Source organism: Halomonas koreensis, assembly GCF_031451675.1.
GTDB classification, from domain to species: Bacteria; Pseudomonadota; Gammaproteobacteria; order Pseudomonadales; family Halomonadaceae; genus Halomonas; species Halomonas koreensis.
In genome coordinates, this window is sequence record NZ_JARWAK010000009.1 from 112,642 (window position 1) to 170,312 (window position 57,671).

General features: G+C 69.8%; 43 protein-coding genes (2 of these 43 only partly in view). 18 read left to right on the forward strand and 25 right to left on the reverse strand.

The features are described from left to right. From QC818_RS11600 to QC818_RS11625, 6 genes are all read right to left on the reverse strand, one after another. A protein-coding gene (locus QC818_RS11600) for a PhoH family protein (protein ID WP_309653023.1) crosses the window boundary here: on the reverse strand, positions 1-75 show its 5' end (the start). The gene continues 1,341 nt to the left of window position 1, outside the view; only the first 75 of its 1,416 coding nucleotides appear in the window; the start codon lies at positions 73-75; its stop codon lies beyond the left edge, outside the window. Between the two features lie 236 nt (positions 76-311). Next, positions 312-686: a nitrite reductase small subunit NirD gene (gene nirD / locus QC818_RS11605; RefSeq protein ID WP_309653024.1), complete on the reverse strand. Its 375-nt coding sequence runs from the start codon at positions 684-686 to the stop codon at positions 312-314. A gap of 258 nt (positions 687-944) precedes the next feature. Continuing rightward, positions 945-3,467, reverse strand: coding sequence for a nitrite reductase large subunit NirB (gene nirB / locus QC818_RS11610; RefSeq protein ID WP_309653025.1), 2,523 nt, complete (start codon positions 3,465-3,467; stop codon positions 945-947). After that, positions 3,464-4,795, reverse strand: a complete 1,332-nt coding sequence (locus QC818_RS11615) for an NAD(P)/FAD-dependent oxidoreductase (protein WP_309653026.1) — start codon at positions 4,793-4,795, stop codon at positions 3,464-3,466. The genes nirB and QC818_RS11615 overlap by 4 nt, the downstream gene beginning before the upstream one ends. 237 nt (positions 4,796-5,032) lie before the next feature. Next, positions 5,033-6,064 (reverse strand): CmpA/NrtA family ABC transporter substrate-binding protein, encoded by a 1,032-nt coding sequence (locus QC818_RS11620; RefSeq protein ID WP_309653027.1) that lies wholly within the window; start codon positions 6,062-6,064, stop codon positions 5,033-5,035. Then, entirely contained in the window at positions 6,061-6,654 is a 594-nt protein-coding gene (locus QC818_RS11625; RefSeq protein ID WP_309653028.1) for an ANTAR domain-containing response regulator, read from the reverse strand. The genes QC818_RS11620 and QC818_RS11625 overlap by 4 nt, the downstream gene beginning before the upstream one ends. Positions 6,655-7,029: 375 nt before the next feature. Here QC818_RS11625 and QC818_RS11630 point away from each other — a divergent pair, with 375 nt between their 5' ends. The 3 genes from QC818_RS11630 to QC818_RS11640 all read left to right on the forward strand — a co-directional run bounded on the left by QC818_RS11630 (position 7,030) and on the right by QC818_RS11640 (position 12,905). Beyond that, on the forward strand, positions 7,030-9,777 hold the full coding sequence (locus QC818_RS11630; RefSeq protein ID WP_309653029.1) for a nitrate reductase: 2,748 nt from the start codon (positions 7,030-7,032) through the stop codon (positions 9,775-9,777). After that, positions 9,734-10,639, forward strand: coding sequence for a uroporphyrinogen-III C-methyltransferase (cobA, locus tag QC818_RS11635; RefSeq protein WP_309653030.1), 906 nt, complete (start codon positions 9,734-9,736; stop codon positions 10,637-10,639). The genes QC818_RS11630 and cobA overlap by 44 nt, the downstream gene beginning before the upstream one ends. A gap of 133 nt (positions 10,640-10,772) precedes the next feature. Beyond that, a complete protein-coding gene (locus tag QC818_RS11640) occupies positions 10,773-12,905 on the forward strand; it encodes a PhoX family protein (protein ID WP_309653031.1) in 2,133 nt (710 codons plus the stop codon). Positions 12,906-13,002: 97 nt separating this feature from the next. Here QC818_RS11640 and QC818_RS11645 read toward each other — a convergent pair whose 3' ends face one another. The 5 genes from QC818_RS11645 to QC818_RS11665 form a co-directional block, all read right to left on the reverse strand. After that, complete coding sequence (locus QC818_RS11645; RefSeq protein ID WP_309653032.1) at positions 13,003-13,428, reverse strand: GFA family protein; 426 nt, start codon at positions 13,426-13,428, stop codon at positions 13,003-13,005. A gap of 25 nt (positions 13,429-13,453) precedes the next feature. Continuing rightward, positions 13,454-13,942 carry a peroxiredoxin gene (locus QC818_RS11650; protein WP_309653033.1) on the reverse strand — a complete coding sequence of 163 codons (489 nt, stop codon included), beginning with the start codon at positions 13,940-13,942 and terminating at the stop codon, positions 13,454-13,456. Positions 13,943-13,976: 34 nt separating this feature from the next. Further along, the gene (locus tag QC818_RS11655) at positions 13,977-14,666 is read right to left on the reverse strand and encodes an SDR family oxidoreductase (protein WP_309653034.1); all 690 of its coding nucleotides are present in this window, start codon (positions 14,664-14,666) and stop codon (positions 13,977-13,979) included. Positions 14,667-14,782: 116 nt separating this feature from the next. Continuing rightward, positions 14,783-16,132, reverse strand: a complete 1,350-nt coding sequence (locus QC818_RS11660) for an MFS transporter (RefSeq protein ID WP_309653035.1) — start codon at positions 16,130-16,132, stop codon at positions 14,783-14,785. Between the two features lie 280 nt (positions 16,133-16,412). After that, positions 16,413-17,090 carry a murein L,D-transpeptidase catalytic domain family protein gene (locus QC818_RS11665; RefSeq protein WP_309653036.1) on the reverse strand — a complete coding sequence of 226 codons (678 nt, stop codon included), beginning with the start codon at positions 17,088-17,090 and terminating at the stop codon, positions 16,413-16,415. Positions 17,091-17,296: 206 nt separating this feature from the next. Here QC818_RS11665 and QC818_RS11670 point away from each other — a divergent pair, with 206 nt between their 5' ends. Continuing rightward, positions 17,297-18,976 carry a L,D-transpeptidase family protein gene (locus tag QC818_RS11670; RefSeq protein WP_309653037.1) on the forward strand — a complete coding sequence of 560 codons (1,680 nt, stop codon included), beginning with the start codon at positions 17,297-17,299 and terminating at the stop codon, positions 18,974-18,976. Here QC818_RS11670 and QC818_RS11675 read toward each other — a convergent pair. The 3 genes from QC818_RS11675 to QC818_RS11685 form a co-directional block, all read right to left on the reverse strand. Continuing rightward, positions 18,967-20,826, reverse strand: coding sequence for an ABC transporter ATP-binding protein (locus QC818_RS11675; protein ID WP_309653038.1), 1,860 nt, complete (start codon positions 20,824-20,826; stop codon positions 18,967-18,969). The two genes, QC818_RS11670 and QC818_RS11675, sit on opposite strands and share 10 nt — an antisense overlap. 116 nt (positions 20,827-20,942) lie before the next feature. Continuing rightward, positions 20,943-22,601 (reverse strand): peptidoglycan DD-metalloendopeptidase family protein, encoded by a 1,659-nt coding sequence (locus tag QC818_RS11680; RefSeq protein ID WP_309653039.1) that lies wholly within the window; start codon positions 22,599-22,601, stop codon positions 20,943-20,945. Between the two features lie 201 nt (positions 22,602-22,802). Beyond that, positions 22,803-23,651: a pirin family protein gene (locus QC818_RS11685; RefSeq protein WP_309653040.1), complete on the reverse strand. Its 849-nt coding sequence runs from the start codon at positions 23,649-23,651 to the stop codon at positions 22,803-22,805. Positions 23,652-23,752: 101 nt separating this feature from the next. Between QC818_RS11685 and QC818_RS11690 the strand changes: the two genes are divergently transcribed. Both QC818_RS11690 and QC818_RS11695 read left to right on the forward strand, forming a co-directional pair. After that, positions 23,753-24,646 carry a LysR family transcriptional regulator gene (locus QC818_RS11690; protein WP_309653041.1) on the forward strand — a complete coding sequence of 298 codons (894 nt, stop codon included), beginning with the start codon at positions 23,753-23,755 and terminating at the stop codon, positions 24,644-24,646. A gap of 102 nt (positions 24,647-24,748) precedes the next feature. Beyond that, positions 24,749-25,753 (forward strand): glutathione S-transferase family protein, encoded by a 1,005-nt coding sequence (locus QC818_RS11695; RefSeq protein ID WP_309653077.1) that lies wholly within the window; start codon positions 24,749-24,751, stop codon positions 25,751-25,753. A 130-nt stretch (positions 25,754-25,883) separates the two neighbouring features. On the opposite strand, the gene QC818_RS11700 is transcribed toward QC818_RS11695, so the two are convergent. Next, positions 25,884-26,333, reverse strand: coding sequence for a YaiI/YqxD family protein (locus QC818_RS11700; RefSeq protein WP_309653042.1), 450 nt, complete (start codon positions 26,331-26,333; stop codon positions 25,884-25,886). Between the two features lie 466 nt (positions 26,334-26,799). Between QC818_RS11700 and QC818_RS11705 the strand changes: the two genes are divergently transcribed. Together QC818_RS11705 and QC818_RS11710 are read left to right on the forward strand one after the other, a co-directional pair. Continuing rightward, positions 26,800-28,482 carry a DEAD/DEAH box helicase gene (locus QC818_RS11705; RefSeq protein WP_309653043.1) on the forward strand — a complete coding sequence of 561 codons (1,683 nt, stop codon included), beginning with the start codon at positions 26,800-26,802 and terminating at the stop codon, positions 28,480-28,482. Between the two features lie 125 nt (positions 28,483-28,607). Next, a complete protein-coding gene (locus tag QC818_RS11710; RefSeq protein ID WP_309653044.1) occupies positions 28,608-29,588 on the forward strand; it encodes a DMT family transporter in 981 nt (326 codons plus the stop codon). Positions 29,589-29,602: 14 nt separating this feature from the next. On the opposite strand, the gene QC818_RS11715 is transcribed toward QC818_RS11710, so the two are convergent. Next, positions 29,603-30,328: a glutamine amidotransferase gene (locus tag QC818_RS11715; protein ID WP_309653045.1), complete on the reverse strand. Its 726-nt coding sequence runs from the start codon at positions 30,326-30,328 to the stop codon at positions 29,603-29,605. A 2-nt stretch (positions 30,329-30,330) separates the two neighbouring features. Then, positions 30,331-31,491, reverse strand: coding sequence for an acetylornithine deacetylase (argE, locus tag QC818_RS11720; protein ID WP_309653046.1), 1,161 nt, complete (start codon positions 31,489-31,491; stop codon positions 30,331-30,333). A gap of 232 nt (positions 31,492-31,723) precedes the next feature. On the opposite strand from argE, the gene hsdR reads away from it, so the two are divergent. From hsdR to QC818_RS11745, 5 genes are all read left to right on the forward strand, one after another. Then, positions 31,724-35,251 carry a type I restriction-modification system endonuclease gene (gene hsdR / locus QC818_RS11725; protein ID WP_309653047.1) on the forward strand — a complete coding sequence of 1,176 codons (3,528 nt, stop codon included), beginning with the start codon at positions 31,724-31,726 and terminating at the stop codon, positions 35,249-35,251. Positions 35,252-35,422: 171 nt separating this feature from the next. Further along, positions 35,423-36,583 (forward strand): Fic family protein, encoded by a 1,161-nt coding sequence (locus QC818_RS11730; protein ID WP_309653048.1) that lies wholly within the window; start codon positions 35,423-35,425, stop codon positions 36,581-36,583. Then, positions 36,580-38,229, forward strand: a complete 1,650-nt coding sequence (locus tag QC818_RS11735; protein WP_309653049.1) for a class I SAM-dependent DNA methyltransferase — start codon at positions 36,580-36,582, stop codon at positions 38,227-38,229. Before QC818_RS11730 ends, QC818_RS11735 begins: the two co-directional genes overlap by 4 nt. After that, a complete protein-coding gene (locus tag QC818_RS11740) occupies positions 38,226-39,593 on the forward strand; it encodes a restriction endonuclease subunit S (RefSeq protein WP_309653050.1) in 1,368 nt (455 codons plus the stop codon). Before QC818_RS11735 ends, QC818_RS11740 begins: the two co-directional genes overlap by 4 nt. Beyond that, the gene (locus tag QC818_RS11745; RefSeq protein WP_309653051.1) at positions 39,590-43,141 is read left to right on the forward strand and encodes an AAA domain-containing protein; all 3,552 of its coding nucleotides are present in this window, start codon (positions 39,590-39,592) and stop codon (positions 43,139-43,141) included. Before QC818_RS11740 ends, QC818_RS11745 begins: the two co-directional genes overlap by 4 nt. A gap of 42 nt (positions 43,142-43,183) precedes the next feature. Here QC818_RS11745 and QC818_RS11750 read toward each other — a convergent pair whose 3' ends face one another. From QC818_RS11750 to QC818_RS11760, 3 genes are read right to left on the reverse strand one after another with little or no spacing between them, the layout of a single operon-like run. Beyond that, entirely contained in the window at positions 43,184-44,044 is an 861-nt protein-coding gene (locus QC818_RS11750) for an SDR family oxidoreductase (RefSeq protein WP_309653052.1), read from the reverse strand. A gap of 40 nt (positions 44,045-44,084) precedes the next feature. Then, a complete protein-coding gene (locus QC818_RS11755; RefSeq protein WP_309653053.1) occupies positions 44,085-47,390 on the reverse strand; it encodes an AAA family ATPase in 3,306 nt (1,101 codons plus the stop codon). Continuing rightward, complete coding sequence (locus QC818_RS11760; protein WP_309653054.1) at positions 47,387-48,655, reverse strand: exonuclease SbcCD subunit D; 1,269 nt, start codon at positions 48,653-48,655, stop codon at positions 47,387-47,389. Before QC818_RS11760 ends, QC818_RS11755 begins: the two co-directional genes overlap by 4 nt. A 79-nt stretch (positions 48,656-48,734) precedes the next feature. On the opposite strand from QC818_RS11760, the gene nfi reads away from it, so the two are divergent. From nfi to QC818_RS11775, 3 genes are all read left to right on the forward strand, one after another. Beyond that, positions 48,735-49,433, forward strand: coding sequence for a deoxyribonuclease V (gene nfi / locus QC818_RS11765; RefSeq protein WP_309653055.1), 699 nt, complete (start codon positions 48,735-48,737; stop codon positions 49,431-49,433). Between the two features lie 63 nt (positions 49,434-49,496). After that, positions 49,497-50,054 carry a DUF1415 domain-containing protein gene (locus QC818_RS11770; protein ID WP_309653056.1) on the forward strand — a complete coding sequence of 186 codons (558 nt, stop codon included), beginning with the start codon at positions 49,497-49,499 and terminating at the stop codon, positions 50,052-50,054. A 157-nt stretch (positions 50,055-50,211) separates the two neighbouring features. Then, positions 50,212-50,721, forward strand: coding sequence for a hypothetical protein (locus QC818_RS11775; RefSeq protein ID WP_309653057.1), 510 nt, complete (start codon positions 50,212-50,214; stop codon positions 50,719-50,721). 20 nt (positions 50,722-50,741) lie between these two features. Here QC818_RS11775 and QC818_RS11780 read toward each other — a convergent pair whose 3' ends face one another. Continuing rightward, on the reverse strand, positions 50,742-51,626 hold the full coding sequence (locus tag QC818_RS11780) for an aldo/keto reductase (protein WP_309653058.1): 885 nt from the start codon (positions 51,624-51,626) through the stop codon (positions 50,742-50,744). 161 nt (positions 51,627-51,787) lie between these two features. Between QC818_RS11780 and QC818_RS11785 the strand changes: the two genes are divergently transcribed. Then, positions 51,788-52,213 carry an OsmC family protein gene (locus tag QC818_RS11785; RefSeq protein ID WP_309653059.1) on the forward strand — a complete coding sequence of 142 codons (426 nt, stop codon included), beginning with the start codon at positions 51,788-51,790 and terminating at the stop codon, positions 52,211-52,213. Between the two features lie 46 nt (positions 52,214-52,259). On the opposite strand, the gene QC818_RS11790 is transcribed toward QC818_RS11785, so the two are convergent. Beyond that, positions 52,260-52,943, reverse strand: a complete 684-nt coding sequence (locus QC818_RS11790) for a gamma-glutamyl-gamma-aminobutyrate hydrolase family protein (protein WP_309653060.1) — start codon at positions 52,941-52,943, stop codon at positions 52,260-52,262. Beyond that, entirely contained in the window at positions 52,940-53,935 is a 996-nt protein-coding gene (locus tag QC818_RS11795; protein WP_309653061.1) for an amidoligase family protein, read from the reverse strand. The genes QC818_RS11790 and QC818_RS11795 overlap by 4 nt, the downstream gene beginning before the upstream one ends. 95 nt (positions 53,936-54,030) lie before the next feature. Here QC818_RS11795 and QC818_RS11800 point away from each other — a divergent pair, with 95 nt between their 5' ends. After that, positions 54,031-56,343: a mechanosensitive ion channel family protein gene (locus QC818_RS11800; protein ID WP_309653062.1), complete on the forward strand. Its 2,313-nt coding sequence runs from the start codon at positions 54,031-54,033 to the stop codon at positions 56,341-56,343. A 155-nt stretch (positions 56,344-56,498) separates the two neighbouring features. On the opposite strand, the gene QC818_RS11805 is transcribed toward QC818_RS11800, so the two are convergent. Together QC818_RS11805 and QC818_RS11810 are read right to left on the reverse strand one after the other, a co-directional pair. Beyond that, positions 56,499-56,915, reverse strand: coding sequence for a hypothetical protein (locus QC818_RS11805; protein ID WP_309653063.1), 417 nt, complete (start codon positions 56,913-56,915; stop codon positions 56,499-56,501). A 1-nt stretch (position 56,916) separates the two neighbouring features. Next, a protein-coding gene (locus QC818_RS11810; protein WP_309653064.1) for a J domain-containing protein crosses the window boundary here: on the reverse strand, positions 56,917-57,671 show its 3' portion. 322 nt of this gene lie beyond the right edge of the window; the window shows 755 of its 1,077 coding nt (coding positions 323-1,077); its start codon lies off the right edge, out of view; the stop codon is at positions 56,917-56,919.

Consider the following 57,671-nt stretch of genomic DNA (forward strand, 5'->3'; position numbering starts at 1 on the left):
GGCGGCGGGGTCGTGGATCAGGACGTTGGTGTCCAGCACGTAAAGCCGGGTGGCCTTCTTGTCGATGCGTACCATCGGCGCAGCTCTCCTGATAGTCACCGGATCGACGTCAACAGTAGATGACGCCTCGATGTCGACACTGTCAGCGCGGGGTGTCAGTTCCGTGACAGGCGCGACGTGCAGGGCTGGGGATAGTGTCGGGATCACCTCCGTTCTTCATGGGACCGTCACAAGGGGCGTTCGTCTCCAGCATGGCCCAATCCCGCTGCTTTGCACAATTCAACGCTTGCCCAGCGCCACCCGGCGGTCGCTCAGGCCAGGATCATGACCCGGTCGTCGTCGAAGCGGACTGCCCAGGTGCGCAGGCGGACCCTCTCGTCCTCGAGGCACCGGCCGTCGGCGAGGCGGAAGTGCTGCTTGTAGAGCGGCGAGGCCACCACCGGCTCGCCGTCCAGGTCGCCGACGATGCCGCGGGCGATGACGTTGGCGTCGGCGAAGGGGTCGTGGTGATCCACGGCATAGAGCTCGGTGTCCTGGCCGGGCAGGTAGAAGAGCGCCACCTGGGCCGGGCCATCGGCGGTCTCGAGCCAGGCGGCGACGCCGGAGTGGGGGACCAGGTCGTTCCGGGTGCACAGGGGCTGCCAGGTCGGAGTCAGGGTCGGGGCTGTTGCGGTTGCGTGAGTCATGGGTAAGTTCCTTGTTCGTTCAGGGAGCGTAATAGTTGGCAACGTCGCCTTTGGCAGAGCGATAGACGCCGGTCTGGTCACTCGGGGCTGATCCGTCGACAGGTCCCGGGGTGCCGGACCACCGAGGAGGCGCTGTGAACCCCTCCCTTGGCGTAGGACCTCCTCTTCGACCTGTCCCCGGCGCCCCTCGTTGGCAGGCCTCGCCGCGGGCTGGCCCCATGACGGCAACAGGGTCGCCAGCGGCAGCGAGACGGCCGGTCAGGCGGGCCGGAGCTGGCCGCGCTCCTCGGTCACGATGATGTCCGGGTCGGGACGCGCGTCGTTGACGAAGCTGCGGAAGCGCTTGAGCTTTTCCGGGTCGTTGATGGCGCCCGCCCACTCGCACTCGTAAGCGTCGATGACGGTGCGCATCTGCGACTCGAGCTCGTCGCCTATCCCCAGGCTGTCCTCGAGCACCACCTCCCTGAGGTAGTCCAGGCCGCCCTCCAGGTTCTCGCGCCACACCGAGGTGCGCTGCAACCGGTCGGCGGTGCGCACGTAGAACATCAGGAAGCGATCGATGGCCTGGATCAGCTGCGCGTCGTCCAGGTCGGTGGCCAGCAGCTCGGCGTGGCGCGGGCGCATGCCGCCGTTGCCGCACACGTAGAGGTTCCAGCCCTGCTCGGTGGCGATCACGCCGACGTCCTTGCTCTGGGCCTCGGCGCACTCGCGGGTGCAGCCGGAGACCGCGAACTTGAGCTTGTGCGGCGAGCGCAGGCCCTTGTAGCGGTGCTCGAGCCGGATCGCCATGCCCACGCTGTCCTGCACGCCGTAGCGGCACCAGGTGCTGCCCACGCAGGACTTCACGGTGCGCAGCGACTTGCCGTAGGCGTGGCCGGTCTCGAAGCCGGCCTCGATCAGCTCGCCCCAGATGTCGGGCAGATCCTCGAGGCGGGCGCCGAACAGGTCGATGCGCTGGCCGCCGGTGACCTTGGTGTAGAGGCCGTACTGCTGGGCGACCCGGCCGAGCACCACCAGCTTGTCCGGGGTGATCTCGCCGCCGGGGACACGCGGCACCACCGAGTAGGTGCCGTTCTTCTGCATGTTGGCCATGAAGGTGTCGTTGGTGTCCTGCAGCGGGATGTGCGCGGCGTCGGTGATCGGCTCGTTGAAGCAGGAGGCCAGGATCGAGGCCACCGCCGGCTTGCAGATATCGCAGCCCAAGCCTGGCGACTGTGGAGAGCCGTGGCCGTGGCGGTCGATCAGCTCGCCGAAGGTCTTGATGCCCTCGACGCGGACGATGTCGTAGAGCTCCTGGCGGGTGTGGGCGAAGTGCTCGCAGATCGACTGGTCGACCTCCACGCCGCGGGCCTCGAGCTCGTGGTCGACCACGCTCTTGAGCAGCGCCGCACAGCCGCCGCAGCCGGTGCTGGCGCGGGTGGAGCTCTTCACGGCCCCCAGGTCGGTGGCGCCGGCATCGAGGGTCTCGCAGATCGCGCCCTTGGTGACGTTGTGGCACGAGCAGATGGTGGCACCGTCGGGCAGGGCGTCGGCACCCAGCGTCGGCGCGCCCTCGGTGGAGGGCAGGATCAGCGAGGCCGGGTCCTCGGGCAGCTCCAGGCCGTTGGCGTAGTACTGCATCAGGGTGTCGTAGTACTCGTTGTCCCCCACCAGCATGGCGCCGAGCAGCTTCTTGCCGTCGCTGGAGACCACCAGCTTGCGGTACTCCTGCTTGATCTCATCCAGGTAGCGGAAGGTCCGCGCGCCGGGGTTCTGGTTGCCGTGGGCATCGCCGATGGCGCCCACGTCGACGCCCAGCAGCTTGAGCTTGGTGCTCATGTCGGCGCCCTCGAAGGTCAGCTCTCCGCCCAGCAGGGTGTCGGCGGCGGCCTTGGCCATCTGGTAGCCGGGGGCCACCAGGCCGAAGATGCTGGCGTTCCACAGCGCCACCTCGCCGACGGCGAGGATCGCCGGGTCGCTGGTCAGGCAGCGGTCGTCGATCACCACGCCGCCGCGCTCGCCCATCTCCAGGGCGCAGTCGCGGGCCAGCTCGTCGCGGGGCCGGATGCCGGCGGAGAACACGATCAGGTCGGTCTCCAGCACCTTGTCGTCCTGGAACACCATGCGATGGAAGCTGGCCTCGCCATCCTCGATGTGCTGGGTGGCGCGGTCGGTGAGCACCTGCACGCCCAGGGACTCGATCTTCTCGCGCAGCAGCTCGCCGCCCTCGGCGTCGACCTGCATCGGCATCAGCCGCGGGGCGAACTCGACCACGGCGGTGTCGAGCTCGAGGCCGCGCAGGGCGTTGGCCGCCTCCAGCCCCAGCAGGCCGCCGCCGACCACCACGCCGGTGGTGGCGTTCTCGGCCGCCGCGCGGATGGCGTCCAGGTCGTCCAGGGTGCGGTAGACCAGGCAGTTGTCGCGCTCGTGGCCGGGGATCGGCGGCACGAAGGGATAGGAGCCGGTGGCCAGTACCAGCCGCTCGTAGGGGTAGCGACCCTGGGCGGTGACTACCTCGGCCTTGTCGCGGTCGATGGCGGTCACCGTCTCGTCGAGGCGCAGCTCGACGCCGCCCGCGGCGTAGAAGTCGGCGTCGCACAGGGCCAGCGACTCGGCGTCGCGGCCGGCGAAGTACTCGGAGAGGTGGACGCGGTCGTAGGCGCGATGCCGCTCCTCGCCGAACACCGTGATGCGGTAGCGCTCGGTGGCGCCGCGTTCGATGAATTGCTCGACCAGATGGTGGCCGACCATGCCGTTACCGATGATGATCAGCTGCGGTTTTTCGGGACTGGGCTGGTTCATGCGGCCTCCTCCTGCAGGGGGCTTTTCATGGTTGGATTCGGCGTCGTGGAAGTCGGATCGTCGAGAAGCGGGGTGGCGTCGCTGGCACCGAACAGCAGCGCCTGGCGACAGGCGCTCAGGTCGCGGCCGGCCAGCGACTGCTCGAAATACCAGGGGCCGGCGGCGGTGTCGCCGTAGAGCACGGCGCCCTCGAGGCGGCCGTCACGCAGCAGCAGGCGCCGGTAGTCGCCGTGATCCGGATCGTGATAGGTCAGCACCTCGTGGTCGTCGTCGGCCTCGATGGAGCCGAAGGCATACAGCGACACGCCGCTGACCTTGAGCTTGGTGGCGGTGGGCGCCTCCACGTAGCCGTCAGAGCTTTCGCCGGCCAGGTGGGCGGTGAGCACCTCGACCTGGCGCCAGATCGGCTCGACCAGCCCATAGGTGCTGCCCTCGAACTGGCAGCACTCGCCCAGGGCATGGATCGCCGGGTCGGAACTGGTCAGGTGGGCGTCGACGACCACCGCGCGGTCGACCTCGAGGCCGGCCGTGCGGCCCAGCTCGGCATTGGGTGCGATGCCGATGGCCACCACCAGGCAATCGGCGGGCAACAAGCGGCCATCGGCCAGACGGGCGCCGGTCACATGGCCGTCGTCGTCGGCCTCCAGGCGATCGAGCCGGCCGCCGGTGATGATCTCGAGCCCGCGGCTCGCGAGCTCGTCCTCGAGCAGGCCGGCGGCGGTGGCGTCGAGCTGACGGTTCATCAGCCGTGCGTCACGCTGGACGACGCTCACCCTCATGCCGCGCTTGCGCAGGCCCTCGGCGGCCTCCAGGCCCAGCAGGCCGCCGCCGATCACCACCGCGCGCCCGTCGCCACGGGCCCGGGAGCAATCGACCAGCGCCGCGGCGTCATCGAGATCGCGGAAGGCATGAACGCCATCGAGCTCGAGGCCGGGAATCGGCGGCATGGCCGGCCGCGACCCGGTGGCCAGCACCAGGCGGTCGTAGCCGAGTTCGCGGCCGGCATCGGTGATCACCCGCCGGGCCTGCCGGTCGATGACCTCGACCCGCTCGCCGAGCACCAGCTCGACGCCGTGTGCGGCGTACCAGTCGGCGTCGCGCAGGGTCAGCGCCTCGCGCTCCATCTCGCCGGCCAGCAGCGGCGAGAGCAGGATGCGGTTGTAGGCGGGGCAGGGTTCCTCGCCGATCAGGGTGATGCGGCGGGGGGCGCCGTCGCGGCGGACCAGGCCTTCGACCAGACGCTGGCCGGCCATGCCGTTGCCGACGATCACCAGGTGATCGATGGGGCAGGCCGCCGCCTGAGGCCGTATGGAGTCATCGGGGCACATGGGATTCCCTCCTGAAACGCGGAAGACGCCTCGACGCTCCCCGGCTGTGGGGAGCATGGAGACGTCTTCGTCTGGCATTCGATGTGCGATCGCCGTTGACCGCCGGGGCCGGGGGCCCTTCGTTCGCTCAGTACCAATCAATTATCGGGCCAGTTTTCTGTGAACTCCTTTAAATACAGGGCTTTGTGGCGGGGTGGTGGGCAGGCGATCGAGGCGGTGGTCGCCCCGGTGCGGGGATCATGCACCTCCCCGGGGCGTGGCGGCATCGACATGCACGGGGCTGTAGCAGGCGTCGATCCGCTCGCGGTCGAGGGAGCCGCCGAGCTGCCGGGCCAGGTGTTCCACCACGGCCCCCAGCTGTCCGGCGTCGGGGCGCAGGGCCGTGAAGCGCTGGTCGACCGGCGCCTCCCCCAGCGGCAGGGTCGGCAGGTGGTCCAGGGCGCGGTCCAGGTAGGGGGGCAGGGCCAGCCAGTCTCGCGCCTGGCGACGGTGGTCGGGGGAAGCGGTCAGCCAGTCGGCGGCGGCGATCAGGGCGCGGATCATGGCCGTGAGGGTGGTTGGGTGGCGCTCGGCCCAATGCCGGGTCACGCCCAGCACCTTCTCCGGATGACCGGGCCACAGCTGGGCGCCGGTGGCGACGATATGGCCGCCGCCGCGATGCGCGGCCTGGGTGCCCCAGGGCTCGCCGACGCAGAAGCCTTCGATGCGTCCCAGCTCGAGGGCCTCGACCATGCGCGATGGCGGCAGGGCCACCAGCTCGACGTCGGCGTCGGGATCGAGGCCGCCCAGGGCCAGCCAGTCGCGCAGCTGGAAATGGTGGCTGGAGAAGGGGTGCACCATGGCCAGGCGTGGCCTCGGGGCACCGCGGCCTGGCAATCGGGCGGCGAAGCCGCGGGCGTTGATGGCCGGGTCCCGCCCTCCGGGGGTGTCGTCGTAGGGGGCGGCCATGCCCTGCGCCCAGCGGTGCGACAGCACCAGGGTGTTGCCGTTGCGTCCCAGCACCAGCGGAGCCAGGGTGTCGCAGGGCGGGCCCGACAGCCCCAGGCTCATGGCCAGCGGCAGGGGGGCGAGCAGCTGGGCGCCATCGAGCAGGCCGGCGGCGAGCTTGTCGCGCAGGGTCGACCAGGCGCTCTCGCGGGACAGCGTGACGTCGAGCCCCTCGGCGGCGAAGAAGCCGCCTTCCCGGGCGACGATCGGCAGGGCGGCATCCAGCAGCGGGACGAATCCCAGGGTCAGATGGGAACGCTCGGGGGCGTGGGACATGCTCATTGGCCTTTCTCCAGTCCTTCGAGGATATCGATCACGTTGGCGGCCACCTCGCCGATGCGCTGGCCGCGGTCCATGGCCAGCTTGCGCAGCATCCGGTAGGCCTGAGGCTCGTCACAGTCCTGGTGCTTCATCAGCAGGCCCTTGGCCCGCTCGATGCGCTTGCGTTCGGCGAGCTGGCTGCGCGTGCGGTCGAGTTCCTGGCGCATCGACTGGAAGGCATCGAAGCGCGCGACGGCGACCTCGAGGATCGCCTTGACGCGACTCGGCACCAGGCCGTCCACCACATAGGCGCTGACCCCGGAGGCCAGCGCGGCCTGCATGGAATCGGGGTCGTGCTGGTCGGCGAAGAACACCACCGGACGCGGGTTCTCCCGGTTGAGCAGCGCCATGCTGTCGAGGGTGTCCCGGTCGGGGGATTCCATGTCGATGATCACCACGTCGGGGGCATGGCGGGCGACCATGTCGTTGAGGCTGGCCGGGCTCTGCAGGTGGCAGATCACCTCGTGGCCTTCCTGGCCGAGGGCTTCCTCGACCATGGCGGCGCGGACGGTCTCGTCGTCGACCAGCAGGATTCGCAAGGGCTGGGGCATGGGGTATGGCTCTTGGTCTTGGTCATTGCCCATGCGCTTGCAAGAATCATTCCAGCGACGGCGGGGCCGGCGCTCGGGGCGCGCTTCCTGCTCGGCGGCGACGGAGGTTGCACCTCCGGAAGGCGTGGCGGGCCTTCGTCGCTGCGGTCTGGTGCAAATTGCGTCACGGGGGCGTGGGGCAAGCCCGCCACGACGCGCCTCACCGCGGATGGCACGCCCCTTGCTTGACTCTTGCCAGTACTACCGGCAAATCATCCCGGGTCGCCGCGTCGGCGACCCATGGCAACGACGCCCACCCTCCACCTCGGCCCTTGCCGGTGTGGACGGTGGGCGTCGTCGTTCCGGGACCCGCGATCGCTATCGAGGAGTGCACCAATGCATCAGGCTCGAACCACCTGCCCCTACTGCGGCGTCGGCTGTGGCGTGAGGGTCGACATCGAGGACGGACGCCTCCACGGCGTGGAGGGTGACGGGGGCCATCCGGCCAACTACGGACGGTTATGCGTCAAGGGCTCGGCGCTCGCCGAGACCCTGGGGAGCCACGGCCGCCTGACGCGCCCCCGGGTCGACGGCGTCGAGGTCGACTGGGACACCGCGCTCGACGCCGTGGCCGAACGGCTCCAGGCCACCCGCGACACCGCGGGCGACGAGGCCCTGGCGGCCTACCTGTCGGGGCAGCTGCTCACCGAGGACTACTACGTCGCCAACAAGCTGTTCAAGGGCTTCCTCGGCACGCCGCACCTGGATACCAACTCACGGCTGTGCATGGCCTCGGCGGTGGCCGCCTACAAGCGCGCGCTGGGCGCCGACGCCGTGCCCTGCAGCTACGAGGACCTGGAGGAGGCCGAACTGGTCGTGCTGGTGGGCGCCAACCTGGCCTGGAACCATCCGGTGCTCTATCAGCGACTGCGCACCGCCAAGGTGCGCAATCCCTTGATGCGGGTGGTGGTGATCGATCCCCGCGTCACCGATACCTGCGAGATCGCCGATCTCTACCTGGGACTCAAGCCCGGCAGCGACGCCCGGCTGTTCAACGGCCTGCTCGCCTGGTTGGCCGACAAGGGCAGGCTCGACCGGGTCTACCTGGAGAGGCACACCCAAGGGCTCGAGGAGGCGCTGGCCGCGGCCCGCGAGGACGATGGCTCCGTCGAGGCCGTCGCCGCCGATTGCGATCTCGACCCGGAGCGTCTGGAGACCTTCTTCTACTGGTTCGCCAGCCAGCTGCACGTGGTGACCCTCTACTCCCAGGGCATCAACCAGTCGTCCAGCGGCACCGACAAGTGCCACGCCATCATCAACTGCCACCTGGCCGGCGGCAAGATCGGCCTGCCCGGCGCCGGACCCTTCTCGATCACCGGCCAGCCCAACGCCATGGGCGGCCGCGAGGTCGGCGGCCTGGCCAACCAGCTCGCCGCCCACATGGACTATGACTCGCCCGGCGCCATCGACCGGGTCACGCGCTTCTGGGCCACCGAGCACCTGGTGCCGACCCTGCCCGAGGGGCCGGGACACAAGGCCGTGGAGCTGTTCGAGGCCATCGAGCGCGGCGAGGTCCGGGCCCTGTGGGTAATGGCCACCAACCCGGCGGTCAGCCTGCCCGACGCCGACCGCGTGCGGGCGGCGCTGGCGAAGTGCCCATTGGTGATCGTCTCCGAGTGCATGGCCGACACCGACCTGCTGCCCTATGCCGACATCGTGCTGCCGGCCTCCTCCTGGTCGGAGAAGGACGGCACCGTGACCAACTCCGAGCGGCGCATCTCGCGCCAGCGCGGCCTGCTGCCGCCCCCCGGGGAGGCGCGCCACGACTGGTGGATCGTCTGCGAGGTGGCCCGGCGTCTGGGCTACGGCGAGGCCTTCGCCTATGAGCACCCCGCCGAGATCTTCGTCGAGCACGCCCGGCTGTCGGGCTTCGAGAACGACGGCCGCCGTCTGTTCGATATCACGGCGCTGGCCGAGCTCGACCGCGAGGCCTACGACGCCCTGGCGCCCGTCCAGTGGCCGGTCACCGAGGCCGCGCCGCGAGGCACCACGCGGCTGTTCGAGGATGGCCGCTTCGCCACTCCGGACGGCCTGGCCCGGCTGATGCCGGTGCGCCCGCGGGGCCCCGCGCAGGCGCTCTCCGCGGCACGCCCGCTGCGCCTCAACACCGGTCGGGTGCGCGACCAGTGGCACACCATGACCCGTACCGCCCGGGCACCGCGGCTGATGAACCATCGCGCCGAGCCGTTCGTCGAGATCACCCCGGAGGATGCCGCGACGTTCGGCGTGGGCGACCAGCAGCTGGCGCGGCTGACCGGCGCCGGCGGCGAGTATCGCGGCCGGGTGCGGCTGACCAGGGGCCAGCGTCGCGGCGAGGTCTTCGTGCCCATGCACTGGACCGACCGCTTCAGCGGCGCGGCGCGCATGGGCGCCCTGCTCGCCGCCCACCTCGATCCCGTCTCCGGCCAGCCCGAGACCAAGCACGGCGCGGTGGCGCTGGCGGCGCTCGAGGTGGGCTGGGAGGCGACCCTGTTGATGGCCAGCGACGACGCCTCGGGCGGCGACTTCGCGGGCCACGACGACGGCGCCTACTGGGCGCGCATTCCGCTGGCCCACTGCCAGCGCTGGCAGCTCGCCGGCGGCGGGGCCGAGGAAGCGCCCCGCGACTGGCTGGCCTGGGTGCAGCGCTGGCTGCCCACGGCGCCGACCCTGTGGTGCGACGACCCGGCCGGCGGCCGGCTGCGCGCCGCGGGCCTCGAGGACGGCCGCCTGCGCTGGTGGCTGATGGTGGCCCCGCCCGCCGAGCTGCCGGGGCTGGCCTGGCTCGACGAGCGCTTCGCCGAGGCGTGCCGAGGGCAGCCCCTGACGGCCGATCGGCGCCGGCGGCTGCTGGCCGGCTGCGACGCCGGCGAGGCCGATGCCGGCCCCCTGGTCTGCAGCTGCCACCAGGTGGGCCAAAAGGCCATCGTCGCGGCCATCCAGGCCGGCGACACCAGTGTCGAGGCCCTGGGGGCGAGGCTCGCCTGCGGCACCCAGTGCGGCAGCTGCATTCCCGAACTCAAGTCCCTTATCGAAGACAGTGCCGAAGAGGAGGGGGCCCATGCGCGCTCTACACCGAACCCTGAAGTCGTCCAAGTGGCCTGACATCGCCGCCGGCCTGGCGCGGCTGGGCATGGGCGTCACGCGCTGGCTGGCCGATCCGAAGGGGGCGCGGGCCGGCGACGGCGCGATCCGGCAGCCGTGGCGCGGCGAGTGCCGCGCCGGCAACGTCTACCTGGTCGGCGCCGGCAGCGGCGACGTCGAGCTGCTGACGCTGAAGGCGGCGCGGTTGCTGCAACAGGCCGATGCCGTGGTCTTCGACCGCCTGGTCGGCGACGAGGTGCTGGCGCTGATCCCCGCCGGCCGCGAACGCTACTACGTGGGCAAGGCCCGGGGCCATCACAGCGTGCCCCAGGCCGAGATCGGCGAGCTGCTGGTGCGCCTGGCCGGCGAGGGCAAGGCGGTGGTGCGCCTCAAGGGCGGCGATCCGGGGGTGTTCGGGCGCATGGGCGAGGAACTCGCCGCGCTGGCCGAGGCCGGGGTCCCGGCCGAGATCGTGCCCGGCATCACCGCCGCCTCGGCGGCCTGCGCGACCATGGGCATTCCGCTCACCGACCGCGCCCATGCCCAGCAGCTGCGCCTGGTCACCGCCCAGCAGTGCCGTGAAGGCGGCGAGCCCGACTGGGCCGCCCTGGCCCGGCGGGACGAGACGCTGGTGTTCTACATGGGGCTGACCAGGGTCGCGGCCATCTGTGCCGGCCTGCGCGACGCCGGCCTGCCCGATGACTGGCCGATCCTGCTGGTGGCCAACGCCAGCCAGCCCGACCAGCGCTCGCTCGTGGGCACCCTGGCCGACCTGCCGGCCCGCCTCGAGGCAAATCCCTTGCCGTCGCCGTGCCTGATCATCGTGGGCAGCGTGGTACGCATGGTCGAGGCGACACCGGCGGCCGCCGGGGGCGGGGCATAGCCCGTCATCTTCCTGTCACCCGGGTAGCGCATCCTCCCGTCACTGGAAGGCTGACTCGATGCCGGCAGCGAGGCCCGGGACGATGCCCGCGATGCCGGCCGGATAAACGCTGTCTGACCGTGAGGAGACAAGGATGAGCAAGGAAATCGAAGACCATCGCCTGTTGAACCCGAGTAGCAACGAACCGTTCTCCTCGGTGCTGGAGAAGCGCGTCTCGCGCCGCCGCGTGATGCAGGGCGGGCTCGGCATGGCCGCCATGACGATGCTGGGCGGCTTCGGCCTGAGCGGGCTGGCGGGGCGCGCCGAGGCCTCGGGAGCCGAGAAGACGCCGCTGTCGCTGGCCTTCGATGCCATCCGCGGCTCGCGCACCGACGCGGTGGTCGTGCCGTCCGGGTATACCGCCCAGGTGCTGATTCCCTGGGGCACGCCGCTCAACGGCCAGGCGCCGAGCTGGCGCGAGGATCTCGCCTTCACCCCCGAGATCCAGGCCAACAGCGTCGGCATGCACCACGACGGCATGCACAACTTCGCCCTGGACGAGGCGTCCGCCTCGCGTCGCTTCCTGCTGGCGATGAACAACGAGTACATCGATCAGGCCGCCCTCTGGGCGCCGCAGGGTGGACCCACCAACGCCGACGGCGGCGCGCGCCCGGCCGACGAGGTGCGCACCGAGATCAACGCCCACGGGGTGACCGTGGTCGAGCTGCGCAAGGATGATGGCGGTCGCTGGCACCCGGTCACGGATTCCGGCTTCAACCGTCGCTACACCAGCGCGTCCGAGATGGTGCTGAGCGGCCCGGTGGCCGGCAGCGACTACGTCAAGACCAAGTACTCTCCGGACGGCACCCTCACGCGGGGCACCAACAACAATTGCGCCAACGGCTTCACCCCCTGGGGCACCTACCTGACCTGCGAGGAGAACTGGCCGGGCTACTTCATCAAGGATGCCGACCGCCAGCGTGACGACAACCGCCTGGGCATCGCCGAGGGGCGCGGCCGCTACGGCTGGGAGACCGCCGCCGGCGCCGCCGACGAGCGCGACGACGAGTTCGCCCGCTTCAACGCCACCCCGACGGGGGCCACGGCCACCGATGACTATCGCAACGAGCCGCGCACCTTCGGCTACATCGTCGAGATCGACCCCTATACCGGGGCTCGCGCCGTCAAGCGCACCGCCCTGGGGCGCTTCCGCCACGAGGGCTGCTGGCCGGGCAAGCTGGTGGCCGGCGAGCCGGTGGTGTTCTACTCCGGCCACGACTCGCGCAACGAGTACATCTACAAGTTCGTCTCCGATGCCCTCTGGGATCCGGCGGACGCCAATCGCCCGGGCGAGGAGCGCGACCGCCTGGCCCTCGGCGCCAAGTACATGGACGCGGGCACGCTCTACGTGGCGCGCTTCGATGCCGACGGCAGCGGCGAGTGGCTGCCGCTGACCCCGGAGGCCGAGACCCGTGACGGTCGCACCCTCGCCGAGGCCCTGGGCCTGGCCGCCAACGATCGGGCCGGGGTGATCATCCACACCTGTGACGCCGCCGACCTGATGGGCGCCACGCCCATGGACCGCCCCGAGTGGGGCGCCGTGGACCCGACCTCCGGCGAGGTCTACATGACCCTGACCAACAACTCCCAGCGCACCGAGGCGGGAACCGACGCCACCTACACCCACGACGGCAGCGACATCCGCGAGCCGGGCGTGGGCTATGCCACGGCGCCGACCAACGCGGCCAATCCCAGGGCCGAGAACGAGGGCGGCCAGGTGATTCGCTGGCGCGAGGCGGCGGGCTCGACCCGCTTCGACTGGGAGGTGTTCGTGTTCGGTGGGGCGGCCGGCGATGCCGACAACCCCTCCGGCCTGACCGAGCTCAACCAGTTCGCCAGCCCCGACGGCCTGCACTACGACGACCGCGGCGATGGCCAGGGCATCCTGTGGATCGAGACCGACAACGGCTACGCCAAGGTCGCGGACGACACCAATGATCAGGTGCTGGCGGTGGTGCCCCAGAACGTCGGCCAGGGAGAGGGCGAGGCCGCGGTGGTCGGCGGCGGCGACCAGGCCCAGCTCAAGCGCTTCGCGGTCGGCCCCAACGGCTGCGAGGTGACCGGCATCTGCTTCACGCCGGACAAGACCGCGATGTTCATCAACATCCAGCACCCGGGCAACTGGCCGGCCGGCGATGACGCCACCGCCGAGACCCGGGGCAGCGTGCGCCCGCGGGCCTCCACGGTGGTGATCCAGCGCGAGGACGGCGGCCAGATCGGCGTCTGAGCGCCTCGCCGTTTCCTGCCCCTGAAACGCGGCGCCCCCGGCAGATGCCGGGGGCGCCGCGTGTTTCCGGACAGGCGGTCACGGCCGGGACGCGGCCTCAGTCGTCGCCCCGCGCGAACGCCTCGAACACCTCGCGGCCGGTCAGGTCCCGGGTGTCGTTGGCGAAGGCGTACCAGGGCGGCTTCTCGTCGATGAAGATCTGGCTGTCGAAGGTCCAGGCCTGGCCCTCGTCGACCAGCCCCGCCGGGACGGCATAGTGCTCGCCGGTCTTGAGGCGGTAGAAGAGGTGGGTGCCGCAATGCCGGCAGAAGGCGCGCTCGGCCCACTCCGAGGAGGCGAAGACGCTGACGCTGTCCTCGCCCTCCACGGTGACGCGCGAGACCGATTCCAGGGCCAGCAGCGGACCGCCGCCCCAGGTTCGGCACATCCGGCAGTGGCAGGCGCCGATGTTCTGGCGGGCGGCCTCCACCGCGAGGGTCACGGCGCCGCACAGGCAGCTGCCGGTCAGGGTCATCGCATCCATCGCGTCAAGCCTCCTCGTCTGCGGGTCAGCCCTCGAGTTGGGCGAGGACGGTATCGGCGCTGCTGGCCTCGATCACGCCCTTGCGGGTATCGATGCCCAGGTATTCGACCACGCCGTCGTCGGCGATCAGCGCGAAGCGCTTGCTGCGCGTGCCCATGCCGCCCCCGCTGGCGTCCATGTCGAGGCCCAGGGCGCGGGTGAAGTCGGCGTTGCCGTCGGCCAGCATGGTCATCGCCTGGGCGTTCTGGTCCTTCTGCCAGGCGTCCATGACGAAGGCGTCGTTGACGGCCAGGCAGGCGATGGCATCGGCGCCGGCGGCGAGGATGTCGTCGGCGCGAACCACGAAACCGGGCATGTGGGTGTTGGAGCAGCCGGGGGTGAAGGCGCCGGGCACGGCGAACAGCACCACTCGGCGGCCGGCGAAGAAGTCGCCGGTGGCGAGATCCTCGGGCCCCTCGGGGCCGTTGGTCTTGATCGTGACGTCGGGCAGGCGGTCACCGATGGCGATCGTCATGGGGAAACTCCTTTTCGGTCGGGGAAAGTCGGATTCAGTCCTCGTCCAGCGGCGGCGTGGGGCGCACCAGGATCTCGTTGACGTCCACGTGCTCGGGCTGGCCGAGGGCATAGAGCGCGGCCGCGGCGATGTCGCGTGCCTCGAGCGCCTGTTCGGGGGGCTCGTCGAAGAAGGGCGTGTCGACCATGCCGGGCTCGATCAGGGTCACGCGGATGCCGCTGCCGCGCAACTCCTCGCGCAGATTGTAGCCGAGCCCCGTGACCGCCCACTTGGTGGCGCCGTACATCGAGCCGGGGATGGTGGCGCGTCCGGCGGCCGACCCGGTCAGCAGTATATGGCCGCGCGTGCGGCGCAGCGCCGGCAGGGCGGCCTGCACGGTGAGCCCCACGCCGTAGACGTTGGTCAGGATCATGTCGCGCCAGGCCTCGTGGTCGGCGCCGCTGAAACCGCCGGGCGAGCCGCCGCGGCCGGCGTTGGCGAACACCGCGTCGAGGCGGCCGAAGCGTTCCAGCGCCTGCTCCACCATGGCTCGCTGGGCCGCCATGTCGGTCACGTCCATGGCCACGGTGAGCACGTTCTCGGGCCCCAGCTCCTGGGCGAGGGGGGCCAGGCGCTCGCGGGAGCGGCCGGCCAGCACCAGCTTGTAGCCCTCCCGGGACGCCGCTCGCGCCGTGGCCGCGCCGATGCCGCTCGAGGCCCCGGTGATCAACAGTACGCCTTGCATCCGCCTCTCCCTCGTCTGAAGACACGCCCAGTCAGCATGGCCATGACCGCCGGCGTCTGCAAACGGCGGCGCCCCCGCCGCGGGACGACGGGGGCGCCGATGGCGTGCCGCCTGGCTCAGCGCAGCGACAGGGCGCCCTCGGCGGTGTCGCCGGCGGCGTCGCGATAGGCGGCGCCTTCCTCGGCTTCCGCCTGCGGCGAGAAGCGCACCGCCAGGGCGCACAGCGAGGCGATGATCACGGCCACGCCGAGGTAGAAGAGCCCCTGCTGGTAGGAGAGCGACTCGGAGCGGAACAGGAAGCCGGCGGCCACGGCGCCGGCGTTGCCGCCCGCGCCGACGATGCCGGCCACGGCCCCCAGGGCCTTCTTGTTGATGAAGGGCACCACCCCGAAGGTCGCGCCCTCGGCCATCTGCACGAACAGGCTGAACACCAGCATGATGCCGATGGCCAGCGCCAGGACCTGCATCTGCGAGAAGAACACCAGCGCCACGCCCTCGCAGAGCATGGCGATGAACAGCCAGCGCACCCGGCCCTTGAGGCCGCCGCTCTTGGCGAAGAGATCCGAGAAGATGCCGCCCAGGGTGCGGGCGAAGAGGTTCATCAGCCCGAACAGGCCGGCGATCAGGCCGGCGGTGGCCAGGCTCAGGTCGAAGTGGTCGAAGTAGTAGATGGCGGCGATGTTGTGGATGGTCAGCTCGACGCCGAAGCAGGCGGCATAGACCACGAACAGCGCCCAGACGCGCACGTCCCGGGCGGCGGCGGCGAAGCTGGCGCCCATGCCGTGCTCGCCGTCGGCCGGGGGCAGCTCGCCCCGGGCCCGCAGCTCGTCGAAGTCGCCGTCCGGGGCGTCCTGGGTGAAGCGATAGTAGGCGATCCCGGTGAGGAACAGCACCACGCCGGGCACCAGCATGGCCAGGCGCCAGCCGAGGGACTCGTTGACGCCGAGCATCAGGATGCCGGCGAACACCAGCGGCATCAGGATCTGGGTGGTGCCGCCGCCCAGGTTGCCCCAGCCGGCCGAAGTGGCGTTGGCGGTGCCCACCACGTTGGGGGCGAACATCACCGAGGTGTGGTACTGGGTGATCACGAAGGAGGCGCCGATGGCGCCGATGGCCAGGCGCGCCAGCAGGAAGCTCTCGAAGCTGTCGGCCAGGCCGATGGCCATCACCGGCAGCGAGCCCAGGCACAGCAGCCAGGTATAGGCCCGGCGCGGGCCGATCCTGTCGCAGAGCAAGCCGATGGCCAGGCGCACGACGACGGTGATGGCCACCGAGGCGATGATGGTATTGCCGATCTGGGTCTTGGTCAGGCCCAGGTCGTCCCGGATCACCGCCATCAGCGGCGCGATCCCGAACCAGCCGAAGAAGCAGAGGTGGAAGGCGAGCCAGGAGAAGTGGAAGGCGCGCATCTGCGGCGTCTTCACGTTCAGCAGTCGGATGCGGTTGGCCTTGTGGCGGATTTCCATGGGGATACCTCGTCGAATGACGTTCGAACACGCGATCTCTTGGGCCTTCGCCGTTGAAGGTCGGGTCCGACGCACTCGTACCCCGGGGGGCCTGGTCCACGTCCGGCACGCACTGGCCTTGGTAAAGCACATGCCTTGCCATCCGGCACGGATGCGTTGCTTTTCAGTAGGTTGAGCGATAAAGGGGCGGCGGGGCGCCCGCCGCCGACGGCGGCGCCTGCTGCATGGGGGATCAAGGCGGCGGGGGCTTGCCCCGCCGTGGTGCCCGCGGCCGGGGCGTTCAGCGCTGCAGGGCGAGGCGTCGGTCGCCGCGGGGGCAACGCAGGAGCTCGGAGCGGGCCAGCCACTCCGGGTCGGGGTAGTAGGTGAAGAGGTACTGGCGGTCCTTGAGGCTGTCGATCAGCGGGGCGGCGATCTCGTCGCGTACCGCCGGGCAACCATGGCTGCGGCCCAACCGCCCGGTGCGCTCGATGAAGGACTGGCTGACGTAGTCGGCGCCGTGCATGACGATGGCCCGTTCGAAGGCCAGGTCGTTGACGCCGGGTTCCAGGCCCTCCAGGCGCAGGGAGTAGCCGTTGCGGCCATGGTAGCTGTTCATGGTCCGGAACAGGCCCAGGCTGGACTGGTGGCTGTCCGGGATGTTGGAGAACTCGCGGGCCATGGCGTCGCCGGAACCCTGGCCGTGGGAGACCAGCTCATGGAACAGCAGGCGGTTGTCGGCCAGGTCGAAGACCCAGAGGCGCTTCTCGGTGGAAGGCTGCGAGAAGTCGATCACCGCCAGGCGCTCGGCGTCGGGGTCGGCACACCTCAGGGCTCGGGCCGCCAGGCGCAGGACCTCGGAATCGGCCTGGGGCGCCAGCCGGGCCAGGCGTTGGGCGAGAGGGGCGGTGGGTGTGGTGGCCGGTGTCTCGGCCCGGGCGAGGAAATCTCCCGAGAGCGCGGGGAACGTCAGGGTCATCAGGGCGACGGCCAGCAGGAGGCCCGTCGCTCGGCGAAGCGAACGCGGCGATGGCATGCGAAGTCTCAGGCTTGTGGGCTTGCTCGAATCGTGCCGGTGGCGGCAGGGTTCGCAGCGGCGCAATGGCGACGCCCCGGGGGGAGCCACTCAGGGGCTCATGGTCAGGAAGACCTGTCCCCTCCCTACAGGCGCCAGGAGGCCAGTTCATGCGAACAGCAGCTACCCTACCACGAGAGATCAGTCGCTGGGGGATGGCATTTCTCATCCTCCTGGTACCTGTTATCTCATTCTCCGATGCCGGGGAGGCGAGGCCGGGGGCCTCGTCGCGCCCCTTCCCCGCGGCGGAGGCCGCCCTGGAGCGCCCACCGTCGCCCCTGGCGGTGGCGCTCCGGGGCGCCACGCCGGCGGTCGCGGCTTTCCATGCCCGCCGCGACGGCGACCCGGCCTGGCAGTCCCCGGCGCGGGTCGCGGCCCTGGTGGAGCTGCTGGAGGCCTTGGAGGACGAGGGCCTGAGCCCGGCCGACTACCGGCCCGCACGGCTGGCGCGTGAGGCGCGCGCCGCCCTGGCCCCCGCCGCCCCGGCGGACGTCCGCGCTCGCTTCGAGGTGCGGGCCAGCGAGACCCTGGTCCGTGCCCTGGGCCACCTGCAGCGTGGCCGGCTCGCTCCCGCCGCGGTCTACCCGGGGTGGGAGATCCCCGTGCCGCCGGTGCGCCTGGACCTGGCGGCGATCCACCGGGCCCTGGCGGCAGGCGAGGTCGAGCGCGCCCTGGCCCTGGCCCGCCCCGACGGCGAGCGTTATGCCGCCCTGCGTCGGACCCTGATCCGCTACCGTCGGATCGCGCGCCTGGGCGGCTGGCCGGTCCTGCCCGAGCGCCGGGCGTCGCTGCGCCCGGGGGACGTCCATGCCGATGTGGCCCTGCTGCGCCGGCGCCTGGCGATGATCGGCGAGCTGGAGGTGATGGGCGCCGACGTGGGGCATTATCCCGGCGTCGAGCTGGAGGCGCCGGCGTCCCATCGCTATGGGCCCGGCCTGGTCGCCGCGGTGCGCCGCTTCCAGCGCCGGCACATGCTCGAGGACGACGGCATCGTCGGCCCGCGGACCCGGGCGGCGCTCAACGTGCCGGTCGAGCGGCGGCTGGCGACGCTGCGCGCCAACCTGGAGCGGGCGCGCTGGCTGTCCGGGGAGCGGCCGGTGCCCCACCTGCGGGTGGATCTGGCCGGCCAGCGCATCCGCTACCGGCGTCCCGGCGGGGAGACCTGGGAGTCCCGGGTCATCGTCGGCCAGGCCGGCCGGCCCTCCCCGGTGCTGCACTCGGCGATCACCCATTTCACCCTCAACCCCACCTGGACGGTGCCGCCCACCATCCTGCGCGAGGACATCCTGCCCGAGGTGCGCCGCGACCCCGGCTACCTGCTCGATCACGACATGCTGGTGCTCACCCCCCAGGGGCGCCGGCTGTCTCCCTGGGGCGTCGACTGGTGGCGCCCCGGGCCGGTGATCCTGCGCCAGCGCGCCGGGCCCCGGAACCCCCTGGGCCGGCTGGTGCTGCGCTTCCCCAACGACCACCTGGTCTACCTGCACGACACCCCCACCCGGGGCCTCTTCGGCCGGCCACGGCGGACCTTCAGTTCCGGCTGCATCCGCGTGGAGGGGGTGCTCGAGCTGGGGCGGATGCTGTTCGCCGACACCGGCACGCGGCGCGATCTCGGGGCGCTGATCGCCACCGGCCGCACCCGTAACGTCTCGCTGGCCCGGGAGGTGCCCCTGGCGCTGCACTACTGGACCGCCGAGGCCGAGGTGGGGGGCCTGCCGAGCTTCCGGCCGGACATCTACGGCCGCGATCCGGCGCTGATCGCCGCCCTGGCCGGCCCGCCTCAGGCGTAGCCCTCGGCCTGCAGGCGGAACAGCCGCGCATAGCGGCCGTCCCGGGCCATCAGGCTCGCATGGTCGCCGCGCTCGAGGATGCGCCCGCCGTCGATGACCAGTATCTGGTCGGCGGCGCGCACCGTGGAGAAGCGGTGCGAGATCAGCACCGTCATCTTGTCCCGGGCATGGGCGCGGAAGTCGGCGTAGACCGCCGCCTCGGCGGCGGCGTCCATGGCCGCGGTGGGCTCGTCGAGCACCAGGATATCGGCCTCCTCGCGCATGTAGGCCCGGGCCAGGGCGACCTTCTGCCACTGGCCGCCGGACAGCTCCTGGCCGCCCTTGAACCAGCGGCCGAGCTGGGTGTGGTAGCCGCCGGGCATGGCGTCGATGAAGTCCTCGGCCAGGCCGCGCCGGGCCGCCTCCCGCCAGCGCTGCTCGTCCTCGAAGGCGGCCACGTCGCCGGCGCCCAGGTTCTCGCCGACCTTGAGCTGGTAGCGCACGAAGTCCTGGAAGATCACCCCGATGCGCCGGCGCAGGGTCGCCAGGTCCCAGTCGCGCAGGTCGCTGCCGTCGAGCAGGATGCGCCCCTCGCTGGGGTCGTAGAGCCGGGTCAGCAGCTTGATCAGGGTGGTCTTGCCCGAGCCGTTGACCCCGACCAGCGCCAGGCTATGGCCCGGCGCCAGGTGCAGGTCGATGCCGGTCAGCGCCGGTCGCTCGGCGCCGGGGTAGGTGAAGCCGACCCCCTCGAAGCGGATGCCGTCGCCGGGGCGGGCGCCGGCGGTGAGCCGGCCGGTCTGTTCGGGGACCGGTTGCTCCAGGTACTCGTAGAGGTTGGAGAGGTAGAGGTTGTCCTCGTACATGCCGCCGATGGCGGTGAGACTCGCCGACAGCGCCGCCTGGCCCTGCTTGAAGACCATCAGGTACATGGTCATCTCGCCCAGCGTCAACGCCCCGGCCACGGTCTCCACCACCACCCAGGCATAGGCGCCGTAGAGGGCCAGGGTGCCCAGCAGGCCGAACAGGAAGCCCCAGGTCTCGCGGCGGATCGTCAGCCGCCGGTCCTCGGCGTAGAGGGTGTCGAAGATGCGCCGATAGCGGTCGAGCAGCAGCGGCTCCAGGCCGAACAGCTTGACCTCCTTGATGCTGTCCTCCCGGGCCAGCACCGTCTCCAGGTACATCTGCATGCGGGTCTGGGGCGAGCGCCAGCGGAACAGCCGGAAGGCGTCGCCGGAGAAGCGCGCCTCGGAGACGAACACCGGCAGGGCGCCGATGACCAGCACCAGCAGCGCCCAGGGGGAGAACTGCACCAGCAGCACGCCGAAGCTGGCCAGGGAGAGGGCGTTCTGCGCCAGCGCGAAGGTCTTGTTGACCAGCCCCAGGGGGCGGGTCGAGGCCTCGCGCCGGGCGCGGGTCAGCTTGTCGTAGAACTCCGAGTCCTCGAACTGGGCAAGCGTCAGGGTGCCGGCCTTCTCGAGGATCATGACGTTGACCTGGTGACCCAGCAGGGCGCGCAGCAGCGACTGCTGGGCCGAGAGGCCGCGCTGGGCCAGGGCGATCAGCGCCACCACCCCGGCCTCCAGCAGCACATAGTCCAGGGTCGGGCGCAGCAGGACGGCGAGCTCGGCCTCGCCGGCCCGGTGCTGCTCCATGGCCGCCACCACCGCATCGACGATCAGCTGGCCGACCCAGGCCGTCACCGCGGGCAGCACCCCGGCCACCAGGGTGCACAGGGCCAGGCCCAGGGTCAGACGGCGCGAGGTCCGCCAGACCAGGCCCAGGGCGCGATGGCTGTAGCGGAAGACGCCGAGGAAGGCGGCGAGGCGCGAGGCCCCGGGGGCGTCGTCGGGGGTGGCGTGGCGATGGCGCAAGGGCGGGCTCCGGCGGGGACGACGGCATCAGTGTACCCGGGCGGGGCGCCGGCAGCATGGCCGCAAACGACGACGCCCCGCGGCAGCGGGGCGTCGGGGCGGGCGGCGGCGTCGGCTCAGCTCTCGTCGTCCGGGGCGTCCGCCTCGGCCTCGGTGCGGGCCACCACGGTGCCGGTCTCGCCGCTCTCCAGCGCGGCCAGCATGGGTTCGGCCTGGCGCTGGAAGGCCGCCAGGGCCTCGCCGCTGAGCCCCTGGCTCTCCGGCAGCTCGACCTTCATGGCATCCACCTGGCGGTTGTTGACCAGCACCTCGTAGTGCAGGTGCGGGCCGGTGCTGCGACCGGTGTTGCCGGACAGCGCGATGCGCTCGCCGCGGGTCACCCGGTCGCCACGGCTGACCAGCGGCCGCGAGAGGTGGAGATAGCGGGTCTTGTAGCCGTTGTCATGGCGAACCACGATGTAGCGGCCCGCGGCCGGGTGATTGCCCACCCGCTCGACGCGCCCGTCGGCCGGGGCGTTGACCGGGGTGCCCGAAGGCATGGCGAAGTCGGTGCCCTTGTGCGGGCTGATGCGGCCGGTGACCGGATGGTGACGGCGCGGGTTGAAGGGCGAGCTCATGCGATAGTGCCCGGCGAAGGGGTAGCGATCGAAGGCCGGGTCCAGGCTCTCGCCGTCCGGGGTGTAGAAGCGGTTGTCTTCGGCGTTGCGGACCAGGGTGAGGTCCATGCGCGCGCCGGCATAGCTGACCGCCAGCACCCGGGGATCGAGGTGCTCGCCGTCGATCAGGTCGGATTCCACCAGCACCTGGAAGCGATCGCCGCGACGGGTGTCGCGGCGAAAGTCGAGCTTCTTCTCGAGCACGTGGGAGAGTTCGGCCACCTCGGCGCTGGTCAGGCCGGTGGCCTGGGCCGAGCGCGCGAAGCTGCCGCTGACCGTGCCGGCGTAGAGCCGCTGGGTGGCCTCGCCGGCGCGCTCGATGTCGGCCACCTCGACGCCGTCGTCGCCGCGCTCGACCAGGTAGCCCTCGCGGGCGTTCTTCATCAGCCGCAGGGCCAGCAGTTCGCCCTGCTCGTCGAGCTGGTACTCGAAGTGGTCGCCGACGCGCCACTGGGTCAGCAGCTCCGACTCGGGCATCGCCTCGAGCAGCGCCATCACCTCGCTGTAGCCCATGCCCAGGTGCTCCTGAGCCATGATCGCGAAGGTGTCGCCGGACGCCACGGTGTAGGCGCGCCATTCGGGCACGTAGGGCTCGTCGGCGTCGATCTCTTCCTCGAGGGCGATGGGGCCGTCGTCGAACAGCGCCAGCTCGTCCTCCGAGATGTCCTCGTAGGAGGTGGCGTCCGCGACCAGTCGCTCGTTGCCGGCCAGCATGCCGCTGGCCACGGTGCCGATCACCACCGCCAGGTGGCGGGCCCCCTCGTCCAGGCGCGGGGCCCGGGCGGCGTCGGCCTCGTCCTGGCCGGCCAGCGCGCTGACGTCGACGATTTCGGAGGCGGACAGCTGGGAGACCGGAACCGGCTCGCGGGTGGCGTCCCTGGCTCGGGAGGCCAGCTGGATGGCCTCGGTGACCGGCGCGCGGTCCAGGGCCAGGGAGGGGACGCCGGGCTTGGCGTCGGCGTCGAGGGGGACCAGGACGGTGTCCTGGTCGGCCCGGTCATGCCGGGCATCCTCGACGGCGGTGAGAATCTTGTGGGCGCCCAGCACGGTGACCATGGTGGCAACGGGCAACAGCAGCAACTTGTGCGTGCGGGGCAGCGAACGGAGGATTCGCATCATGTCTCGGGCCGTGGTGAATAGATGTAAAGTGCATATAAAAAGGCAGTAGAACCTTAACCCATGAACATGAGGGTGCCTAGTCTGTACACCTATACAGCCGCCCGCGATCCGGCGGCCTCGGCGAGGCGGCCGGATCGGTGAACACTGTTTGCTAATGGCGACGTTGCCATGGGTTGCCGCCCGTGACAACCCCTCGGCGGATCAGCCGGTGAGGGTGCCGTCGCGATAGTCCCGCAGCGCCTGGTCCAGCTCGTGACGATGGTTCATCACGAAGGGCCCGTAGTGGGCGATGGGCTCGCCGTGGGGCTCGCCGGCCAGCAGCAACGCCTGGCCCCCGGCGGGGCTGCCCAGCGCCAGGCGCTCGCCCGGCCCCAGGCGCACCAGCTCGCCGCGCGCGACCGGCTCGCCGGCCACCGTCAGCGCGCCGTCGAAGACGAAGGCCAGCAGGGTGGTGGCGTCGGAGGCCAGCGACAGGGCGGCGCCGGCCGCCAGCGTCACGTGAGCCACGCCGCCTGCGCCGGCCAGGGCATCCAGCGGTCCCTCGATGGCGTCGCCGTCCGCCCGCCGCCAGCGGCCGCCGAGGGCCGTGAGCGAGGCGCCGGGCGCCGTCAGCCGCGGCATCTCGGCGTCCCGGACGTCCCGGTAGGTGGCCGCGCTCAGCTTGTCCCGGGCGGGCAGGTTGAGCCACAGCTGGAAGGCGTGCAGGCCCTGGGCGTCGGTGAACGGCGTCTCGCCGTGGATGATGCCGCGGCCGGTGTGCATCCACTGGGCGTCGCCGGCGCCGATGCTGCTGTGGTGGCCGAGGTGGTCCTCGTGGCGCAGCCCGCCGTGCAGCGCATAGGTCAGGGTCTGAATGCCCCGGTGGGGATGCGGCGGAAAGCCGCCGATGTCATCGTCGCCGGCCTCGGCCTGCAGCTCGTCGAGCATCAGGAAGGGATCCAGGCCGCCGCCGAAGTCGTGGAGTCGACGGATGGCGACGCCGTCGCCGTCCTGGCTGGGGTGCTGGCGCTGGCGGTGCTGGATACGGCGGTCGCGAATTCGGGGGGGCATGGTGTTCTCCTCGCACGTTGTGCCGAATGACTGGCATTCTATGCCGATTTTTTCGAAAATTAAGCGCAACATTTCGTCACTTGCTTTCGAGGAAATCGAACATGTCCCGCGTCACCCTGGCCCAGTGGCAGATGCTCGCCGCCGTGGTCGATCATGGCGGCTTCTCGCGCGCCGCCGAGGCCGTGCACAAGAGTCCCTCGACCCTCAATCACGCCGTGCACAAGCTCGAGGAGCAGCTCGGTGTCGCGGTGCTCGAGCCGGTGGGGCGCCAGGTGCGCCTCACCGAGGCCGGCGAGATGCTGCTGCGTCGCGCGCGCCAGCTGCTCGAGAACGCGGACTCGCTCGAGGACGTGGCCTCGCGGCTGGCCGAGGGGCTGGAGGCGGAGATCGTGCTGGCGATCGACCAGATCTTCCCGCCGGACGCCCTGGCCCGGGCCCTGGAGGCCTTTTCCTCCGCCTACCCCTACGTCCGCGTACAGCTGCACGAGACGGTGCTGAACGGCGGGGTGGAGATGCTTCAGGACGGTCATGCCGACCTGCTGGTCACCGGGCTCGGTGCCCGCGGCTACCTGGGCGAGCCGCTGGTCACGGTGCGCTTCATCGCCGTGGCCCACCCCGACCATCCGCTGCATCGCCTGGACCGCGAGCTGGACCTGCGCGACCTGGAACAGCATCGCCAGCTGGTCGTGCGTGACTCGGCGCTGCGCCAGTCCCAGGATTCCGGCTGGCTCAAGGCCGAGCAGCGCTGGACGGTGAGCCATCTCGATACCTCCATCGACATGCTCGGGCGCAACCTGGGCTTCGCCTGGATCCCCGAGACGCGCATTCGCGACGGCCTGGCGGCCGGGCGGCTCAAGCCGCTTCCGCTCTCCGCCGGCGGGGTGAGGGAGATCCCCATCCAACTGATTCACCGCGACCTGGACCGGGCCGGGCCGGCGACGCGGGCCATGGCTCAGCATCTCCGCGACAGCGTGGCGGCCTGCATGGCGACATAGCTTTCGATTGAATCGAATGTTTAATGCCAAATAGTGCGCTTGATGATCGAAATAATTGGCCTAGTCTGGGCGGCAACCACCTTCAACGACGAGGAGCGCGAGATGGGCCTGTTGATCGACGGCAAGTGGCACGACCAGTGGTATGACACCAAATCCCACGGCGGGGAGTTCGTGCGCGATTCCGCCAAGCTGCGTGACTGGGTTACCCCCGACGGCACGCCGGGGCCCCAGGGCCAGCCCGGCCTGCCCGCCGAGGCCGGGCGTTACCACCTCTATGTGTCCCTGGCCTGTCCCTGGGCACACCGCACCCTGATCATGCGCCGCCTCAAGGGGCTCGAGGGGCTGATCGAGGTCTCCCATACCAGCCCGCTGATGCTCGAACAGGGCTGGAGCTATCGGCGTGACGAAGGTTCCAGCGGCGATCCGATCAACGGCGTGGACTTCCACCACCAGCTGTATACCCTGACCGATCCCCACTACACCGGCCGGGTCACGGTGCCGGCGCTGTGGGACAAGCGGGATCGGCGGATCGTCAACAACGAGTCGGCGGACCTGGTGCGCATCTTCAACACCGCCTTCGACGATCTCACCGGCAACCGCCTGGACCTCTATCCGGCGGACCTGCGCGAGACCATCGACGCCGTCAATGCCGATGTCTACGATCACGTCAACAACGGCGTCTACAAGGCCGGTTTCGCCACCGATCAGGGCGTCTACGAGAAGCATGTCAAGGCCCTGTTCGAGGCCCTGGACCGGCTGGAGGACCGCCTGGACACCCGCCGCTACCTGGCCGGCGAGTGGCTCACCGAGGCCGACATTCGCCTGTTCACCACCCTGGTGCGCTTCGACGCCGTCTACCATGGCCACTTCAAGTGCAACCTGCGACGCATCGAGGACTACCCGAACCTTTCGAACTATGTGCGCGAGCTCTACCAGTGGCCCGGCGTGGCCGAGACGGTGGACATGGACCATATCCAGCGCCACTACTACCTGAGCCACAAGACCATCAACCCCAACGGCATCGTGCCCGCCGGGCCGGACCTCGACCTCGGCCGGCCCCATGACCGCGAGCGGCTGCCGGGGCGGGGGATTCGAGAGAAGAACTAAGGAAGAGTGCGGCTACGCCGCTGGAAGAGGGAAGACCGGCGCTTCGCGCCTGGAAGAGGGCAGAAGAACCACGATCCTGGCTTCCCTCTTCCCTCTTCCCTCTTCCCTCTTCCCTCTTCCCTCTTCCCTCTTACTTCTGCTTCGCCAGCCAGCGATCCAGGGCGTTGGCGAACTCCCGGCGATCGACATCCGAGTAGCCCTTGGGCCCGCCGGTGTGCTCGCCGCTGGCTCTGAGTGTTTCCATGAAGTCCCGCATCTGCACCCGGGCGCGGATATTGCTCTCGTTCAGTGCCTCGCCGCGGCTGGTCATCACGCTGGCGCCACGCTCGATGGCGGCCATGGCCAGCGGCAGGTCGGAGGTGATCACCAGGTCGCCCGAGGTCAGGCGATCCACGATCTCGTCGTCGGCGGCGTCGAAGCCGTGGCTCACCGCCAGCCCCTTGACCCACTTCGAGGGGGGCAGGGGAACCTGATGATTGGCCACGAAGGTGGTTGGGGTGGCGGTGCGTTCGGCGGCGCGCACGATGATCTCGCGGGCGATCCGCGGGCAGGCATCGGCGTCGACCCAGAGGTTCGGCATGGGGGCTCCTGAAGAGAAGAAGAGCATCGCTGGCCAGGGCGAGGGGCGTCGGGGACCTGCCGTCGGGCGGTCCCGAGTCGATGCGGCGCCTCGCCGGAAAAGATTGGCCAGATCGAAGCGGCGATGGTAGCATGCGCGCTCCTCGCATGTGCTGACCCCACCATCATGACTCGGCGCCCGTTCACGAATGAACGCGACGCCCGCGAAGACGCCCGGCCCCGCGCCAAGGCGTTCGACCTGTGAAGATGGAGCGCCGACGAGAATTCGCCACCCGGGCGAATTCGGCGCAGACGGTCGCCACGACGGTTCGCCTGCCTGTGGCAGGTGCACCGGATGCCAGGTGCGACCGGCGTCCCCGACTCCGATGTTGACGACCTGCCTCGTGCAGGATCCTGACCGTGTGACCGCGTCAGGGGCGCCCACTGATGTTTCTCGCCGGCGATGCCGGCCTACCAAGGTGTGATTCATGACCTCGACTTCCGTCGCTTCGCCGAGTTTCGGCGATCTGGCCCTGCTGCCTGCCGTTCTCTCCGCCATCGAGACCCTCGGCTACGAGACCCCGTCGCCGATCCAGGCACAGACCATTCCGGCGCTGCTGGAAGGCCGCGACATGCTGGGCCAGGCCCAGACCGGTACCGGCAAGACCGCCGCCTTCGCCCTGCCGCTGCTGTCCCGCCTCGACCTCGGCCGCCGCGCGCCCCAGGTGCTGGTGATGGCGCCGACCCGCGAGCTGGCCCAGCAGGTGGCCGTCTCCTTCACCAAGTACGGCCAGAACCTCAAGGGCCTGGAAGTGGCGACCCTGTGCGGCGGCATGGAATACCGCGACCAGCTGCAGGCGCTGAAGCGCGGCGCCCAGGTCGTGGTCGGCACGCCCGGCCGGATCATCGATCACCTGGATCGCGGCAGCCTCAAGCTCGACGGCCTGTCCGCCCTGGTGCTCGACGAGGCCGACGAGATGCTGCGCATGGGCTTCATCGACGACGTCAAGCGGGTGGTCGCCGACACCCCGCAGGACGCCCAGCGGGTGTTCTTCTCCGCGACCCTGCCCACCGAGATCGAGCGCATCGTCAATCGCTACCTGGTCGAGCCGGTCAAGGTGGCCATCGAGTCGCGCACCACCACCGGCGAGAACATCGAGCAGCGCCGCGTGCGGGTGGACGGCGGCGCCAAGCAGGAAGCCCTGGCGCGGATCCTCGAGGTCGAGCCCGTGGATGCCGCCATCGTCTTCGTGCGCACCCGGGCGGCCTGCACCACCCTGATGGAGCAGCTCTCGGCCCGCGGCGTGAACGTGGCAAGCCTCTCCGGCGACCTGGACCAGAGCCTGCGCGAGCGCACCATCACCCGCCTCAAGCGCGGCAAGGTGGATGTGCTGATCGCCACCGACGTGGCCGCCCGCGGCCTGGACGTGCCGCGCATCACCCATGTCATCAACTACGACCTGCCCCAGGACGCCGAGGCCTACACCCACCGCATCGGTCGTACCGGCCGGGCCGGTCGCGATGGCGTGGCGATCACCTTCGCCGGCAACCGCGAGGGCCGCAAGGTGGGCTGGCTGGAGCAGGCCACCGGCCAGAAGATGAGCGACATGGCCTTGCCCGACGAGGCCGCCATCCGCGCCCATCGCGACGAGGTCTTCCATCAGCGCGCCATCGCCGCCGTCACCAAGGGGGCCGACGAGCAGCGCGCCCTGGTCGAGCGCCTGATCGCCGAGGGCCATGACCCGGTCGAGCTGGCCTGCGCCTTCGCCGCCCTGGCCCGCGCCGACGAGGCGCCGATCGGCCGCCTGCAGGCGCCGCGCAAGGAGCGCGCCCCGCGGGAAGGCAAGCCGCGCCGCGATCGCGGCCCCAGCGAGGGCATGACCCGCTACCGCGTCTCCGTGGGCCACAAGGACGGCGTCAAGCCCGGCCAGCTGGTCGGCGCCCTGGCCAACGAAGGCGGCATCGAGGGCAATCGCATCGGCCGGATCGACATCCGCAATGCCTTTTCCGTCGTCGAGTTGCCGAGCAGCCTGCCGTCCAGCATCCTGGCCAAGATGGCCCGGACCCGGGTGGCCGGTCGGCCGCTGGAGATCAGCGAGGATCGGGGGCCCGAGCGGGCGCCGCGGCGTCGCCGCGACGACGACGGGCCGGTGCGTCGCGAGCGGGCCTGAGCCCGCCGCCGGGCGCTGACGCCCGGCGGACGCAAGCCGCGATCAACGAACAGGCCGGGGGGCTCCCCGGCCTGTTCGTCGTTTATTCGTCGAGTCCGACGTGCTTGCCGAGGGAGGGAGCGAGGATGTGGAAGCGTTTGCCGTTTCGGCTGCGGGGCTACCTGATCACCATGACCGGGGTGCTCTTCCTGTCGCCGGATGCCCTGCTGGTCAAGGCCACCTCGGTGGACGTGGCCACCTTCATGTTCTGGCGGGGGCTGCTGCTGGGCGTGGTGCTGCTGGCGGTGGCCCTGGCCCGCTACGGGCGGGAGCTGCCGGCGGCCGTGCGCGCCTGCGGCCCGGCGACCTGGTGGTGCCCGCTGGCCTTCGCCGGCAGCGCCTGGGCCTTCGTCATCGGCAACCGGCTGACCGCCGCGGGCAACGTCCTGGTGATGATGAACCTGGCGCCGCTGGTCGCCGCGCTGATCGGCCTGCTGGTGTTCGGGCAGCGGCTGCGGCGCCAGACCTGGGTCGTGATCGTCGTCTGCGTCGGCGGGGCCAGCCTGATGGCGGCGGGCGAGATCGGCCAGGGCAGCCTGCTGGGGCTGGCGGTGGCGCTGTTCGTGCCGTTGTCCATCGCCATCAACACCACCGTGGCCAGCGCCCAGAAGGGACAGCGCCAGCGCGGCGTGGACACCACCGTGATCCTGCCGCTGGGCTGTTTGGCGATGCTGGTGCCCGCCGCCCTGATGGGCGGCATGCAGCTGCCCCCGGCCGAGGACATGCAGCGCCTGGCGCTGATGGGAGCGCTGCTGCCCGTGGCCTACTTCCTGATCCAGACCGGGCCGCGCTACCTGCCCGGCGCCGAGGTCAGCCTGGTGATGCTGCTCGAGACCCTGGTCGGGACCCTGCTGGTCTGGTGGTGGGTGGGCGAGGTGCCCACCGCCCTGGCCTTCGCGGGGGGCGGCCTGATCGTGGCCGCCATGCTGATCGGTACCCTGCGTGACCTGCATCGCCAGCGGCGCAAGGCCGCCGAGGGCGCGCCGGATTCCCGGCAACTGGTCGAGCGCGCCGAGGCGGTCCCGGACGATGCGGTCGAGGCGGCGCCGAGCGGCGCCCGGGACTGAGCCGCCGGGGCGGCTCAGCCGGTGGCGAAGGCCCGGGCGACGAAGCGCGGCAGCAGGGACGTCGCCGCCGGAGTGGGGGCCACCGCCGCGAGCAGCGCCTCCGGGTCGCGGCCCCGCTCGGCGAGCGCCTGGTACTGGTGGCGCAGGTAGGCGCGCATCACCGCCGGGGTGAACTCGGGATGGAACTGGACGCTCCACTGGCGCGGCCCGAAGCGCAGCGCCTGGTAGCCATCGTGGTCGTTCTCCGCCAGCACCTCGGCGCCCGGCGGCGCGGCGAGCACCGACTGGGCATGGGTGAGCTGGGCCGGGAAGGTCTCGGGCAACGCGCCCAGCAGCGGGTCGCGACGCCCGGCTTCGGTCAGCCGCACCCGATGGGTGCCGGTCTCGCGGCCCGCCGGGTGGTAGCCGCTCTCGCCGCCGAGGGCCGCGGCCATCAACTGGTGCCCATAGCAGACGCCGAGCATGGCGACGTCATCGGCCAGCGCCTGGCGCAGCCAGGGCTTGAGCGCCTCGCTCCAGGGCTCGGCGTCGCTGACCATGGCGTGGGAGCCGGTGATCACCAGGGCGTCGGCGACGCCGAGGGCCGGCGGGGGGCCGTCGCGGCGGGCGTCGAACACCTCGAGCGCGATGGCCTCGCAGGCCGGCGTCAGCCGGGCGCGGAACAGCGCCTCGAAGTCGCCGTGATCGCGGACCACGTCGGCGAAGCTATCGCCGGTCTTGACGATCAGCAGCCGCGCCATCGTCAGCCCTCCCTCGCCAGGCGTGCGCCCAGCGCGCGCATGAAGGCGGCGCCGGCGTCCAGCTGCGCGAGTTCCAGGTACTCGTCGGGCTGGTGGGCCTGACTGATGCTGCCCGGGCCGCAGATCACCGTGGGCAGGCCGGCGCGCTGGAACTGGCCGGCCTCGGTGGCGTAGGCCACGGCGCCGGCCGGCGCCTCGCCCACCAGGTCGCGGCACAGCGCCAGCACCTCGGCGTTGTTGTCGTCGGCCAGCGCCGGGACCGTGGTGTTGAGTCGCTCGGTGTGGATGCCGGCCTCCGGGGCGCGCTCGCGCATCTCGGCCTGCAGCCGCTCGGCATGGGCCTCGACCCGGCCGATCAGGTCCTCGAAGCGGTCGGAGGGCAGGTGGCGGATCTCCCACTCGAAGCTGCACTCCCGGGCCATGATGTTGATCGCCGTGCCGCCGCTGATCTTGCCCACGTGCAGGCTGGAGTGGACCACGTTGAAGGCCTCGTCGACCCGGCCCTCGGCACGCAGCTCGGCCATCACGTCCTCGATGAAGGTCACCAGCCGGGCAGCCACATGGATCGCCGAGACGCCCTGGTTGACCTGGCTGGAGTGGGCGGCCCGGCCGGTCACCGTGGTGCGCAGGTTGGTCGCGCCCTTGTGGGCGACCACCGGCGCCATCAGCGTCGGCTCGCCGACGAACACCGCCGCCGGCCGCGGATGGTCGGCCAGCAGCCGCTCGATCATCCGCGGCGCGCCGATGCAGCCGACCTCCTCGTCGTAGGAGAAGGCCAAATAGATCGGTTTCTCCAGGTCGAGCTCGACCCAGCGCGGCACCTCGGCCAGGGCGCAGGCGATGAAGGCCTTCATGTCGCAGGTGCCGCGACCGTAGAGGCGGCCATCGCCCTTGTCGGTGAGGGTGAAGGGATCGGTCGACCAGGGCTGGCCGTCCACCGGCACCACGTCGGTGTGGCCGGAGAGCACCACGCCGCCCTCGACCTCGGGCCCGATACGGGCCAGCAGGTTGGCCTTGGTCCCGTCGTCGTTGTCCACGCGCCAGTGCTCGACGCCGTGCTCGTCGAGCCAGGCCTCGACGAAGGCGATCAGGTCCAGGTTCGAGTCGCGGGAGACGGTGGGGAAGCCCACCAGCCTCTCGAGGAGCTGGGCGGCATCGGTCATGGTCGGGCTCCGAAAGGGAAGATCGCCCGCTAGCCTATCATGCCACCGCGAACCACGGCATGAGTCTTGGCCATGGGAAGGGGGCTTCCATCGCCCGCGAGATCGACGATTAGGCAGCCTCCGGCGCCATGGCTAGCCTCAATCTTGCATTGCTGGCAGGCTAAGGGAATATGGGTTCAGCTCGCCGCAAGAGCGGGCGACGCAAGCCAGGCAACCGCAGCAGGGAAGGCGCATGCAGGGACACACCGAACGCAAGGATCGCCGCCATGATGCTGGCAACTTCTCCTTTCTGACGGGGCACGACCCGGTCTTTCTCGAGCTCGCTTCCTGTGCCGAGCGTGCCTTTTCCCATGATCCCAACACCACTCTGATCAAGCTTCGTCAGCTCGGCGAGGCCATGGCGCAGGATATCGCGGCCCGCCTCGGGCTCGAGGTGGAGGAGCGCACGAGTCAGCGCGATCTGCTGTACCGAATCGATGGTGCCATGGGGCTCGATCCTGCGGTGCGCGAGCTCTTTCATACTCTGCGCATCGAAGGTAACAAGGCCACTCACCAGTTCCGCACCCAGCACCGGGAGGCCATCCAGGGGCTCAAGGTCGGCCGCAGCCTGGCGGTCTGGTTCCATCGTGCCTTTGCCGATCCGGATTTCAAGGCGGGTGCCTTTACGCCGCCGCAGGACCCCAGCCGTGATCTGCGCGAGCTACAGGCCGAGATGGAGCGACTGCGCGGTGCGCTGGCCACTGCCAGCGAGCAGGCCGAAGCGCAGCGTCGGCTGGCCGAGCTGGAAGCTCGGGAGAAGCAGGAGTATGCCGAACTCGCCGAGGCGATGGATGAAGAGGCGCGCCGCCTGGGCGCAGCATCTCAGGCCCAGCAGGCAGAGCTCGAAGAGCGGGAACGGGAATTCCAGCAACGTCTGGCCGAGCTGACCCGCGCCCAGGCGGAGGGCGATGCTCGATCGATCTCGCGCCCGCAACTGCGTCAGGCCAACCAGGCGCTCAATGATCAACTGGGCATGGACGAGGAGCTCACTCGCCTGTTGATCGACCAGCACTTGCAGGAAGCGGGCTGGGAAGCCGATTCGCTTGAACTTACCTGGAAGAAGGGCGCGCGACCTGAAACCGGCAAGTGCCGAGCCATTGCCGAGTGGGAGCTTCCCAACGGCCAGCGCGTCGACTACGTGCTGTTCCATGGCCGCTTGCCCATCGGCGTGGTGGAAGCCAAGCGCCAGAACGTCGATGTGGCCGGCAAGCTGGGGCAGGCCGAGCGCTACTCACGAGGACTCAGCGGCGGTTTTGCACCCGGGGGGCAACTCGAACCGGCCTGGGAGCGGGAAGGGCGCACCATCGCCTGGCCCGACGATCGGGACGGCCACTATTACGTTCCCTTCGTCTTTTCCTGCAACGGCCGCCCCTACCTGCCGCAGCTGGCCGAGAAGTCCGGGATCTGGTTCCGCGACGTGCGCGAGCCGGGCAACCTGGCCCGGGCGCTGCCGCACTTCCATAGCCCGGAAGGGCTGCTGGATCGCCTCACGCGCAGCCGTGCCCAGGCCGAGCGGCGGCTGCGCGAGGAAGGCTTTGGCTACCTGCGGCTGCGCGATTACCAGGAGCGGGCGATCCACGCCGTGGAAGGCGCCCTCGAGAACGGCGATCAGCGTGCGCTGCTGGCCATGGCGACCGGCACCGGCAAGACCCGCACCATCATCGGGTTGATCTATCGTTTCCTGAAGACCGAGCGCTTCCGCCGCGCCCTCTTCCTGGTGGATCGCAACGCTTTGGGTGTGCAGGCGCAGGACGCCTTCGACGAGGCGCCCCTGGAGCAGAACCATACGCTCTCGCAGGTCTACAACGTCGCCGAACTTGGCGATATGGCCGCCGAGGCCGAGACGCGAGTGCAGGTCGCCACCGTCCAGGCCATGTCGCGACGGTTGTTCATGGCGGATGCCCCGCCGCCGGTGGATACCTACGACTGCCTCATCGTCGATGAAGCACACCGCGGCTACACCCTGGATCAGGAGATGACCGAGGGCGAACTGGCCACCCGGGATACCGGCCAGTATCTGTCGCGTTATCGACGCGTGCTCGAGCACTTCGACGCGGTGCGCATCGGGCTGACCGCGACCCCGGCCAAGCACACCAGCGAGATCTTCGGCCGGCCGGTATTCACCTACTCCTATCGCGAGGCGGTGGCCGACGACTGGCTGATCGACCATGAGCCGCCGATTCGTTACGAGACCCTGCTCAGCCGCCACGGCATCCACTTCGACAAGGGCGAGGCGGTCAGCCGCATCGATGCCCGCACCGGCGAGGTGGAAAGCGCCGAGCTCGAGGACGAGCTGGACTTCGAGGTCGAGGCCTTCAACCGTCAGGTGATCGCTCCCGATTTCAATCGCGTGATCTGCGAACAGCTGGTCGAGGAGCTCGACCCCTTCGACGAAGAGAAGACGTTGATCTTCTGCGCCACCGACCTGCATGCCGATATGGTCAAGCGACTGCTCGACGAGGCGTTCCATGCGAAATATGGCGAGGCCTACCGTCAGGCCGCGGTGGCCAAGATCACCGGCAAGGCCGACAAGGTCGGCGACCTGATCCGTAGCTACAAGAACGACAAGTACCCCAACATCGCCATCACCGTGGACCTGCTGACCACCGGCATCGACGTCCCGAGCATCTGCCACCTGGTGTTCCTGCGCCGGGTGAAGTCGCGCATCCTCTATGAGCAGATGATCGGGCGAGCCACGCGGCGCTGCGACGAGATCGGCAAGTCGGTGTTCCTGATCTACGACCCCGTGGACCTCTACGCCGCCCTGGCCGAGGTCAACACCATGCAGCCGCTGGTCAAGAACCCCAACGTCACCCTGGAGCAGCTTCACGGCGAACTGACCGATCCCGATCAGCTGGCGCATGCCAGCCAGGCACCCGGTGAAACGGAAGGGCGCAGCCAGGCCGATGAGGTACTCGACCAGTTCGGCCAGAAGCTGATGCGAGTGATGCGCCAGGCGACCAAGCAGGCCGAACGCCGCGACGACGTTCGCCAGTGCCTGGCACGCCTCGAGCAGAGCTGGGGCGTGGCGCCGGATAGGCTCCATAAGCATCTTCACGAGCTGGGCCCTCAGCCCGCCGCCGACTTCCTGAAACAGCATGGCCGGCTGCTTCGTCAGGTCGCCGAGGTCAAGGCGCTGCTGGGCGACGAGCGGATGCCGGTGATCTACGAAGGCGCCGACGAGTTCAAGAAGCGCACTCAGGACTACGGCGTGCACGAGAAGCCCGCCGACTACCTGGAAAGCTTCGACGATTTCATCAAGCATCAGCTCAACGAGTCCGTGGCGCTGGGCGTGGTGGTCAACCGCCCCCGCGACATGACCCGCGAGACCCTCAAGGAGGTGCGCCTGCTGCTGGACGGCGCCGGCTACAGCGAGGCCGCCCTGGAAAGCGCCTGGCGCAACGCCACCAACCAGGAGATCGCCGCCAGCATCGTCGGCCATATCCGCCGTGCCGCCCTGGGCGAGGCGCTGATTCCTTTCGAGCAGCGGGTGCGTGACGCCATGCAGCGTATTTACGCCCTGCACGACTGGACGCCGGCCCAGCGCAAGTGGCTCGACCGCCTGGCCAAGCAGCTTGGCCACGAGGTGGTGCTCGACCGCGAGTTCATCAACCAGCGCTTCGCCGAGCACGGCGGCTTGAAGCGTCTGGATGCCTTGCTGGGCCACCACCTGGACGAGGTGCTCGACGCCCTCAACGACGGGCTCTGGGAGGCGAGCTGAGAGCGTTGCACCAGCGATACGTCTTGGGGAGCGATGGCGCCACCATGTCGGCGTTGGCTTTTAGCGATGAACGTAAAATAGCGTCAAGTCTTATTTTATTTTTGGCCATAAATTAAAATAAGCGCCATCGCTATTTTAACCGGCTGCGATGCCGAACTTCAGGTGAACCCCATGGAACGTGGACTCACGGGCCACTACGTCGACAGCGTCGCCGGCGGCGTACGCTGCCAGGCGTTCATTCCCGACTCGCTGCCGCCAGAGCCCCCGCTGGCGCTGGACGGCAAGCTGCAGGGGCGCATCAACCAGGCCATGCTGGCCTTGGGGCGTCTCGATGCCATCAGCACCCTGCTGCCCGATGCCTCGCTGTTTCTGTACAGCTATGTCCGCAAGGAAGCGGTCATGTCGTCGCGGATCGAGGGCACGCAGTCCTCGCTCAGCGATCTGATGCTCTACGAAATGGAGGGCATGCCGGGCGTGCCCATGGACGATGCGCAGGAAGTCTGCTGCTATGTGAACGCCCTGACGCTCGGCGTGCGGCGCGTGCGCGAGGGGCTTCCCATCGGCCATCGGCTGCTGATGGAAATGCACACCGCCTTGATGACCTCGGGGCGCGGCATCAATCGCGGGCCGGGCGAGTTTCGCGGCAATCAGGTCTGGCTGGGTGGGCACCGGCCCGACGAGGCCGTCTTCGTCCCGGCGCCGCCCCAGCTCCTGGCGGAGTGCTGGGCGGCGCTCGAGCGCTTCATCAACGACGTGCCCGAGGCCACCGACCCGCTGATCAAGGCGGCGCTGACCCACGTTCAGTTCGAGACCATCCACCCCTTCATGGATGGCAACGGGCGCCTGGGGCGCCTGCTGATTCCGCTGATCCTGGTCGAGGCCGGCATCCTCAGCGAGCCCTTGCTCTACCTGTCGGTGTTCTTCAAGAAGCACCGGCAGCTCTACTACGAACGCCTCCAGCAGGTGCGCGTCACCGGCGACTGGGAAGCCTGGCTGCTGTTCTTCGTGGATGCCGTGGCGGACACCGCGACCCAGGCCGTGACCACCGCCCGGCGGCTCAACCGGCTGCGCGAGCAGGACAAGGCGCGGCTCGCCGAGCTCGGCCGCCAGGCGGGCTCGGCCGGGCTGCTGATCGATGCGCTCTTCCAGCAGCCCATCGCCAACATCGGTCACCTCTGCGAGCGCACGGGCCTGACTCCGGCCACCGTCGGCAAGCTCCTTACCGCACTGGAAAACGAGCTCGGCATCGTGCAGGAGCTCACCGGTCAGAAGCGCAACCGCATCTACGCCTACCGGGCCTATATCGACATTCTCAATCAGGACCCCTCATGACCCAGAACGACATCGTCCAGAAGCTGTGGAACCTCTGCGACGTGCTGCGCGACGACGGCATCAACTACTCGGACTATGTCACCGAGCTGGTGCTGCTGCTGTTCGTCAAGATGGAATACGAGAACACCCAGGCCGGCCTGCTCAACGCCCATGCCCTGCCGGAGGGCAAACGCTGGCCGGACCTGACGGGCCGCTCGGGGCTAGAGCTGCTCAACTTCTACAAGCAGATGTTGCTCGACCTCTCGAAGAGCGACGACCGGCTGATCGCCGCCATCTACGCCGACGCCCAGACGCGCCTGCGCGAGCCCCGGCACCTGGAACAGCTGATTCGCGACCTCGACCGGATCGACTGGTTCAGCGCCCAGAAGGACGGCCTGGGCGATCTCTACGAGGGCCTGCTGGAGAAGAACGCCAACGAGACCAAGTCGGGCGCCGGCCAGTACTTCACGCCGCGCGCGCTGATCAATGCCATGGTGCGCTGCATGAAGCCCCGGCCGGGCGAGCGCATCCAGGATCCCGCCGCCGGCACCGGCGGCTTCCTGATCGCCGCCGACCAGTACATGCGTGACCAGACGGACGACTATCTGGATCTGGACCGCTCTCAGGCCGACTACCAGAAGCTCAAGGCCTTTGTCGGCATCGAGCTGGTGCCCGGCACCCGTCGCCTGGCGCTGATGAACTGCCTGCTGCACGGCATGGAAGGCGATGACGAGGGCGTGGTGCATCTAGGCAATGCCCTGGGCCAGCAGGGCGCCCAGCTCGACAGGGCCGACATGATCCTCGCCAATCCACCCTTCGGCACCGCCAAGGGCGGCGAGGCCAGCATCACCCGCGAGGACCTGACCTTCCGCACCAGCAACAAGCAGCTCGCCTTCCTGCAGCATATCTACCGCGGGCTCAAGCCTGGCGGCCGCGCCGCCGTGGTGCTGCCGGACAACGTGCTGTTCGAGGCCGGGCAGGGCACCGAGATCCGTCGCGACCTGATGGAGAAGTGCCACCTGCATACCATTCTGCGCCTGCCCACCGGCATCTTCTACGCCCAGGGCGTGAAGACCAACGTGCTGTTCTTCAGCCGCGGCACCGCCGAGAACCCTCATCAGGACGAGGGCTGTACCGACAGCGTCTGGGTCTACGACTTGCGCACCAATATGCCGAGCTTCGGCAAGCGCACGCCCTTCAACGAGGCGCACCTCGCCCCCTTCGAGCGCTGCTATAACCCGGCCGGCGCCGATGCCCTGAGCGAGCAGCTTGCGGCTCGGAAGGAGGGCGACTGGAGCTTCGGCGCCGAGGAGATCGATTCGCAAAAAACCGCCGATCCCGACGCCAACGTCGGCCTGGATGAGGAAACCAGAGCGCGCCTGCAGACCGCCCGCTGGCGCCGCTTCAGCCGCGAGTGGATCCGTGACACCAAGGGCGATTCCCTGGATATCACCTGGCTCAAGGACGCCGATAGCCTGGAAGCCGAGAACCTGCCCGAGCCCGACGTGCTCGCCGCCGAGGCCATGAGCGAGCTTGCCGAGGCCCTGCGCGAGCTCGACGGCCTGATGGCCGCCCTCGGCAATGAGGACGAGGCCGCCGCTCAGAAGACGCTGCTGGCTGAGGCTATGGGGTTGGGCGAGGAAAGCGGTAATGAGGTGAAGGGATGAGTGAGCGGCTATTGCCGGAGGGGTGGGTAGAAACCACGCTTGGTCAGGTTGTGGAGTATGGCAAGGCGGAAAAGTCGACCCGTGAACAGGTTGATGACGATACCTGGGTGCTCGAACTCGAGGATATAGAGAAATCCTCGTCGAGAATGATCCAGCGTCTGAGTTTCAGAGAGCGTCACTTCAAGAGCACCAAGAACCGGTTCAAGAAGGGAGATGTTCTCTACGGTAAGCTACGCCCCTATCTCGATAAAGTCGTGATCGCTGACCGGGATGGCGTTTGTACCACCGAAATCGTTCCCCTTGATGCACGCCCGCACCTGGATAACCGCTATCTCTTCCACTGGCTGAAGTCGCCTGGCTTTCTGTTGTACGTCAATGAAGTGGGCTACGGCGTCAATATGCCTCGTCTTGGTACTAAGGATGGTAAGGTCGCTCCACTTTTAGTGGCGCCACGGGAAGAGCAGAAAGCCATTGCTGATAAGCTGGATGAGCTGCTGGCTCAGGTCAATAATCTAAAGGCCCGCCTGGATGCCATTCCTGCTATCCTCAAACGCTTTCGCCAGTCTGTTCTGGCGGCGGCGGTGAGTGGGAGACTGACGATAGGGGAAGAAGAGGAGGTAAAAGGTTACAAGTTTCAGAGTATTGGGAGCTTTGCTAGTGAAATCCGCTATGGTACATCAAAGAAATGCTCTTCAGAGTCCGGGGGTACCCCAGTGCTTCGCATACCCAATGTAGGGGATGGGGTGGTCAATCTAAATGGTTTGAAGTATGCGAATTTTGATGACAAGGAGTTATCAAAGCTGGCTTTGAAGCCTGGGGATTTGTTGCTGATTCGATCCAATGGAAGTTTGGATTTGGTCGGGAAAGTGGCTGTTGTTTCAGAAAAGGAAGCGAGCTGTGTTTTTGCAGGCTATTTGATTCGTCTTCGTTTGGATTTGCGTTTGGTTGATGCAGGTTTTGTCGCCTTTTGTCTAAGAAGTCCTATGATTAGGAATGTTTTAGAGAGCAAGGCTAGATCCACTTCTGGTGTTAATAATATCAATGGAAAGGAGTTGGCTGGACTGGAGGTTCCGCTTCCTACTCTTGATGAGCAGAAAGAAATCGTCCGCCATGTCGATCAACTCTTCGCCTTTGCCGACCAGGTAGAGAAACAGGTCGAGAACGCCCAGGCCCGCGTCAACAAGCTGACCCAATCCATCCTCGCCAAGGCCTTCCGCGGCGAACTCACCGCCGACTGGCGTGCGGAAAACCCCGAGCTGATCAGCGGCGAGCACTCCGCCGAGGCGCTGCTGGCGCGCATCAAGGCCGAGAAGGCGGCGATCTCACCGAAAAGGCGCTCCAGGAAAGGCAAGGTGTCGGCATGAGTGCAGCCAACGAGTCGTCTGGGGTTGGCCAGTGGCTGCGCTACTGGCGGAACTCGCTGGCGGATGCCGAGAGCGGCCGAGGTGCCCTTAAGGACAAGGAGCTCAAGTCCCTGTGGTCGGTAGAAACGAAAATCTACCAGGAGGGGCGGTTGCCTTCGGCCCATCCGGTGCTGGCCCGGCTGTTCGAGGACGAACCGGAAGAGACGCAGCTGGTGCGCGTCGTGCTGCGCCCCGCCGTTTATCGTTCCCTCCAGGAGCACGGCAAGCGGAAGCAGGCGCTGTTTCCGGAGGTGGTCACGCCGTTGATCTGCGTGCTGTGGGTCACCCGTCAGGGTGACTTGATTCCAGCCGAGCCGCCGGTGATTCCCCGCGACCTGCTGAGCCCCCAGGCCGACGACCGCTTCACCCTGGGTGAGGTGGAGGCGCAGGACCAGCTGCTGACGCGTGAGGCCGTGAGTGTCTGGTCGCAGCATGAGGCGTTGGCGCTGGTGGAGGAGGGCGACACCGAGGCACAGGAAGGGCGCTGGCGGACCTACTATGAGGTCTCGCGTCGGCTGTTCGAGCAGCTGGTCGCTCTGGAGCCACTCAAGGCGAACTTCGAGAGCCTGGGCGAGGCGCGCCTTTTCAAGGTGGAACCGCAGGCCAAAGGTGCCGCCCAGCACATCCTCAACCTCTATGACTGGCTCGGTGAAACGGATCGGACGCTGCCGCTGTTGGAGCGCTATGCGCTGTCAGGTCCGGAGGAGGGGCATCGTCCCTGCATCGAGGCGCTTGCTCGGCTGGATACGCGACTGGGCCATGCCAATACCGCTTATCCCATGGCCAGCGCGCAGCGCGATGCCCTGGCCCAGGCCATGGCGATGGAGGAAGGGGAGATCCTCGCCGTCAACGGGCCGCCTGGCACCGGCAAGACCACTTTCGTGCTCTCCGTCGTGGCCTCGCGCTGGGTCAAGGCGGCACTCGAGGAGTCCGAACCGCCGCTGATCGTGGCGGCGTCGACCAACAACCAGGCCGTCACGAATATTCTCGCGGCCTTCGCCAAGGACTTCGAGGAGAACGATGGCCCCTTAGGCGGCCGCTGGCTGCCGGGTATCGACAGCTATGGTGGTTTCTATCCTGCCCGCAGTCGCGAAGACGAGGCCGCGAAGGAATACCAAACGCCTGCCTTCTATCGCCGCCTCGAGCATCCCGAGTATCTGGAGCGTGCCGAAGGTGAGTTCCTTTCGTGTGCCAGGGCGGCATTCGATGACGAAGCCGTGAATGACGTGACAGCGGTTCGTCAGCACCTGCATGGTGAACTGAAGAAGACCCGAGATCGGCTGACCGATATCCAGCGGTGCTGGAGAAAGCTGTGCGATCTGGCTGAGCGCTTGGGAGAGGATGCCGAGGCCAAACAGCTGAATGAACGTCAAACGCTCGAGGCGCTGTGTGGGGAACAGGGCGCGATCGAGGAAGCGCTGCGTCGCTGGAAACGTTTCTGCGCCGACGAGCCACTCTGGCTGTCGGTGCTGAGCGTCTTGCCGCCGGTCGCGAGGCGTCGCCGCTTGCAGCGCGAGCTGTTCATCGATGAGGCGCTGAATGACCGTGCCAAAGCGATTATCCATGGGGCCGCTGCGAAGTCCCCGGAGGCGGCATTACAATCCTGGCTCGATGAGCGGCAGGCTCGCATCGAACGGCTGCGACAGGAGATCGAGGCACGCCAGGAACTCCTGGATGAGCGAGCGGCCGAAGCCTCACGGCTTCAGTCTCTGCTGCCCGAGGCGGCTGACTTCGACTCCTTGGATGCCATCGACAAGTCTCTTGACACTTCGCTGCGCTTCTCGCTTTTTCGGCTGGCGGTGCACTACTGGGAGGCGCGCTGGCTGGAGGATTGTCGTGCCCAGGCTCGGCAACTTGCCGAAGAGGCCAAGGAGCGTGAAAAGACCGGCATCAAGTCGGTACGCCCCAGATGGCGTCGGCGTATGAAGCTGACCCCCTGTATCGTGTCGACACTGCATGCGTTGCCTAGTCACATGATGCACGGCGTGTATGAGGGGCCGGGTCGGTTTCGACAGGAGTATCTGGAAAATGAAATCGACCTGCTGATCATCGACGAGGCCGGTCAGGTCGCCCCGGAGGTGGCGGGGGCTTCCTTCGCGCTGGCCAAACGTGCCCTGGTGATCGGCGACGTGCATCAGATCAAGCCGGTCTCCACCCAGGTCAAGTCGGTAGACGTGGGCAACCTTCGCCATCAGAGTCTGCTGGACGCCGTCGACGACTACGATGAGCTACGCGACACCGGGCGCAGCGTGGTTGACGGTAGTGTCATGCGCATCGCGCAGCTGGCGAGCCGCTACCGGTATCTCGCCGAGGCCGAGCCGGGTATGTTCCTGCAGGAGCACCGGCGCTGCCTGAACGCGATCATCGCTTACTGCAATGATCTCTGTTATCGGGGCGTATTGCTGCCCATGCGCAATACGCCGGCCAAGGATCCCACCTGGCCGCCATTCTCCTATGTGCATGTCGATGGTCGCGTCGAATCGCCGCCGTCGGGAAGCCGCGTCAACCGGCTGGAGGCCGAGACCCTCGCCGAGTGGCTGGCGACGCACCGCGGATCCCTCGAGGATCGGCATGGAAAGTCGCTGCATGAGATCGTCGGTGTGGTGACCCCCTTCAAGGCTCAGGCGCATTTGATCATCGAGGCGTGCCGCGCCCGTGACATTCCCGTCGGTGACGATTCGTACGCCGTCACGGTAGGCACGGTCCACGCCCTGCAGGGGGCCGAGCGCCCGATTATCCTGTTTTCTGCAGTCTACTCTCGCCATGACGATGGTGGCTTCATCGACCGTGATCCGTCGATGCTCAACGTGGCGGTGTCACGCGCCAAGGACAGCTTCATGGTGTTCGGTGATATGGATGTCATCGCGGGCGCCGCGCCCGGTTCGCCCCGCTATCTGCTCGGCCGATACCTGTTTGCCGACGAAAACAACGCCCAAGTGTTCACCATCGATACCGCTCGCCCCGACCTCCTGGCGCTATGTCGTCACCCTCAAGTCATCAATGATGCCGAGGAGCACGACCGCTGCATCCAGCAACTGTTGGAAAGTGTCCGGTATCATGTCGCGCTCGTCTCGCCGTGGATTTCACTCGAGAAGCTGCGCGAGACGGAGCTTCTTCAGTGTCTTTTTCATGCGGTCGAGCGTGGGGTGGAAGTTACCGTCTATGTGGACCACCACTTCAACACCACCAGTGCTAATCAGCCAAATGCTCAAAAAGTCGCCAAGCTCAGTCGTTGCCAAGAAGCCCTGCAAGAAGGCGGGGTAAGGGTGCGAGTGGTGAAGGGGGTGCACAGCAAGCTGATCATGGCGGATGATCGTTTCATGTGCGTGGGGTCCTATAACTGGGCCAGTGCCGCGAGGAGTGGGCCTTACAAGAATATGGAAACGTCCATGCTCTATAGCGGTAATCTCCGCGAAGAAATTCATATACAGCTTGACGCCCTGAACCATCGCGCGATGCCGGATGAACGTGATGAATCGCAAAGCCTCGCGGGAGAGAGCGTCGGTTAGTCATGCCGCTGCATCTGTGAAAATCGGTCTGCTGGTCGGTTTTCACTCCCGCTCGTCCCGCGTCGAACGCAGCAGCACCCGATCCATGCCCCGGGTGCTCAGCAACCGCTTGAGCGTGGCGAACAGCTGGGTGGGGACGGTCACCGCGTAGCGGGGCCTGGGCCGCTTGCTTTCGAGGGCATGGATCAGCCTGGCCACCACGGCGTCGGGGCCCAGGGTGAAGGGCGCCTTGCCGTCCGGGCTGGCCAGGCGGGCCTCCACCTTCTCGTAGGTCTCGGCATGGGCGCTGTGGGCGGTGTCGATGTTGGCCTTGAAGGCGGCGTGGGCGTTCTCGCGGAAGCGGCTGGCGATGGGGCCGGGCTGGATCAGGCTGACGTGGATGCCGCTGCCCCGGAGCTCCTGGCGCAGGGTGTCGGCCAGGCCCTCGAGGGCGAACTTCGAGCAGACGTAGGCGCCGCGGTAGGGCAGGGCGGCGAAGCCCAGCACCGAGCTGTTGTGCACGATGCGCCCATGGCCCTGGGCGCGCATCATCGGCAGCACCCGGGTGGTGAGTTCGTGGGTGCCGAGCAGGTTGGTCTCCAGCTGCTCGCGCAGCACGGCCCGGCTCAGATCCTCCACCGCGCCGGGCTGGCCGTAGGCGCCGTTGTTGAACAGCGCCGTCAGCGATCCGTCGGTGCGCTCCCGCACATCCTCCACCGCGGCCTCGATCGAGGCGCCGTCGGCCAGATCCAGCCGCAGCGCCTCCAGGCCTTCCTCGCGGAGCCGGGCCACGTCCGCCTCGCGCCGCGCCGTGGCGAAGACCCGCCAGCCGCGTGCCGCCAGGGCATGGGCCGCGGCATGGCCGATGCCGCTGGAGCAGCCGGTGATCAGCAGGCTGCGCGTCGTCTCTTGGCCTTCCGGCATCCTCTTGTCTCCTTGGGTCTTTCCGTGTGTCTCGGGATCGCTAGCCGCTGACCAGCCGCGCCCGGCTGGTGCCGTTGCCCAGCGGCTCGACCCGGATCTGCACCGGGATGCGCTCGTGCATCTCCTGGACGTGGGAGATCACCCCCACCCGGCGGCCCAGCGCCTGGAGGCCGTCCAGGGCCTCCATGGCCAGCGCCAGGGACTGCGGGTCCAGGCTGCCGAAGCCCTCGTCGATGAACAGCGACTCGATGGTGAGCTCGCCCGAGGCCATGGAGGCCAGCCCCAGCGCCAGGGCCAGCGACACCAGGAAGGTCTCGCCGCCGGACAGCGAGTGCACCGAGCGGCGCTCGTCGCCCATGTCGTGATCGATCACCAGCAGGCCCAGCGGGCTGCCGCCGCGGGCCAGCCGATAGCGGCGTGACAGCCCGCCCAGGTGGGCGTTGGCGTGCTCCAGCAGCTGTTCCAGGTTGTAGGCCTGGGCGATGCGTCGGAACGCCTTGCCGTCGGCGGAGCCGATCAGCTCGCTGATCCGGCCCCAGCGGCGCTGCTCGGCCCGCGCCGCCTCGAGCTCGGCCTGGGCGTCCCGCTGGCGTTGACGTCGGCGCTCGTCGTCGCGCAGGGCATGGGCGGCCTCGTCGCGGGCCTGCTGGGCGGCCTCCAGCCGCGGGGACAGGGCCTCTCGCGCCTCGACCAGGGCCTGGCGACGATGGGTGATCTCGGCCTCGGTGGACTCGCCGAGCAGTACGTCCTCATCGTCGCCGGCCTCGACCAGCCCCTGATCGCGGCGGTGGTCGAGCAGGGCCTGGCGGCGCTCGGCGAGGGTGGCGGCGGCCTGCTGGCGGGCCTGGTCGGCCTCCTCCAACTGCTGGCGCTGGCGTTCGGCCTCGTCGTCGGGCTGGGCCAGCAGCCGCGCGAGGGTGGTGTCGTCGAGTGCGGGATGGGCCTGGCGCCACTCGGCCAGCTCGGCCGCGAGGGTGTCGCGCTCGCGGTGCAGCGCCGCGAGCCGTTCGGCCTCGTGGGCGGCCTGCTGGGCGAGGCGCTGATGCTCGCGCTGCGTCTCGTGATAGTGGGTCAGGGCCGCGTCTCGCGCGCTGGTGGCGGCCTGCTGGCGGGCGTCCAGGTGCTGCTGCCAGGCGTCCGGCGAGGCGTGCTCGCCGAGTCGGTCGGCGAGTGCCCGGGCGAGCTCGTCGCGTTGCTGCCGCTGGGCGGGCAGCTGCTGCTCCGCCTCGCTCAGTCGCACCTCGGCGGTGGTCTTGTCGGCCTCCAGGCGCGTCAGCGCCAGCTCGCCCTGGCGCAGGGACTCCTCCAGCGGGGCCAGCGCCTCGGTGGCCTGGCCAATCGCTTCCAGCGTCTGGCGGTGTTGCGCCCGCTGTTCCTCGCTCTGTGCGCGCTGGCCCTCGAGCCAGCGGTCGCACTCGGCGGCGTCGATGGCGGCCAGCTCGGTGTGCAACGGATGGGCCTCCAGGGCCTGGCGGGCCGTGTCCCGCTGTCGCTGGGCGGCCGCCAGGTCGCGCTCCAGCTGCTTGAGGGCGCGTTCCACGCCGCGGTAGTCGCCCACCAGCTCGTCGCGCTGGCGCTGGGCGACGTCGCGGGCGGCGCGAGCCTCGTCCAGCTGGCGGTCCTCCTCGTCTTCCTGGGCGGCGAGCTGGGCGGCCTCCGGCGTGGCCGGCGGATGCTGGCGCCAGGGATGCTCGAGGCCGCCGCACACCGGGCAGGGCTCGCCTTCCGCGAGGCCCTCGCGCAGCCGGATCACGCTCTCGCTGCGCGCGGCGCGGCTGCGCTCGATCAGCGCCGAGACGCTATCGAAGTGCGCCTGGGCCCGGTCCAGCCGTTCCCGGGCGGCCTGGCCGTCGGCCAGCAGCCGGTCGCGGCGCGTGCGCTCCTCGGTGACCTGCTCGGCCAGCCGTTGCCGGGCCTGTTCCGCGTGGCGGGCCTCCCGCCAGCGGCTGGCCAGCTCGTCCAGGGCGAGCCGGCGCTCGGCGGCCCGGTCGTGAGCCTGCTGCGCGGCCAGGCGGGCGGCATCGAGCGTCGGGTGCGAGCCCATCAGCCGGCGCTGGGCCTGCTGCCACTCGTCGCGCCGGCGTTTCAGCGCCTCCTGCTGCCGGCGGGCCTGGCCGTATTCCTCGGCGAGGCGGGTGGCCTGCCGCCGATGTTGGTGATGGCTCGCTTCCAGGTCGGCGAGCTGCTGCTCCCGGCTTGCGAGCCGCTGCGCCAGCTCCCGGGCCTCGCGCAGGGAGGGTTCGGCCGCACGGCGTGCCTCGCTGGCCTCCGCCAGGGTGCGCTCGGCGGCCTCGCTGGCGCCCCCGGCTCGTGCCTGCTGGGTGTCGGCGTCGGTGAGCGATCGCTTCGTCTCGGCGTGGGCGGCGTCCAGGGCCGTGATCTCGTCGGGCAGCTCGGCCTGGCGGGTCAGGCGATGACGCTGGGGCAGGATCAGCCGTCGCCACGCCTGGTCTTCCCGGGCGGTGGCCAGCGCCTGCCATGCCCGCTCGGCCGCTTGCTGCTCGGCCTGGCCCCGCTGAAAGGAGGCCCGCAGGCGCGCATCGTCGTCGTGCCAGCGTTGCTCGGCCTGAAGCGCTTCCGAGCGCTTCTGCAGGTCGGTAAGCGCTCGCTGGGTGGCCTCGGCGGCCCGTTCCAGCTCGGCGCGGGCCTCGGGCTCGGCGGGCAGGTCGTCGGCGAGCCGGGCCTCGATCTTCTCCACGGCCTTCCGGGCCTCGCTGGCGCGGCGATAGGCGGCCATCGAGATGGCGGAGTATTCGCTGGTGCCGGTCAGCCGCTCCAGCAGGTCGCTGCGCTCGTTGTCGTCGGCCTTGAGGAAGGCGGCGAACTCGCTCTGGGCCAGCAGCACGGCGCGGGTGAACTGCTCGAAGCTCAGACCCAGCCGCTCGGGCAGCAGGCGGTCGAACTCGCGTTTCTGGGTGGTCAGCAGGCGGTCGTCGTCCAGGTCGCGCAGCGACTGCTCGGTGGCCTGCAGGCGCCCGTCCACCTTCTCGCGGGCCCGGCGCACCGCCCAGCGGGCGCGGTAGCGGCGGCCGTCGCGACCCAGGAAGTCGACCTCGGCATGGCCGCTGGCCGTGCCGCGGCGCAGCAGGGTGCGCGGATCGGCGGTGTTGAGCGTGGCGTCGCCGACGTCCGGCAGCGGCGCCTCGCGGCCGGGGGCCTGGCGCAGCCGCGGCGTGCCGCCGTAGAGCGCCAGGCACAGGGCGTCGAGCAGGGTGCTCTTGCCGGCGCCGGTGGGCCCGGTGATGGCGAACAGCCCGGCATCAGCGAGCGGCGCCGCGGTGAAGTCGAGCTCGAGGGGGCCGGGGATCGAGGCCAGGTTGGCCAGGCGCAGGGCGAGGATCCTCATGCGGGGTCCTCCTCGTCGGCGTCCAGCACGTCCTGGCGCAGCCGGTCGAAGTCGGCGAGCACCTCCTCGCCCGGCGGCTCGCCCCAGCGCGCCTGCCAGGTGCGCTCGAACAGGCGGCGGGGGCCGAGGGTCTCGAGGGCGACCCGCTCGGGGGCGTCCTCGGCCTGGCCCCGGGGCAGGCGACGCTCGAGGCGCAGCAGGCGCAGCGCCTTGCCCTCGAGGGCGGCGTCGACCCGGGCGCGCAGGTCGGGCATCGGCGCCTCGAGCGTGACACGCACCTCCAGCCAGGGCCAGCGCTCGCGGGGCAGCGCATCGTCGACCTCGAGGGCCTCCAGCTCAGCCAGCACGGCGTCGAGGGGCGCGGGGCCCAGGCGGTGCATGGCCACCGGGCGCGGCACGGCGATGGCCTCGACGCCGGCCAGCGTCGCCTCGTCGATTGTCGCCTCGACCACCTGGTGGGGGTAGGTCACCTCGCTGAAGTCCAGCGGCAATGGGCTGCCGCTGTAGCGGATGCGCGCCTCGCCGACCTTCTGTGCGCGGTGCAGGTGGCCGAGCGCCACGTAGGCGATGTCGTCTGGAAACAGCGCCGCGGAGATCGATTCCTCGCCGCCGATCACGATGGGCCGCTCGCTGGCCTCGGAGACGGCGGCGCCGCGCAGGTGGGCATGGCTCATGGCGACCAGCGCCTGGCCGGGCTCGCGGCGCTCGCGGGCGGCTTTGATCAGCTGTTCGTGGACCCGGGCGATGCCGTCGACGTAGTCGTTGCGGTTCGGGTCGCGGGTATCGTCATCGTCGTCGCGCGCCGGGCCGCCGGTGACCTCGGCGGGGCGCAGGAAGGGCAGCGCCAGGCACCAGGCGCGGGTCGCGCCGGCGTCGTCGGTGAGCGGCACCAGCAGGCGCTCGGCGTCCAGGCGGCCGTCGTCCAGCCAGGTCACCCGGCCCCGGGCGTGGGTGCGCAGGCGCCGCATCAGCGGCGCGGGCAGCTCGATGCGGTTGCCGCTGTCGTGGTTGCCGGCGATCAGCACGATGTCGAGGCGGGGCAGGCGCTCGTGGGCGTCGACGATGAAGTCGAAGAGCAGCGCCTGGGCGCGCAGCGAGGGATTGACCACGTCGAAGATGTCGCCGGCCACCAGCAGGGCGTCGGCGTCGCGCTCGACCAGGGTGTCGAGCAGCCAGGCCAGGAAGGCGCGATGCTCCTCGAAGCGCTCCTGGCCGTGGAAGCTCTGGCCCAGGTGCCAGTCGGCGGTGTGGATCAGTCTCAGCATCGGTCCCCGGTGTTCCGTCACGCGGCAAAACCCGTAGTCTAACCCGAGTGATGCCGATACATCAGGGAGCCCCTTGCCGATGACGCCCCTCCACGACTGGAACCTGTCGCCCACCGAGGCCATCGCCCTGCAGAGGCGCCTGGCCGGTCGGGTGGAGCACACGGATCGCCTGGCCCCGGTGCGGCGCATCGCCGGGGTGGATATCGGCTTCGAGCAGGGGGGCGAGATCACCCGCGCCGCGGTGGTGGTGCTGGCCTGGCCGCCGGCGGGCGAGGGGCGCTTCGAGGTGGTGGAGCAGGCGGTGCATCGCGAGCCCACGCGCATGCCCTATGTGCCGGGGCTGCTGTCGTTCCGCGAGGTGCCCGCGGCGCTGGCGGCCTTCGAGAGGCTCGAGACGCGCCCCCAGCTGGCGCTGGTCGATGGCCAGGGCATCGCCCACCCGCGGCGGCTGGGCGTGGCCAGCCACCTGGGGCTGTGGCTCGACCTGCCGACCATCGGCGTGGCCAAGAAGCGGCTGTGCGGCCGCCACGGCGAGCCGGGCCCGGCGCGGGGCGACTGGGCGCCGCTGGTCGATGATGGGCCTGGGGGCGAGGAGACGATCGGCGCGGTGCTGCGTTCGCGGCGGGGCGTCAAGCCGGTGTTCGTGTCGCCGGGGCACCGGTTGTGCCTGGAGACCGCCGTGGCCTGGGTGGTGGCCTGCCTGGGGCGCACCAAGCTGCCGGAGCCGACGCGACTGGCCGACCGGCTGGCGTCGAGACGCGATCAGAAGCGGCGCTGAGCTTGCCATCCAGGGCCGGGCGGCCGACCATGGCGGCCCTTGTTCGCTGCCCGGATGCCCGCCATGACCGCCGCTTCTCCTTCCCCCCTCGAGGCCACCCGCGCCTGGGTCGAGACCTTCGTGGTCGGCCTCGAGGTGTGCCCCTTCGCCGGCCGCGAGGTCGCCCGCGACAGCATCCGCTATGTGGAGATCGACGCCACCGATCCGGCGGCCGCGCTGATGCGGCTGATGGAGGAGTGCTGGCACCTCGACGAGGATGCCGCGACCGAGACCACCCTGATGGTGCTGAGCGCGGGCCTGGACGACTTCGACGACTACCTGGATCTGCTGGGGATGGCCGAGGCGCTGCTGGTCGAGCAGGGCTACGAGGGCGTCTACCAGCTGGCGAGCTTTCACCCGGACTACCGGTTCGAGGGCGAGGCCGAGGACGCGCCGCGCAACTACACCAATCGCTCGCCCTGGCCGATGTGGCACCTGATCCGCGAGGCCGGCCTGGAGCGAGCGCTGGCTCACTACCCCGACCCCGAGGCCATCCCCGAGCGCAACGCGGCGCTGATGTCGGCCCGGGGGCGCGACCGGCTGGCGGCCTCGCTGGCGGCGCTGCGCGGCGCCGGTGACTGAGCTCGGGGCGGGGCCGGTCGGCGGGGTGGACAGGGAGACCGCGCAATTTATTGTTTAATGTTAATGTAGCGATACACGGGTTATGGCGCCCGGAGGCAATGCCCGAGCGTTGCGCCCGTCCATCCTTTCGGTGTCATCACAGGAGGTGATCGCGCCCATGTTCAAGCGACTGTTCGGGAAGACACCGGTGCGCTGCTGGATCGTCAAGCAGATCGATGACCGGGTCCTGCATCTCTGCGGCAGGGGCCAGCTGGAAACCCAGATGAAGTCCCGGGAGGCCGCCCGGGCGCTGGCCGACGGCGACTATCGCGGCGGCGTGCGCTTCGACGGCACCGGCATCGTGCTCAACAGCCGGCTGTTCGCGGCCCTGGTGCCCCTCGAGTCGCTGACGCTGGACGAGGACGGCACGGCCCTGTGGCAGGGCCGCCGCTGGGCCGTCTCCCGGGTGCCCCAGCGCTGCTGGAGCTGGGAGGGGCGGCTGGTGGCCGAGCCGGTGGCCGAGGGGCCGCCGCGCCTGGCGAGCAGCGAGGATGTCTCCGGCATCCGCGAGCACGTCGACGCCTCGCGCCCGACGCCCGGCCCGGTGGAGTTCCGCGCCGGGGATGCCCTCGAGGACCCGCGCTACGATATGCGGCGCCGGCGGCGCACTACCCCCGAGGATGCCTGAGGCGGGCGAGCCCCTGGTGATCAGACGATGTCCAGCGGCTCCTTGCGGCGCGGCGCGGGGAAGGCGGCGTCGAGCCGGGCCAGCGCCTCGTCGTCGAGTCGCTGGTCCAGCACGGCGGCGTTGTCGCGCACGTGGTCCGGCTGAACCGCCTTGGGAATGGCGATCAGGTCCCGGACACCCTCGACCGGGCGCACCGCCCAGGCCAGCAGCAGCTGGGCCGGGGTCAGGCCGCGCTCGGCTGCCAGCGCCGTGACCTCCGGGTGGTCGAGCAGGCGCCGGCGCAGCCGACCGCCCTGGGCCAGCGGGCAGTAGCCCATCAGCGGCATGCCGTGATCGCGCTGCCAGGGGCGCAGCGAATGCTCGATGCCACGCGACCCCAGGTGGTAGAGCACCTGGTTGACCGCGCAGTCGCCGCCGCCCGGCAGGGCGTTCAGGCTGCCCATCTCGTCGACATCGAAGTTGGAGACGCCGAAGCGGCGGATCTTGCCGGCCTCGCGCAGCCGTTCGAAGGCCTCCAGGGTCTCGTCCAGCGGAATGCCGCCGGGCCAGTGCAGCAGGTAGAGATCCAGGTGATCGGTGCCCAGCCGCGCGAGGCTGGCCTCGCAGGCGGCGATGGCCGAGTCGCGCCCGGCGTTCCAGGGATACACCTTGGAGACCAAGAAGGCCTGGTTGCGCCGGCCGGCCAGGGCCTCGCCGACCACCTCCTCGGCTCCGCCGTCGCCGTACATCTCGGCGGTATCGATCAGCGTCATGCCCAGCTCCAGCCCCTGCTGCAGGGCCCGGACCTCGTCGGCGCGGGGCGCCAGCCCCTCGCCCATGAACCAGGTGCCCTGGCCGACGGCGGGCAGGGTCACGGCGTCCTCGTGGGCGGTGGCCGCCAGGCGCACGGTGGCGCGGTCGTTCATCGCGAAACCTCTTTTTGGAACTATTTTCCATTTCATCCTGGCGCGGATTCGGGCATGGTGCAAGAGGCATCGGATCATCGCGGGGCCCGCCGGACTGTGCCATCTTGCAGTCGGGCCGCGCGGTTTCGATGGCCGATCCACTTTTCCCGCAAGGAGTCGTCATGAGCATCGAGAAATTCGGCAGCGCCCAGTGGCAGGGCAGCGTCAAGCAGGGCAAGGGCAGCGTGTCCACCGAGAGCGGGGCGCTGTCCGACCAGCCCTATGGCTTCAATACCCGCTTCGAGGGCGTGGCCGGCAGCAATCCCGAGGAGCTGATCGGGGCGGCACATGCCAGCTGCTTCTCCATGGCCCTGTCGCTGATGCTGGGCGAGGCCGGCTTCGAGCCGGAGCGCATCGACACCCGGGCCACGGTGAGCCTGGATGCCGACAGCCTGACCGTGACCCGGGTGCACCTGGTGACCGCCGCCAGGGTGCCGGGCTGCGATCAGGCCGCCTTCGACGAGGCCGCCCAGGGCGCCAAGGCCAACTGCCCGATTTCCAAGCTGTTCACCGCCGAGATCACCCTGGACGCCACCCTGGAGGGGTGACGACGGGACGTCTCGTCGCGGCATCTGGGGCCACCTGCGGGTGGCCTCATCGCGTCATGGCGCCCCGCGCGGCGTGCACCAGGGCATGGATCAGCCGCTGCTGGGGGCGGTTGAAGATCAGCCACTCCGGGTGCCATTGCACGCCGATCAGGAAGTCGTGATCCCGCGACTCGATGGCCTGTACCAGGCCGTCGCGATCCCGGGCGACGATCTCGATGCCGCGGCCGGCCTCCCGCACCGCCTGGTGGTGCAGGCTGTTGATGCGGCACCAGGCGACGCGCAGGATGCGATTCAGCCGGCTGTCGCCGACGATGTCGACGGTCTTGCGGGGCAGCACGGTGCGCCGCCGCTTGAGCCCCTCGTAGGTGGTGTAGATGTCCGGATCCAGGGTGCCGCCGAGGTGCACGTTGATCAGCTGGGCGCCCCGGCAGATGCCCAGCACCGGGGTGCCGGCGGGGATGAAGCGCGCCAGCAGCTCCAGCTCGAGCTGGTCCCGGGCCGGGTCGACGCGCACGTCGAGCTGCATCTCGCCGCCGTAGTGGTGGGCCTCGATATCGTCGCCGCCGCCGATGATCAGGCCGTCCAGGCGGTCGGGGCGCGGCCGGGCGGGCGACAGCCGCAGGGGGCGGCCGCCGTGGCGCCAGACGGCGAACCAGTCGAACCACCAGGCGATGCGGCTCTTGCGGTCGGAGGTGGTGATGCCGATCAGCGGGCGGGTCGTCCGGCTCATGGGCGCTCGAACCTCCGGCGCAGGGCGCGCCACCAGCGGATCGGCCAGGCGGGTCGATGGCGAGCCAGGTACTCGGCGCCGCGCTCGGCCAGGGTCTCCGGGGCGGCGGCCAGGGCCTCCACCTCCAGCCAGCGGTTCCACTCCCGGGCCGCGCCCCAGCCGGGCTCGGAGAGCTGGGCATTGGGCAGACGGTAGTGGTAGGTGGGGCGCGGCTTGATCAGCTGATCGTCCAGCAGCTCGTGGGGGTGGGTCGGGTGCAGGTGGGCGAACAGCGGCAGCAGGTCGAGCTCACGGTTGCGGGTCGGGTTGTCCGCCAGGTAGTCGTCGATCAGCGTCTCCAGGTCCGGGGCATAGTCCGGGTCCAGTACCTTGAGGGCGTAGGCCCGGGGAAAGGGATTGGCATGCGGCAGCACCTCCCGGGTGATGTCGACCTGGATCTGCTCGCGCAGCCAGCGGGCGGTGAGCAGGTAGGCGCGCAGGTGGGCCAGGATGCTGCCGACCTCCAGGCTCGGCGCCTCGGGGTTGAGGTGCAGGCCGAAGCCGAACAGCAGGCTGGCGTCGGTGCCCTTGGCGCCGTGCTCGCGCAGCGCCTCGAAGAGGGCATCCAGCTCGCCCAGCTCGTCCCAGGGCACCGGCGGGCAGACGATCTCGGTGGGCACCAGCCCGGTGACCACGTCGCCGATCAGCTCCCGGGTGCGGTGGTGGAAGTCGCGGCGCATGCGTTCCCACTCGCTGTCCCGGTAGGCCTCGGGGTCGAGGTGGCGCTCGTCGGGATGGGCGTACTGGGTGTCCAGTTCGATGCCGAAGCTGCCCCAGCGGGCCCCCTCGACCCTCAGGCGGTGCGGGCTCAGCACCTCGACCTCACCGCCGAAGCAGTCGCGCACCAGCTCGGCGGTCTCCCGCGGGGGCAGGCCGGCGAACTCGATCTCGACTCCGACCCGGCGGAGCCGTCCCTGGGCATTGCGCGGCACGGGTGGCGGTTGCGGCGTCATGACGGCATCCTTGTGACGGTAGTCGGCAGCCTAACATACTGCCCGCCGCGTACAGGACGAGGGAACCACGCCCCCTCACCACCCAGGGAGATTCGATGTTGCCCGCGATGCACCGCCGCTTGCCGATCCTGCCAGGCCTGCTGCTGCTGATTCTGATGGCCCTGCCCCTGGCGGTCGGCGCCCAGTCCCTGCCGCTGTCCGCCCTCGGCGGCCAGGCCAACGAGGACGGCCATGATCCCGAGGCCCTGCAGCGCTCCCTGGACCGCATCATCGATACCCTGGAGGACGACGCCCGTCGCGGCGAGCTGCTCGCCGACCTGGAGGCGCTGCGCTCGGTCAACGGCGAGGTGGTGGAGGGCGAGGGCCTCACCAGCCAACAGGGCCTGCTGGGGGCCCTGGCGGACGCCTTCAACGACCTGGGCGACCAAGCCGAGGCGGGCGGCTCGCCGCTGAACGAGTGGCGGCGACAGTTCCGCCAGGGCTGGTCGGAACTGCGCGACCTGGTGGTGCGCACCGGCGACGGGGCCCTGCTGAGCTTCGGCATCGAGCTGGCGGTGCTGGTGGGCATCTGGGGCGGCCTGCTGGTGATCCTGATCGCCCTGGGGCGGATGCTCTTCCAGCGCCGGGACTGGCCCCTGGACCTGCCGCGGGAGCCCCGGGGCGCGCTGCTGGCGCTGCACTTCCTGCGGCGCCTGCTGCCCTGGGCGCTGGCCTTCCTGCTGGTGCTGGGCGTCGCCCAGCTGGTGCCGGAGAGCGCCGGGCGTACCGGCGCGCTGGTGCTGGCCTATGTGGCGCTGTGCGGGCGCACCCTGGCGGTGGTGGTCGAGACGGTGATCTCGGTGTTCACCCGCGGCCACCGCTACGTCGCCGTGCGCCACCTCCACCAGCGGGCCCTGCGCCCGCTGTTCGTGATCGGCGCCCTGATCGCCCTGGGCGACGCCTTCAATTCCTCGGGGCTGACCGAGGCCATCGGCAGCGACCTGGCCAGCCTGCTCTCGGTGATCGCCAACATCCTCGCGGGGCTGATGAGCGGGCGCTTCATCCTGCGCTTCAAGCGGCCGATCACCCACCTGATCCGCAACCGCTCCTACCGCCATCGCTGCGAGAGCAGCAACGCCGCCGACATGGCGCGCACGGTGGGCGGCCTCTGGCACGTGCCGGCGCTGCTGCTGGTGGGCGGCTCGCTGGTGGCGATCTTCGTCACCGGCGGCGACGTGGGCACGGCGCTGGCCCGCTCGATCATCACCGCCTCGCTGCTGGTGCTGACCCTGGTGGTCGCCGGGCTGGTCCGCCGCCACGCCGAGCGCCGGGCCAAGCGGCGCTATCGGCGCGAGTACCGCCGGCGCCTGGAGCGCTTCGGCTACGCGCTGTGCCACGTGCTGGCCTGGATCGCCTTCGCCGAGCTGTCGCTGCAGGTGTGGGGCGCCTCCCTGGTGGGCATCGGCAGCCAAGGGGTGGCCAGCGTGCGCATCGGCCAGGCGCTGCTGGGCATCGGCTTCACGGTGCTGCTGGCCTGGCTGGCCTGGATCTTCGCCGACACCGCCATCCAGCGCGCCCTGGTGTCCTCGGCGCGCTCCCGCGGGCGCCGCGTCAACCAGGCCCGGGCCCAGACCATCACGCCGATGATCCGCAACATCATCTTCGCCACCATCGTGATCATCGCCGCCATCGTCGGCCTGGCCAACCTGGGCGTGAACGTCACGCCGCTGCTGGCCGGCGCCGGGGTGATCGGCCTGGCGGTGGGCTTCGGCGCCCAGACCCTGGTGCAGGACCTGATCACCGGCATCTTCATCCTCATCGAGGATTCCCTGGCGGTGGACGACTTCGTGCGCATCAATGGCCACATGGGTTCCGTCGAGGGGCTGACCCTGCGCACGGTGCGCCTGCGCGACCTGGACGGCATCGTGCACATCATCACCTTCAGCCGCATCGAGTCGATCCACAACATGTCGCGGCAGTTCGGCATCGCGCTGATGAAGATCCGCATCCCCTACGACATGAAGATCGACGATGCCATCACCCTGATGCAGGAGACCGCCCAGGCCCTGCGCCAGGATCCGATGATGCGTCACTACATCTGGTCGCCGCTGGAGATGCAGGGCATCCACGAGTTCGTCGACGGCTGCCCGCTGCTGCGGATGCGCTTTCGCACCGCGCCGGAGATGCAGTGGGACGTGGCCCGGGCCTTCAACCTGCTGCTCAAGCAGCGCATGGAAGAGCAGCACGTCGACCTGGGCGTGCCGCGGCTCAGCGTCAGCATGGAAGGCCACGGCGGCGGCCGCCTGGACGGCAGCGGCGAGTGGGGCGAGGGGCGCGATGCCGCCGGCCGCCGGCGCGGCGAGGCCGGCGCCGCGGACCCGCAGCGCGAGACCAGCGCCCGGGGCGCCTCGCCGGACCCGTCCCCCTAGGCAATGTCTGAAAAGTGCCTGCGCTCGGCTATACGGCGTTAAAAATCGGCTCAAAGTACTCATTTACTACCTGTAAACTCCGTCTTTTCACCGATTTTTGCCTTGTCTAGCCTTCGCTCACCGACTTTTCAGACAGAGCCTAGCGGCGAGGGGCGTCAGGGCAGGACGAAGTGGCCCAGGGCGACGCCGCCGGCCAGGGTCGCCAGCCACAGCGTCGCCAGCCACCAGCCCAGCCGCAGGCGCCGCCAGCGGTTGTGGGCCCGGGCGGCGCGGTTGAGCCGCTGCATCCACTCCTCGAAGCGCGAGCCGGGCGGCCCCGGCGGCAGCGAGAAGTCGTCGGCCGGCCCCGCCCGCCAGTAGGGGGCATGGGTCAGGCCCAGCCGGGCCCGCAGGCGACCGATGTCGGAGAGGGTGTCGTGGAGGGCGTCGTACTCGGCCCGGCGCCACTCGGCCTGGAGCACGGTGGCGGCATCGGCCTTGAGCGCGGTGTGCTGGCAACGCTCGATGGCCGCGGCGATCTCGGCCGCCTCGGCCTCGGGCGTGATTCGCAGTCGCTGGTAGAGGTCGCGCATCTCAGCTCACCTTCATCAGGAAGTCATAGGCGCGGCGGATCCGCTGGAAGCGCCGCGAGGCGCTGGCGACGATCGCCTCGCCCTCGTGATGGAAGCGGTCCGGATGGTGAGCCTGGGCCAGCCGCCGGTAGGCCTTGCGGATCTCGCTGCGGCTGGCGCCCGGCTCCAGCCCCAGCACCGACAGGGCGCTGCGTCGCCGCGGGTCCGGCGGCGGCTCCGGGCGGCGATGGGCCTGCTCGTGCCGGCGCCGCTGCTCCTGCTGCCGGTGCGCCTCCTCTCGCTGCCTGGCGTCGTCATGGCGCTGCCGCTCGCCGGCGCGCTCGCGCTCGTGGCGGCGGGCCTCGCGCTGGGCCTGGCGGCGGCGGCGCTCGGCCTCGCGCTGGGCCTGCTTGCGCTGGCGGGCGGCCTCGCGCTCCTCGCGCCGTCGAGTCTTCGCCTCGCGCCTGGCCGCCTGGCGCTGGCGCTTGGCCTCCTCCCTGGCCTCGCGGGCCTGGCGCCGGGCCTCGGCTCGCTCGGCGCGGCGCGAGGCACGGTCGTCGGCTGCCTCGGCCGTCTCCTCGTGGTGCCCCCGGCTGGCGCCTTCCTGCCCGGTGTCCTGGGCGCGGCCCTCGCGCCGCCGCCAGTAGGCTCGCTGGCTGGGGTCGTCGGGCTCCGCCAGGCGCCGGCCGGCCTGGGAGGCGTAGAGCGCGGCGAACTCGGCTGGGGCCACGCCGAGCAGGTCGGCGAGGAAGCGCAGCACGTGATGATTGGCCAGGG

Bases quoted from the DNA above. Each gene is read 5' to 3' on its own strand.
- nirD (WP_309653024.1), bottom strand. From the start codon at position 686: ATGACTCACGCAACCGCAACAGCCCCGACCCTGACTCCGACCTGGCAG.
- nirB (WP_309653025.1), bottom strand. From the start codon at position 3,467: ATGAACCAGCCCAGTCCCGAAAAACCGCAGCTGATCATCATCGGTAAC.
- QC818_RS11615 (WP_309653026.1), bottom strand. From the start codon at position 4,795: ATGTGCCCCGATGACTCCATACGGCCTCAGGCGGCGGCCTGCCCCATC.
- QC818_RS11620 (WP_309653027.1), bottom strand. From the start codon at position 6,064: ATGAGCATGTCCCACGCCCCCGAGCGTTCCCATCTGACCCTGGGATTC.
- QC818_RS11625 (WP_309653028.1), bottom strand. From the start codon at position 6,654: ATGCCCCAGCCCTTGCGAATCCTGCTGGTCGACGACGAGACCGTCCGC.
- QC818_RS11630 (WP_309653029.1), top strand. From the start codon at position 7,030: ATGCATCAGGCTCGAACCACCTGCCCCTACTGCGGCGTCGGCTGTGGC.
- cobA (WP_309653030.1), top strand. From the start codon at position 9,734: ATGCGCGCTCTACACCGAACCCTGAAGTCGTCCAAGTGGCCTGACATC.
- QC818_RS11640 (WP_309653031.1), top strand. From the start codon at position 10,773: ATGAGCAAGGAAATCGAAGACCATCGCCTGTTGAACCCGAGTAGCAAC.
- QC818_RS11645 (WP_309653032.1), bottom strand. From the start codon at position 13,428: ATGGATGCGATGACCCTGACCGGCAGCTGCCTGTGCGGCGCCGTGACC.
- QC818_RS11650 (WP_309653033.1), bottom strand. From the start codon at position 13,942: ATGACGATCGCCATCGGTGACCGCCTGCCCGACGTCACGATCAAGACC.
- QC818_RS11655 (WP_309653034.1), bottom strand. From the start codon at position 14,666: ATGCAAGGCGTACTGTTGATCACCGGGGCCTCGAGCGGCATCGGCGCG.
- QC818_RS11660 (WP_309653035.1), bottom strand. From the start codon at position 16,132: ATGGAAATCCGCCACAAGGCCAACCGCATCCGACTGCTGAACGTGAAG.
- QC818_RS11665 (WP_309653036.1), bottom strand. From the start codon at position 17,090: ATGACCCTGACGTTCCCCGCGCTCTCGGGAGATTTCCTCGCCCGGGCC.
- QC818_RS11670 (WP_309653037.1), top strand. From the start codon at position 17,297: ATGCGAACAGCAGCTACCCTACCACGAGAGATCAGTCGCTGGGGGATG.
- QC818_RS11680 (WP_309653039.1), bottom strand. From the start codon at position 22,601: ATGATGCGAATCCTCCGTTCGCTGCCCCGCACGCACAAGTTGCTGCTG.
- QC818_RS11685 (WP_309653040.1), bottom strand. From the start codon at position 23,651: ATGCCCCCCCGAATTCGCGACCGCCGTATCCAGCACCGCCAGCGCCAG.
- QC818_RS11690 (WP_309653041.1), top strand. From the start codon at position 23,753: ATGTCCCGCGTCACCCTGGCCCAGTGGCAGATGCTCGCCGCCGTGGTC.
- QC818_RS11695 (WP_309653077.1), top strand. From the start codon at position 24,749: ATGGGCCTGTTGATCGACGGCAAGTGGCACGACCAGTGGTATGACACC.
- QC818_RS11700 (WP_309653042.1), bottom strand. From the start codon at position 26,333: ATGCCGAACCTCTGGGTCGACGCCGATGCCTGCCCGCGGATCGCCCGC.
- QC818_RS11705 (WP_309653043.1), top strand. From the start codon at position 26,800: ATGACCTCGACTTCCGTCGCTTCGCCGAGTTTCGGCGATCTGGCCCTG.
- QC818_RS11710 (WP_309653044.1), top strand. From the start codon at position 28,608: ATGTGGAAGCGTTTGCCGTTTCGGCTGCGGGGCTACCTGATCACCATG.
- QC818_RS11715 (WP_309653045.1), bottom strand. From the start codon at position 30,328: ATGGCGCGGCTGCTGATCGTCAAGACCGGCGATAGCTTCGCCGACGTG.
- argE (WP_309653046.1), bottom strand. From the start codon at position 31,491: ATGACCGATGCCGCCCAGCTCCTCGAGAGGCTGGTGGGCTTCCCCACC.
- hsdR (WP_309653047.1), top strand. From the start codon at position 31,724: ATGCAGGGACACACCGAACGCAAGGATCGCCGCCATGATGCTGGCAAC.
- QC818_RS11730 (WP_309653048.1), top strand. From the start codon at position 35,423: ATGGAACGTGGACTCACGGGCCACTACGTCGACAGCGTCGCCGGCGGC.
- QC818_RS11735 (WP_309653049.1), top strand. From the start codon at position 36,580: ATGACCCAGAACGACATCGTCCAGAAGCTGTGGAACCTCTGCGACGTG.
- QC818_RS11740 (WP_309653050.1), top strand. From the start codon at position 38,226: ATGAGTGAGCGGCTATTGCCGGAGGGGTGGGTAGAAACCACGCTTGGT.
- QC818_RS11745 (WP_309653051.1), top strand. From the start codon at position 39,590: ATGAGTGCAGCCAACGAGTCGTCTGGGGTTGGCCAGTGGCTGCGCTAC.
- QC818_RS11750 (WP_309653052.1), bottom strand. From the start codon at position 44,044: ATGCCGGAAGGCCAAGAGACGACGCGCAGCCTGCTGATCACCGGCTGC.
- QC818_RS11755 (WP_309653053.1), bottom strand. From the start codon at position 47,390: ATGAGGATCCTCGCCCTGCGCCTGGCCAACCTGGCCTCGATCCCCGGC.
- QC818_RS11760 (WP_309653054.1), bottom strand. From the start codon at position 48,655: ATGCTGAGACTGATCCACACCGCCGACTGGCACCTGGGCCAGAGCTTC.
- nfi (WP_309653055.1), top strand. From the start codon at position 48,735: ATGACGCCCCTCCACGACTGGAACCTGTCGCCCACCGAGGCCATCGCC.
- QC818_RS11770 (WP_309653056.1), top strand. From the start codon at position 49,497: ATGACCGCCGCTTCTCCTTCCCCCCTCGAGGCCACCCGCGCCTGGGTC.
- QC818_RS11775 (WP_309653057.1), top strand. From the start codon at position 50,212: ATGTTCAAGCGACTGTTCGGGAAGACACCGGTGCGCTGCTGGATCGTC.
- QC818_RS11780 (WP_309653058.1), bottom strand. From the start codon at position 51,626: ATGAACGACCGCGCCACCGTGCGCCTGGCGGCCACCGCCCACGAGGAC.
- QC818_RS11785 (WP_309653059.1), top strand. From the start codon at position 51,788: ATGAGCATCGAGAAATTCGGCAGCGCCCAGTGGCAGGGCAGCGTCAAG.
- QC818_RS11790 (WP_309653060.1), bottom strand. From the start codon at position 52,943: ATGAGCCGGACGACCCGCCCGCTGATCGGCATCACCACCTCCGACCGC.
- QC818_RS11795 (WP_309653061.1), bottom strand. From the start codon at position 53,935: ATGACGCCGCAACCGCCACCCGTGCCGCGCAATGCCCAGGGACGGCTC.
- QC818_RS11800 (WP_309653062.1), top strand. From the start codon at position 54,031: ATGTTGCCCGCGATGCACCGCCGCTTGCCGATCCTGCCAGGCCTGCTG.
- QC818_RS11805 (WP_309653063.1), bottom strand. From the start codon at position 56,915: ATGCGCGACCTCTACCAGCGACTGCGAATCACGCCCGAGGCCGAGGCG.